Origin of the sequence: Methanosarcina acetivorans C2A, assembly GCF_000007345.1 — an archaeon.
Classification (GTDB): domain Archaea; phylum Halobacteriota; class Methanosarcinia; order Methanosarcinales; family Methanosarcinaceae; genus Methanosarcina; species Methanosarcina acetivorans.
Genome location: NC_003552.1, coordinates 2,133,850 through 2,191,520, shown reverse-complemented (window position 1 = coordinate 2,191,520; position 57,671 = coordinate 2,133,850). Strand labels below are relative to the sequence as shown.

Genomic DNA, 57,671 nt, shown 5'->3' with positions numbered 1-57,671 from the left:
TTGTGAACTTTGAAAACAATACTGTAAAACTTCCCAAGATTGGCGAGATTAAAGCAGTTCTTCACCGGAAGTTTGAAGGTGAACTAAAAACAGCCACAGTGTCAAGGTCTTGTAAAGGGAATTACTACATCAATATCCTTGTAGAAAACGGTAGAGAACTTCCAGCAAAGCAATCTTTTTCAGAATCAACTACGGTAGGTATAGATGTAGGTATCAAAGATTTTGCTGTCCTTTCCACAGGTGAAAAGATTGAGAATCCTAAATACCTGAAAAATTCACTTCAAAGGCTTAAAGTTCTTCAAAAAAGAGTGTCAAGGAAACAAAAAGGTTCTAAGAACAGGGCAAAAGCCAAACAAAGGCTTGCTATACTCCATGACAAAATAACGAATCAGAGGAGTGACTTCCAGAACAAACTCTCATTTAGACTTGTTAGCGAAAACCAAGCTGTAGCTCTGGAAACTCTGAATGTTAAAGGTATGGTTAAGAATCATCATTTAGCCCAGGCTATAAGTGATTCTGCATGGAGTAGCTTTGTAACAAAGTTAGAATACAAAACTTAATTGTTTGGAAAAACTATCCTGAGAATAGGGCAGTTTGAGCCTTCTTCTAAGCTCTGTAGCGTATGTGGATACCGCAATAAAGAGCTTCAGTTAAAAGACAGAGAATGGACTTGCCCTGATTGTAAAACAAAACATGATAGAGACATAAATGCCGCTATAAATATCAAGAAATTCGCTCTCATAGATCAAAATCTAATTGGATTGTAACACCCACGGAACGTGGGGAAGAGCTTGGGGACTTGCCCTCAATAGAGGGTGGATGAACCAAGAAGCCACTCAGTCTTTAACTGAGTGGCAGTTCACACCCCAATATCAAAACCTACCATTTCCCTGCTCATGTTTATTTCTTCTTTACTCTTATTTAACGAATCAAATACCTGACCAAGGTTCGAACCCATCGGTTCCTGATCGGAATTGATGACTTCAAGAGTAGAGTTTACAGCCTCAATCTCAAAAACTATCATTTGCTTGCTCATGTTTATTTCTTCTTTACTCTGGTTTATCGAATCAAATACATAGCCCAGATTCCCGCTTGAGTTTGCCAATTCCGTGTTTGAATCAACAAGCCCGAGGGTCTGTTCTAAAGATTCCAGCATGGAACTCGCAAGATCCAGTAATCCGACTGCCCACTGTAAAAAATTGTTAAAAGAACCAAGAACCACATTTATTACTTCGAAAAGAGAGTTTATACTATCTGCAAGTGATTCCGGCATGTCTGATATGGATAGGTTTTCTTCTGTTTCCCATCCAGCTTCCGTTTCAGCCATCACGGGTTGGGCGGTCAGGACGGCTGAGATAAAGAGAAAAATTATGACCCGATGTAAAATTCCTTTTTTCATAAACATCCTCACTGAAAACCAGAATTACCGATGTGAAAATTGCATACAGTGTATGAAAAATCCAATACAGTCTATAGAAATTATATACGGTATACGAAGATCACATACAACATATGAAAATTACATAACCGTAATAGTGCCAATTATTTCCGAAATGAAGTTTGCTGCAGCCCCCAATTAATATTACAACAAACAGTTTAATTTAAATCACTAATATATATAAAGATTTTCACACTGAGGGTCCTCCAGATTTCAGGTAATTTGCTCTTCAGGCAAAGCTTTAAATCAGATGATTCAGTTGTATCGCATGTTTCATTTTCGGGATTAGGTCCCGTTGGAATGTGGCCCTGCAGGCAGGGCTGAACCGTGAAACAAAAGTGAAACTTGGTGTTTAAATTGGTAAAATCTTTTTACGGATACGTACGTGATGCATGGAAAAACCCTGATGAGACTTACGTGAACGAGCTCCGCTGGGAGCGTCTTCAGGTATGGAGAAAGCAGGGTTCCGTGACCAGGATTGAAAGGCCCACTAGAATCGACAGAGCACGCTCCCTTGGATACAAAGCCAAGCAGGGTATTGTTGTCGTCAGGGTAAATGTACGCCGCGGAGGGCTTGGTCATGTAAGGCCCAACCGTGGAAGAAGGACCCAGAAGATGGGGAAGAACAAGGTCTCAGGTGGAATGAGCATCCAGAGAATCGCTGAAGTCCGTGCTGACCGCAGATACCCGAACCTTGAGGTCCTTAACTCCTACTGGGTAGGGGAAGACGGAAAACACAAGTGGTTTGAAGTCATCCTTGTAGACCCGCACCACCCTGTAATAAAGAGCGATAAGAACCTGAACTGGGTCTGCGACCCGTCCAGCAGGGGCAGAGCCACCAGGGGCAAGACCAGTGCAGGTCGGAAAGGCAGAGGCATGGCCACACGCGGCAAGGGAACTGAAAAGACCAGGCCGAGCATCCGTGCATATAAGAGTCGAGGCAAGTGATTCATCACATAACGATGCGTGTGATCGCCCACGCAACCGAAGACGTATCCAGAGTCCGCGAGACTCTGGACTTTTTTTTATCCGGTGCCGGTGTAAAGGAAGCAGCTAAGCTCATAGAAGAGCTTCAGGCTGAAGGACACCATGGAAATCCGATTACTATCCTTAGCGTGCAGCTTAAAAAAAAGGCGGAATGCCTGAACTTTGCCCACTTTGTCCGGGAAAACTTTTCGGAAGAAGATGTGGACATGCTCAGGGAAGAGATGCCTGAAAGGCTGGACGAGGATCTGGTTTTTCACCTCCGCTTTGACAAGCAGGCTGCGTACCTGCAGCAGGTAAAACTGACTAACTCTTCTGACGCCATTATTGCAAAGGTCAAGATCGAGACCTATCCGAAAAACAGGGAGAAAGCCGGAGCCATAGTGGAGGAGTTGTTTGGGTAAGCCTAAATTTTATGATTTTTGCGTTCATGCAGTTCCGGACGGAGATAGTACTGCCCAGGAACAGGTGTCCCTTGGCCGGCATTTCGGGTTCAGCGGGATTGCCCTTGCCAACCATTCTGACCGACTCCCTGACAGGAAGCCGATACTGCCTTTCATTGAGGGTTTTGAAGTCTTCAGGGGAATTGAGCTTGTGGAAGAAAACCCCTCAAAACTGCACAGTTTGATCGGAAAATTCAGGAATTCAATGGACGTCCTGATCGTGCACGGAGGGTCCGAAGCCGTCAACCGGGCTGCGCTCGAAAACCCCAGGGTAGACATCCTTAACCACCCCGCTTTTGACCGGAGCAGCGGCTTAAACCAGGTGCTGGCAAAAGCAGCAGCAGAAAATGGAGTAGCAATAGGCATAATCCTAAGACCCCTGCTTCATTCCCGCGGCTCAAGACGCATCCGCCTGCTCTCCGACCTCAAATCAAACCTTGAACTCGCAAGGAAATACGATGTGTCCCTTGTCCTTTGCAGTGATGCCATGTCCTGCTTTGACCTGCGCTCCCCAATGGAAATGCTTGCCCTTGCGGAAGTTTGCGGGCTTGAAGAGGACGAGGCTCTTGAGGCCATAAGTACTGTTCCGGAAAAAATCATCGCAAAGAATCGCCCGGGTCCTGGATATATAAAGAAAGGGATTGAAGTGCTTGAAGGAGAGGATCTCTTTTGAAACGCCTGCTGCCTTCACTCCGCACTAAAAAACGCTATCTTGCCTTTGAGCTGATTTCGGAAGAACCTGCAGGCAGAGGCGATATTGTAAAAGAAGTTATTTCCTCGGCTTCCTCGCTGCTCGGAGATATTACAACCAGCGACTGTGATATCAGGGTGCTGGGATTCGAAGCCGGAAAGGGGATCATCCAGTGCTCTCACACCAGAGTAAAGGAAACGAGAGCCGCCTTGGCAACTCTGACACGGGTCAACGGAAAAAGGGCAACTCTGCATGTACTGGGAGCCTCAGGCACCGTTAAGAAAGCCACGGAAAAATTTCTGAAGGATTACACGGTCTTTGAGCCTGAAATACATGAAAAAAGGGATTCGAGGAAGACCCCAGGCAAAGTAGACTAAGCTTCTGAAGCCCTGGAATCAAATTTCTAGAAAGTTCACTATTTTTTTTGCTTCCAGAATTGCGCTTCGGCACCCGAGCTTCGCTTCCCGAGTTTCGCTTCGGGAGCACGAGGTCCTTTTCACTCGCTTCGCTCGCTCAAGAGGACTAATTTATGGCATTTCTGTAAATATTTACTCGATAGGTCAAATTACGATTTCTCCGATCCATGTAAGGTCGTTAGCTGTATTCTGTCGTTCTTGTCCCGCTAGACGCAGGAGAGCGGTCTTTCCCAAAAATGACTGAAAAGAAGAATAAATCCTATAGTCGGCAGGTCGACATTAGATTTTAAGTATTTTTAATGATGGCGTTTTTCAAACATTATGTAATATATGTTGGGTTCAAAACTGGTTAACATATGACCCAAATCTCACGGCATATATAAACAATGAGTCGTTTTTGCAATAATGTCTAGTATCAGGAATAATGTGTTTTCTAGCAAAAACGCTATCAGTAAAAATATTACGAAAAAAACAAGTTACCTGCCGAAAGCAGGATAAATGAGAGATAAAAGCCAGCAAATAAAAAAGAGTGATTAGGCGTAAGAAACTACCATGTAAAAGTGATTTAGAAACCAATAACTCTGTTTCTTCTTTTTCTTTTTCTGCTTTTTGAATTTGAGGGAAGTATTCTTCGGAGAATGAAGACAGCTTTGAATTCAGTTTATCCTGATGAAAATATGAATTCGCCTGTTACTTTTTCGTCTGTTACTTCTTTTCTTATGTGACGGGCGAGACAAGTGTAGCTATACGGAGTCAAACAGAAAAACAAAAGATTCCGCTTTGGACATTCCAAATAATGCAATTTATTGATCCAAAACCACCATTAAACACAAATCTGATTAAGTGCCTATCCGAAAAGTCGGTAATGCGATCGAAAAGTTACAGCAGGTCTATAATAGCAGGGCGTCCTCTTCGGTTTTGCATATTGCTAATGGTAAGTTACAGTAGGTCACAACACTTTTCGGATAGGCTCTAAATGCAGCTATCCTCATTATACATACAACAGACACACATTGGGTCATAGGGTTTATATGTGGTCTTGTTTATATCCCGTCTTATTTATATGAAGTAAAAACCGAATATCAGCTGGAACTTTTAGGCTGAAACCTGCCGTTGCTAAGTTCGGAAACGGCATATGAACTGTCGGATTAACAGTCAAATAAGTTACTTTAATTGTCTAATAAGCTGTCTAATATATACTATAATGAATGAGTATTAGTGTAACAAAGTATAATATTGATGGGCAGAACTGATTGACAGAAGAGCAGCTTTGCCGTGACTCCTGGCAGTTTACGCATAAGTGGCTGAGGCCTGGATAGGGAATGTTTCTAATTTCAAGTGCAGACGGAGTATAATAGAAAAATTCTTCTTCACATGCCCTGAATCGGAAATTAAGCCCCGGAAAAGTTTCAGACTCTCATAAGCATTATAACTGAGTAAATACACTTTATTAAGGACATAGTTAACATCGGAACGGACCTTCAGACCCTGCCAAAAAATCACTATAGTATGGGAGTCCGGTTTAAGCCCGAAAAACGCGTACCTTGCAGGGTAAAAGTGCCTGTAAACTCCCTGTAACCGGGATATTTCCCACGGGTTTCACCGGGAAAAACTCTGTCAGGATTGAAAGTCCCGCGTAAATGGCTAAAAACTCTAATAAGGAAGAAATACGTTATAGGGATCAAAAATCGATTTCCTTACCTGAACGCTGGGTCGGGGACTTTAAGCTCCTGAGCTTTCGGGGTATCCGCACAGGTTAAATAATGCTTACCGACCAAAGCCTTTTTTGGGCATGCGGTATTTTAGCTGAAGATTCTGCGGATTTGAAATCCCTAAGGAAAAATAGCCGGTTTCTCGCCGGGAAAAATTGAAACAATATGGAACATAAATTAAGGCAAGGAGATACGGAATATGCAGATGGCACCACAGATGGGTTATGACAGGGCAATTACGGTTTTCAGCCCTGACGGAAGACTTTTCCAGGTAGAGTATGCCCGCGAAGCGGTCAAAAGGGGAACAACAGCCGTGGGAATCAAGGCAGCCGACGGGGTAGTGCTGCTGGTTGACAAGCGGATTACAAGCAGGCTTGTTGAAGCCGAATCAATCGAAAAAATATTCCAGATTGATGAACATATCGGAGCCGCAACCTCAGGGCTCGTGGCCGACGCCCGTTCCCTTGTTGACAGGGCCCGCGTAGAAGCCCAGGTAAACAGGGTTTCTTATGACGAACCCATAGGTGTGGAGGTAATCTCCAAGAAAATTTGCGACCACAAGCAGACCTACACCCAGTACGGAGGAGTTCGCCCATACGGAACTGCCCTCCTGATCGCAGGCGTTGACGACAACAAACCAAGGCTCTTTGAGACCGACCCGAGCGGTGCTCTCCTCGAGTACAAGGCAACCGCCATAGGCGCAGGCAGAAATGCAGTTGTTGAGGTCTTTGAGGCGGACTACAGGGAAGATATGAATATGGACGCTGCTATCCTCCTCGGAATGGATGCACTTTATAAAGCAGCTGAAGGCAAGTTCGATGCCGGAACCCTTGAGGTAGGCGTTGTATCCCTTGAGGACAAGAAATTCAGAAAACTGGGGCCTGAGGAAGTTGAGAACTACGTTCAGCAGATCCTTGAGAAACACAAGGGAACTGAAAGCAGCGAATAAAACCTATAAATATTTAAAGAATGAGCAATCAGAGAGTTTCTGATTCTCAAACTCACATTTAAGAGAAGGTATTCGAAAATGGTGTCCCTGGACGAGGCAGTGACTGCCCGGCTCAAAAGAGGCAGCAAACATTTCGAAGTCCTGGTCGAGCCCGAAGGGGCTCTGGCCTACAAGCGAGGAGAGGAAGTAAACCTCGAAGACATTCTGGCAGTTGAGACTATCTTCGAAGATGCAAACAGAGGGGACCGGGCAGCAGAGTCCGATATTCTCAACTCTTTTGAGACAACCGACCCCTTTGAGATTGCTGCCGTGATCCTGAAAAGCGGAGAGCTTCAACTCACCGCTGAGCAGAGAAAACGAATGCTTGAAGAGAAAAAGAAAAAGGTTATCTATACCATTTCCAGAAATGCTATAAACCCTCAAACTAGAGCACCTCACCCTCCCGCACGGATAGAAAGAGCGATGGAAGAGGCAAAAGTGCATATAGACCCTTTAAAAAGCGTAGATCAGCTGGTAACCATAACAATGAAAGCCATTCGCCCGCTCATCCCCATACGCTTTGAAGAAATCAATATCGCTGTGAAAATCCCTCCCGAATATGCCCCAAAGGCATATGGAGATATTTCCAAAGTCGGAACCATTACGAAGGAAGAATGGCAGGGTGACGGCTCATGGATTGCAGTAGTGAGGATTCCTGCAGGAGTCCAGACTGATTTTTACGCTCTTATAAATCATCTCACAAAGGGAGAGGCTCAGACTAAACTTTTATAAGAGGATGTTGGATGGATAAAAAAATAGTGATCCCTGGTGACCTGTTATCCGAAAACCAGAAAAAAGCCGGATACGGGACGTATGTCAAGAACGACAAGATCTATTCTTCGCTTTGCGGTATTGAAAACCTCAAAGAGGATAAAGTTGGAGTGATCCCACTTGCGGGAGCGTATATCCCCTCAGCAAATGATGTGGTGATAGGGATCGTTATTGTGGTTACTCCATCCAACTGGATATTTGATATTGCAGCTCCTTATGACGGTCTGCTCCATGTATCCGAGTATCCGAGAAGAGTCGAATCCCGGGAGATGCCTGAAATTCTGAACGTAGGTGATTCGGTAATCCTCAGGGTTAAAGATGTAGATAGCTCCATGAAAGTCGAGCTTGCCCTGAGGGACCCGAGCCTTCATAAACTCAAAACAGGTCAGATTATTAAAGTTGAGTCTGTAAAAGTCCCCCGTGTAATAGGACACGGTGGTTCCATGATATCCATGCTGAAGAAAGAGACAAACTGCAGCATTTTCGTAGGCCAGAACGGCAGAATATGGATCGATGGAAAGGATGAGGACATAGAACTTTTGAGTAAGGCTCTCCGGAAAATAGAACTTGAAGCCCAGCGTTCCGGATTGACAGACCGGATCTACAATTTTTTGAAAAATGAACGGATTAGACAGAAAGAGTCCAAACCTGTTGGGTTTTTTAAAAATGAGACGGAAGGTGTGACTGCAACAAAGGAAGATCATTCCGAAGAGATATACCGGAAGATCGATGTACTGCTGGACCCGAAGAATTGAATTCCGGATAGAGCTAAAAGAATTTTAGGTAAGCTTCTCTAGAGTATTTTGGTTTAGGAGTTGTTTGGAGATTAGAGTATGAGTGAGAAACCTGAAAACTTAATATTAATCACTGACGATGGGCTGCGCCTTGACGGGAGACGTGCGGATGAGATTAGGCCCATGAAAATTGAGATCGGTGTACTTTCGCGAGCCGATGGTTCATGTTATCTTGAATGGGGCAGGAATAAGATCTTGGTAGGCGTGTTCGGCCCCAGGGAAGCTCATCCCCGCCGCAGCCAGCGCGCAGATTCGGCAGTAATCCGCTACAAATACAATATGGCATCATTCTCCGTGGAGGACCGCGCTCGTCCGGGCCCTAGCAGGCGGAGCATTGAAATCTCAAAAGTTTCCAGGGAAGCTTTCGAGCCTGTGATCCTGGCTGAGCTGTACCCTAAGACAGCAATTGACATTTTCGTAGAAGTGCTTCAGGCCGATGCAGGGACAAGGACAGCAGCAATTAACGCTTCCAGTATAGCTCTTGCAGATGCCGGAATCCCAATGAAAGGCCTTATTACCTCCTGTGCTTTCGGGAAGGTTGACGGGCAGATTGTGCTTGATCTGAATAAGGAAGAGGATAACTACGGAGAAGCTGACTTCCCCGTAGCAATGACCCAGGAGGGAGAAATTACTCTTGTCCAGATGGATGGGCACCTTACACCTGAAGAAATCAAGAAAGGGCTTGAGCTTGTAAAGAAGGGCTGCAGAGAGATCCTCGCACTTCAGCAGGCTGTCCTTAGAAAGAAGTTTGAAACTCCTGTTGAGGAACCTGCGGCAGAAGCTGCAGAAACCGAAACTGAAGCCGAAGCCGAGTCCTTACCGGCCCCCGAGTTTGTTTCGGAAGAAGCTGCTGAAGAAGCTGAAGAACTCGAAGTAGAGGGTCTGGAGGAAATCTCTGAGCCTGATATCCTTTTTTCCAGCGAGGTAATCCCTGACTCCGAAGAAGAGGAAGAGATTGAAGAAGAATTTGAAGAAGAGGAAGTCGAAGAAGAAGCTGAAGAAGGCTTGGAAGAAGAAGCTGAAGAAGACTTGGAAGAAGCTGAAGAAGGCTTGGAAGAAGCTGAAGAAGGCTTGGAAGAAGAAGCTGAAGAAGACTTGGAAGAAGCTGAAGAAGACTTGGAAGAAGCTGAAGAAGACTTGGAAGAAGCTGAAGAAGACTTGGAAGAAGCTGAAGAAGACTTAGAAGAAGCTGAAGAAGACTTAGAAGAAGCTGAAGAAGACTTAGAGGAAGCTGAAGAAGGCTTAGAGGAAGACTTAGAAGAAGATCTGGAAGAATTCGAAGAGGAACCTCTTGAAGAAGAGACTGAATTTGAAGCTTCTTTAGAGGGTACTCCTGAAATCAAAGAGTTTGAAGAAATTGAGGCCAGGCTTGAGAAAGAAGCTGATTCTGGAGAAGCTGAAGAAGAAATTGAGCTTGAGGCTGAAACCGAGGGACTTGAAGAGGAAGCTCTTAAAGAAGAAGTCGAAGTCGAGGAAAGTCCTGCTTCGGAAGAAGTTTCTGAGCCTGAAATAGAAGCCGAGGTCGAAGTTGAGGAAGCTGCCGAAGCAGTAGAGGCAGCAGAAGAGCCTGAAGAAGAAAAATCCGAAGGTCCCTGGAAGGTAGTAAAAAACCCCTCTGAAGCCGAAAACAGAGGTGAAAAAGATGAGTGAAATCATAGCCACACTTAAGAAGGACTATATTTACAACCTGATGATCAAAGGTAAGCGTCAGGACGGACGCGGGTTTAAAGATTTCAGGGATCTCAAGCTTGAAACAAACGTTATTGTCAAAGCCGAAGGTTCTGCAAAAGTTACCCTCGGAAACACCCAGGTCCTTGTAGGTGTGAAGCTTCAGACCGGAACTCCATTCCCGGATTCTCAGGACGAAGGCGTGATTATTACCAATCTTGAGCTTAACCCGATAGCTTCTCCCGAATTCGAGCCAGGGCCACCCAGAGAAGAAGCAATCGAAATGGCAAGGGTCGTTGACAGAGGGATCAGGGAATCGGGCGCAATTGATATAAAGAAGCTTTGCATAACGGTTGGAGAATCCGTCTGGATTGTCTTTATAGACGTCCACGTCCTGAACGATGACGGAAATATCATTGATGCATCCTGTCTTGCTGCAATTGCAGCACTCATGACCACCATGGTCCCTAACGAGCAGCAGGGACTGGGCGAAGATGTACCCCTTGCGATGAAAGAGATGCCTGTCGGTATAACTATTGCAAAGATAGGCTCAAAGCTGATGGTTGACCCATCCCTTGATGAAGAAGCAGTTTGCGAAACGAAACTGACCATAGTTTCAAGTTCGGACGGGTCTGTTGCAGGCATGCAGAAAATGGGCATTTCCCCTCTTACCGAGGCAGAGCTGTTCGAGGCAATAGACCTGGCACTCGAAAAGGCAGCCGAACTCAGGGGACTCTACCTTGAAGGGCTTGCAAAAAGTGAGTAAATCGGGCAGGATTAATTAAATATAAATATTAAATGCCAGTATTACGGTCTAAGTGCACGTCTCAGGGTGATAGAAGAACCTTAGCTTAAGGCTGACCGGCCAGCAGAAGGGTTCCGGATTTCTATCCCTTAGGACTCAATATTTACATTTAAGGAGTTTATAACGATGGCAAAAAAATTTACGAAGAAAGGAAGAATTTCCAGATCTGCAGGCAGGTTTGGTCCCAGGTACGGGAGAAAAGACAGAAAGCTTGTCGCAGACCTGGAAGAACGCATGCGAGCTCCACATGTATGCACCAAATGTGCCCGCCCGACAGTGGAAAGGATCGGGACAGGGATCTGGAAATGCAGCAAGTGCGGACACACCTTCGCAGGCGGGACCTATATCCCCTACACGAGCGTTGGTCAGACCCTGCTGCGCACAATGAAAAACATTGCTGAAGCAAAGTAAACAAACACTTTTCAGGTACGTGAGGTTGTATGGGATATAAGTGCACTCGCTGTAAACAGAAAGTGGAAATTGACTACGAGTACACAGGTATAAGGTGTCCGTACTGCGGACACAGGATCCTGGTAAAAGAGCGTCCTACAACCATCAAACGCATCAAGGCCGAGTAAGGAGTATCTTAGTTACTCCTCTTGGCAAGCAAGAAACTCAAGAAATAAAAGGTTGTTTGGATACAAAATTATTTTCGAGTACCTGGACGGACAAAGGATAGATGCTTCCTGTCCGGACAGTACATACCTAATTCTATTTTGATTCTTTAGTTTGCAATTCATTATTTTGTTAATTTGTCAAATTGTTGATGGGAAACCGAAAGCAAATTTTGAGATTAATCAACCCATTTTAATATGACATCGGCATTACGGGCAGGTGCCTTCTGATTATCCTTCGCCGGGTATCCAAAGATCAGGGGTGCGATAAGCTTATATCCCTCCGGCACTCCCACTTCCTTCAGGAATTCCGTATCGCTACCCAGGCCTGCTGCCAGACCAATCCAGCAGCTACCGATCCCTAAAGAGCGAGCTGCAAGCATCATGTTTTCCGCCGCCAGAGCACAGTCCCTGTCGTCGATAACGTCGGGAGCCGCGAATACCAGGATGAAAACAGGTGCCCCATAGAGTATCCGGGTTGTCGGTTTTGATAAATACTGTACATATCCGATCAGGTCCGGATTGTCGGTATCCCCGTATACGGAAAGGAAAGCCTTCCTGGCAAGGTCATCATATTTATCAATGAGCTGCCTATTTTTCACGACTACAAACCGCCACGGCTGCTTATTCACGGCGCTTGGTGCATATGTTCCCGCCCGGATAATTTCCTTAATTATTTCGTCGGAAACTTCCTTATCGGAATAGTTGCGCACGGATCGACGCTGGTAAATGTTCTCCAGGATCGCGTTAGAAATTTGTTCAGTAGCTTTGATATTATCCATAAGGATCTCACCATTAACAGATAAATGAATTAATCTATTAATCTCTTTTCTGCTGCTCAATGTTATCTTTTTGAAGGTAAGGGGTTAACTATTTTCTCATGAGCAAAAAGAGAAACTGGACTTTGTTAGGCATGAGTATGAAATTGAGAAAATTGATTCTCAAGAAATCAGGGAAAAGATTTTCAATATTTAGTATGTTGACTGGAAGAGATTGGGCTTTTCTAAGGGTACATTGCATTACATGAAGAAAAATGCGAAAGAAAATAAACCGTTTACTATGAATAAACGTGTGAGGAAATGGTTTAAAGTGTGGGAGGGAGGATGTTGAAGAATGATATAAGTCAAGATTCCTGATTTTGAAACACTAACTTTTTATAACAGTTGTCTGTTTAGACACGATCTATAACTCTGCACTATTTTTTATGATATTTGCTTAATATTAAAAATAGCATCAGTTTTATAACTGATGCGAATGAACAATACTTAAAGAAGCTTATAAATTATTATCTTTTGTGATTAGCTCTCCTAGCTTCCATAACTTCTTGTGCTGTTTTCTCACGGCTATAGTCAGCAGAGCGCAGTTGCTCACCAAGCTTTTTGCCTGCCCGCTCAGCTGCAAGCATCACTTTTTCATCCTTTGTAACATCAGGAATCGTACTCGCGTTGATTGGAGAGTTTGGTCCATTTTTAGCATAGTGTCCACCTACCTTGCAGTCTTCACCATATCCGCAATAACAGCAACCAAAAGCACCTATTCCTTGAACAGTATCTATAACTTTGATTAAGTTAACTAAACAGAATGTGTTTAGAAGTTCAGCAGGCGGAGAAGGGGCAAAACCTCCAAGACTCACAGTAACTGCAAGTTTTCCCCAGAGAATATCAGCTTCACGGTGCCTGAATTGATACCATCTTTCAAGGAAAGAATGCATTATTGCGTTCAATGTGTTGAAATAATTGACACCACTCAAAACATAAGCATCAGCTTCAACAATCTTATCACGTATGGTTTTCAGGTCATCATTTAATTTGCATACATTGTCATCAGCGCATGCCATACATCCGATGCAGCCACCTATGTTTTTACCATGCAGTGAAATAAGCTCATATTCACATCCTGTGTTCTCTAGAATTTTCTGTACAACTTTAATAGAGCCTGAACGTGATTCTGCCCTCGGACTTCCCGATATGCCAAGTACTTTCATATTTAGAACTCCTTCATATTCTTTATGGTTGAGTGCCAGCCAAAGACATTGACTTACAATAGAAGAGTTGTTAGTTATTAATATATACTTAACCGGCATTCAAATGTACTAATTTGCTGATGTGTATTCCAGTAACCTTTTGCACATATTTCATTCCGGAATAAATTTACAAGAAAAAAGGTAGATAACCCTTCGTAGAAGAGACTTCACGATAGGGGAAAAAACCTACATCCCCCTGCATTTTACAAGATTAGTTTTCTCCATGAACAAAGATAGAATACAACTCACTGGCAGTTTCCATTAGCCTGAAACCTTTACCCGTACTCACGTAGTCTCCCTCTCACGTCGCTGTATGATTATTTTACTATCCAGAAGTTTCTGCGGGTGGAAAAAGAGACTACCTCTACAAGGTTCCGTAAATTTGTAAAGAGTTGTGAAGCTCATTAGCTGGGTGAAAACGGTTTTTACGTCAACGTTCCCATTGCTTCTTCGCGAGTCTTTAGATGTACTGAAGCTTCTAAATGCAGTTTTTTGACTCCAATCGTCCAGCTCATGGCGCTTTTGCTCGCCTTTTTCTAAGGCATCCTCAGGACACGGAGGCTTTATGGGAAGAGGTCAAGGACCTTATCACTCCAGAAGTTGGTTTTTTATTATCGATGATACTACTCTCGATAAACCTTATTCCAAACAGATCTACCAGAAGGAATGACAGTTCATCTGAAAGAATACATCTTTGTTAAGGTATTTCGGGTAGTTTCCAAAGCCGGAGATTTTAACCGTTATCTACTTATAGGAAAATATCTACCTACATGTAGATAGATACTTGCATGCAGGTAGATTTGTTGTCCGGGAAATAACAAGAATGTTTAAAATTTTGTATAAATTCGGAGGGACAAAAAATTGAGCAGTATCTGTCATCTTGTACCAAAGAAAAAGCCCTGGAAATAGGTTACGATTTATGTGGAATAACACCTGTGAATTTGGTTGAGGAATACTCATCACATCTTGATGAAAGGATTAGAAATTTCTCTGAGTCTCGCTCATTATATGAAAACCTGTATCCTCTAGCCTTTCCTCAAAAAAATGTAAAGTGGGCAAAATCAATTATTGTTTGTGTGAGAAGATATGGGAAATATAAAATTCCAGAGGAACTCGATAGTTACATAGGAAAGACATACCTGGTTGATGGAAGACCGAAACACTCAAAGGAGTATTTCTGGAGACTCGAATTTGATGCTTATTTAGGCGAGCTGGGGATTAAATATGCTTCTGGAATAGTTACCGCCCGTCTGGCAGCAGTGAATGCCGGCTTAGGACGTACAGGCAAGAACAACTTTTTCTACACGAAAGAACATGGTTCCTGGGTCTTCATTGAAACGTGGGTAATTGACAGTGAAATGGAATATGATATGCCTATGCGTTCATTAAATTATCCGGATGGCTGTAACAAATGCATAGATTCGTGCCCGACCGGAGCTATGAACATGCCTTTATCAATGAACAGGGGAAAGTGCATCGCTCAACTCACAAACGGGTTAAATTCGCAGACAGAGGGCTTGCGAGCCGAGATGGGGACCTGGATATGGGTGTGACATCTGTCAGAATGTATGTCCAAGGAATAAAAACAAATGGGAAGAAATGGAAAACTTTATTGATTTATCAGATATAGCGCCATATCTGTCGCTTGAAAGTATATGGAACATGGATGAAGAAATCTTCCTTAATGTAATTCAGCCCAGGTTCTGGTATATAGGACAGGATGGCCTGCGGATATGGAAATGCAATGCTTTGAGAGCTATGGCCAACAGCGGAGACCGGAAGTATTATGAATATATCAAAGAAGCCGTGGAAAATCCTGATCGGAATATTCGCAATACTGCGCTGTGGGCCTGTCAGCAACTTGGTATATAATGCATACGAAATGCAAAATGTTTTTCATCCGAACCGGGCCAGAAACTAAGCTTAATATGAATGAGTGTTATTCAAGTACTCATAAGAAACATGTGTATTTATATGACAGACATAAGCCAGACCAATCAACAAATACGCCACTACGCAAGGCACTTTTTGCAATGCCAGGGTTATAATGGATTTAGTTATAAGGATATTTCCCGGAAACTGGGGATAAAAAACTCTTCAATACATCATTACTACCCTAAAAAAGAAGATTTGGTTGCTGCCTTGCTTGAAGAGAGCAGAAAGAACTTAGTCGAGCATATTGCCCGAATTGTGGAGTCTGGAGGGTCTGCTCGTGAGCAGCTTCAATACTATTTCGATTATGCATTGAAGGAGTTTGATGAAGGTAAAAGTATCTGCCCTCCTGGCTCAGTGATCCTTGATTTTGAAGAACTTCCGGAGGAAGTTAAAAAGCAAAATCTGCTGCTACTGCATTGTATATTAGATTGGATTTCCAAAGTTCTCAGAACCGGCCTGGAAAAAGGGGAATTCAATTTTTCAGACCCTGTCGAAGCACGCGCGGAATTGGTAGTCGAAACATTGATGGGTGCCAGACTGTTATCTAGCATCCAGGGTAGAAAAACACTTGTCAGATCTATTTCCTTAATCAAATCTGATCTTGGGTGGAAGGATTGATTTTTTTCCCATCCCGAATCTACCTATATATAGGTAGATGGATTCTAATTATCAAATCAATTTTTTGCTCTAAAGAATTGAAACTAGTAGGATACATAAAATAAATTTGGAGGAGATTTGTAATGCCCGTTATGAGTATTTTAGGTTGTAAAATGCTTCAAGATGAAATAATTTGGCTGATTGCAAACGATTCCCAAATAAAGAGAATTTTAATTGTAGCAAATGGGAATATCGCTGAATTTTCCGAAAAAATAGATGAACAGCATATATGTTATGATATTATTCCGTTCGAAAAGCTACCAAAGGTGCTTAATAATATCGACAGGAATGAACTCACTGTTGTAGTCAACCTTATGAAACTCGGGCTTCATTCAGTACCAAAAATATTGAAATCCGAAGTCTATCAAAATATCAGGGAAATGATACCGTTCTCCAATGGGATACTCATTTTTTACGGCCTTTGCGGTAATGTTCTGGGTAATGTGGAGGAGGATTTTTGTCTGGAAAAAGATGGCTGTACGGTGCGGATACTAAAGGATGATGAAAGAGTTGTAGATGACTGCATCGGAGCAACGGTAGGCGGGGGTGCAAACTACCTTAAATTGCTTAAAACCCACAGCAAAGAGCCTGCTTTCTTCTTTACACCCATGTATGCCAGCTCATGGAAAGAACTTTTAAACATCAATAAACTTCATTCTGATCCTGAAAAGGCGTTGAAAATGGCAAAAATGATCAATGACCTGGCAGGCTATTCAAGAGTTGCAAAAGTCAATACAGGGCTTACATATGTGAAGAACATCGATGCAAAGATCGAAGAATATGCTCAATTATTCGGATACAGTACTTTTGAGATCAGCGGTAATCAGGAAATATTCGAGAAATGTTATCTTTCGATAAAGGATGAAATCTGTGATAGCTGTTAAGAAAAGATAATTATGCCGGTCTTAAGTATAGTTGCCTGTGAAATGCTTGAAGATGAATTAGTATATGTTCTCTCTAAAGATCCTGAAATCAAAAGGCTATTTGTAGTAGAGAACAGAAACAGTTTCCGATTTGTAAAAAAACTCAAGTCTGAAAATCTTAAGCCTTTTATGTTTCCGTCTGACAGGCTGTATCCTGTTGTATCGGAAATCAATAGAGAGTCGCTCAGAGAGTCACTCAGAGAGCCTCCCGGTAATTTTTCGAGGAAGTTTTCGATTATTCCTTTCTGTAAGAAAATATACGATTTTATACTTCGTAAAGAGAAGAAACAGGGATTAACTGTTGTTGTGAATCTTCTTAGAAAAGAGTTACATTCGAATGTTGATACTTTGCAATCTGAAGTGTATCTGAATGCCAGAGAAATGTCAAAAATCTCGAATGGTATTCTCTTATTTTATGGAAAATGTGGCTTTAGTTCTGAAAAAATGAAGGCAGAATTGCAACAACTTGGTTGTCCTGTTTATTTTCTGAGGGACGATGGAAGAAATATTGTCGATGACTGTATAAGTGTAGCACTTGGAGGAAACGAGATTTACACAAAAATGATGTTATCAGGAAATGGCAAAGGAGCCATATATGCAACACCAATGGTACTTTCCGACCTGAATGAAACTAATTACAAATCTTCTGAATCATACAAAAAGATCAGAAAATATCTAATTTCTCCGATGTATAGTCTTCTTTTTAAGATTAATAATCAAAACTATAAAGATGTTAATTTTCATAGAAATGCTTCCGAATTTGCAAAAATATTTAACATGAAGATTATCAATGTTAATGGAACAATGAATATAGCAATTAACTCTTACATGGAAGCTAAAACTGCTATCTGTAAAAGCATAGAAAAATCCTTTTAAAACTAAAAATCTTTTTGATAGTGTACGTCAATCACATAATTTTAAACAAAAAATAGACTTTTCTATTATGCAGACCTTATATAACTCGAATCATTTTTCGAGATGGGGGCTTTTGAGAATTAATGGTTGAGCACAGTTCTTACACATAAGTTGCTTTTTTCGTATTACCTATATCCCAAAACAAAAGTGCAAGGTGCCTTTAGATCTTACCCATTCTTTTGATACATTTAGCTATTTTTCCAATCCTTAGCTTTTAACAATCTACTCACTCAAGTAATGGTAGATAATCTTCCTCAAGAAGCTTTTTTCTTCCGACTTCAGATTTTTATGATCAGGTTTAGATTTGCTTTTCTTTTTCCCGCTTGAAGTATAAGCTTTTAAGGTATGAGAGCAAGTAAGATACTCATAAAACTGAATTAAATAATACGTATAGTTTGATGCCATCAATTACAGGATATCTGGAAAAAAACGAAGAAATTTAATAATAGTGATGTAAAATCTGTCTATAAGAACTTGCCACTGTGGAACGCCCAATTGAAGATTCCCACGGTGATTTAAAAAAATCATTATTTAAAGTAATATAAGGAGGCGAAATAACGGACAAGACGCCATCAACGTGTGGAGAATGCGAAATATATAACAGATCCTACGGATTTTGCCAGAAAATAATGGAATATGTCTCTCCGTATGAAACTGATTTTAGATGCCTGAAAAAAAGTAACAGAGCTGTAAATGAATCCCCTATTTGTCCGGGAGCTGTTCATGAGTCGGAACCCCTCAAGAACATCCAAGTAAGTACTGCATGAAAGGCTTTTCTGGAAAATCGGGTCGAATCAGGAACTTGCATCTTATCCGGCAGTCACGCTAAATAAGTTCCACTGACGGTTTTATGCTTACTTCCGGTACAAGCAAAAAACAAAAATGATTTTTCGGGTGGAACTGGCTGGAAGTAATCAAGAAATACCAGAATAAGACCAGCTTCACCAAAAAAGAAGGTAGAGGATATTTAAAGAAGGTAGAGGGTATTCATGCGTCTCGGTTAAGTGAGGAATCATGATAAATTGCCTCCATTTTCGTAACAGTTCTCAAAAACTGTATCCTATCGGGAGTTGGAACTGGGTATCGATTTCATGTAAAAAGGACAAAATTTAAGGCGACTTTTGGTGCAAAATCGATATCCTTCAGGCAAGAAAATTCCTTAACCGATGACCAATGAGAGGGTATTAAGTTCTGAAACTGATCTATCAGATAGTGCAATATACTTACATCTGATAGTGCAATATACTTACTAAAAAGACTAAAAAAACTAAGACTCTCTTTGTATACACATGTCATTTTATTACTGAGAGTTTTTTCTAAAAAAAGTCCAATTTACACAATTTATATGTCCACGAAATTTATATATTTTGACATTGTTTGACCGTACCAAGTGTGCAGAGCTTGAAAAAAGTGAAAAATGAGATTCAGAATGGATTCTTCCTCCATTCGTGCCTCCAATCCCTTAAATTTGAAGGAAAATCTACTTTCCTCTCAATTAGAATCTTATTCCAGGCTGTCTCAAAACTAAAGTTAATTCTACAATTGTGTCAAATTTTTCTACTACAAGGTTAATTCATGTATAAATTTCTCTAATTTAGGTGGTCTTGTTTTTAAATTCAACGTTGCTCATTATCCAATTGTAGAAATGGTTTGAGTTTTGAGACAGCCTGTTATTCGATACTTTTTAATATACAATAGAAAGTCTTGGAAATAACTCCAAACTTCTACACAAGTTATATATTTAGAGATTATAATAGTTTGCAATAAATTTTCATAGCTATAAAAACGGAAGGAATGTTAGAGAGTTAGATAAATCCCCTATGCTGCACCGTCACACTAAAAAGCTGAAAGGGAAAAAACTTTACTCTCAATTCAGGCTCTCTTCACAGCCTATTTTGAACAGATTTGAACCTGAAAATAGATATTTTCTATCCCAAACAGACCCAGAAAAATTACGAATGCAAAAAAATTTAAAGTTAAAAAAAATGAAAGTTGGCTAGTATTGAGTATTTTAATTTCACTAAAGTGAGCATGTATTTTACTTAAGCATGTATTTTACTTAAGCATGTATTTTACTTAAGCATGTATTTTACTTAAGCGTGTATTTTACTTAAGCATGTATTTTACTTAAGCATGTATTTTACTTAAGCATGTATTTTACTTAAGCATGTATTTTACTTAAGCATGTATTTTACTTATCTTCTTCACCTTAACAGGGTCTACTTCACTCATTTGACCTGGTTGATTAATGATCCATTAAGAAATTCCTGACGGGTTAGAAGTGAGCTGGTAACCCTCACGTCATAACAGGAAATTTGTTTTTCCGTGTTTTAACGTTAAAAATATTCGTTGAAGGCACGCAAAACATTTCCCACTATGCCTTTTTCTGCAATTGATTGTTTGATCTTATAGACTTATAATCATATTTTTACTCCGCTAATCTTAAACGACCTTTCAAACCCACCATTCCAATAAAATATCTACGACCATGACCACGCAATTTAATCAACGCCTATTTTTTGATTTATCTATTTACAGACCAACTAAAGAAAAATATACCTATAATTGTACCCTTAATTCTCGCATACGGTTATGAATCACAACTCTGCCGTGGATAGGAAGAAACCAGAGAATAATAAAAAGTTTCTAAGAAGACATCTCCAGGATATTTTTGTTTATTTTTTCTCAGCAATCTCAAACATTTCCAGACAGAATGTAACTTCTCAATATGAACTATGATTTATTGTTTGTTATCTAAAAGAATATTATTAATATCTATAGTAGTATAGTTTTGTAATTGAAGAATTTTATTATTAGTTACAAAAGTATTATTTATTCACAAATAACCACATCATATTTGATATATCATTTGCTGGTTTCATTTTTACTGAAGTGACAGGTCCGGGATAAAATATTCATGGTTAAAATCGTTATGTTAAGCATAATTTAATAAAATTTTGAATGAATACACTTCTGAAATACACAGCATTTAACGTGCCAACATCTGAAATCTGGTACGCTCATAAATTGTTTAGAAAAATTGATATATCTGAAAAGTTATGAATAATGTAAATATTTGTATTAATTATTAAGTAAATATCGAGAAAGAAATCTTTGAAGGAAATGAACTTAAGATAGATATGTAAAAACATCTCCTATTAGAAGCAGGATCGTTGGTAGTGTGCCTAATTTTCTGTAAATTTGACATCAAATGTTTGCGTACTATGGAAAAAAGTGGGCGTCTGAGACGGAATTATCCAGCAAGCAACTTCCTGATATTTTAATTTTACAGGACATTCACTACACTACCGGGAATTGATCCCCCAACTGCCATAAAATAGGTGCATGAGATATTTTTTACAAAGAATAGTGACAATTTATTTATTCTGATTTTCTGGCAACATTTTTGATTCCTGCTGTCTCTCTGTCAGGAACTTATTTACACAGAATTCAGGAATTTTGTCTAGAACCAAGTACAGGAGGAAAAATTTACGTCCAGAAAACTAATCTTGATATTGTTAACACTGATTCTGAGCAGTGGAGTCTGCTTTGCTGATAATTACGTAGGCGGAATCCCCCTCACACCTGCTCAGAGTGGAACAGTAGATGGTGGCGTCTATGTTGACAGCTACTACGGAACGGCAAATCAGGGAATAAACGACGCAAAAACAATAGGTCATACATTTACCCTTCCGGATAACGCCGAAATCGAATGGGCAATGCTGCTCACTACAGTATATTGTGGTCACATGCAAAACAATTACGTAGGAACTGCAAACGTTAGCTTCAACGGTGTGACCCTCGGAAACGAAACCTTGAATGTTCCTTTTAACTTCATTGCAAACGGGGGCAATGACGGCGAAGCATACGTCCAGGTAAATGACCATGTAAACAGGGTGACAAGTGATTATATGATGTATTATGACGTCACGAGCCTTGTAAAAGCCGGGGAAAACACGGCTGTAGTAAGCACGGCACCTCTCGATGGCTCCTTTGACGGGCGGATAAAACTGATAACCCTTGTTGTGGCTTACAATGACGGCAGTGGAGACAAGATCCTGTATCAGATCAACCGTGGACATGACGCAGATACTTATTATGTTGAAGATTATCAGGGTGAAACTTACGTGGGAAGCACAGATTTTGAGGCGGATTTGCCGGAAGGTTCTTCCCTGGTTGATGCAGAGCTCACAGTTGTGCACATGGCAAGCACGGATGGAACATACACTTTTAATGGTAATAATCTCATCTCAGGCACGCCTCAGGGAACTTACTGTGGGTCCAATACATGGGATGTTAAAGACGAATTAGAATCCACCGGCAAAAACACCTTAACCTATGACCGGAATGCTGGATTCTATAAATGTGCCCTAGGCATTCTGACAGCCGAATACACAACATCATCTTCTGATGATACCGGTGACGATACATCTGATGACACTGGCGACGATACATCTGATGATACCGGTGACGATACATCTGATGATACCGGTGACGATACATCTGATGACACTGGCGACGATACCTCTGGTAACACCAGCGAAGAAACGTCATCAGCTGATCTGGGCATACAGGATGTAAAAGTCTCGCACAATGGGTTGGCCAAAGCCTGGAACAAGCTGAACAACACTGTAAGCGTTACTGTAATAAACAACGGGCCAGAGAATGCAGACAGTTTTGCTCTCGAACTTTATTCTGATGGTACCCCTGTCGAAAGCAGGCAGGTCACCGGACTTGCAAATGGGGCTACTGAAACGGTTGATTTTTCCTGGAAGCCGGAAGATATAAAGGATTATACTCTCAAGGCAGTTGTTGTCCCGGGTTCTATCATAAGCGATACGGACACGACAAATAATGAACTGAGTAAGACCCAGGAGGTGCTGCATAACGGTTACGCTGGGGATAATCCTCTTGAAACCTATGCCCACGGTACGGTAAAAGGAAACATTATTTATGATTATGGGAACAGCAGCTACAGTAATAAGGTGTTTTCCGGAGATACGTACAGCGTAAGCCACTCCCTGGAGCTTCCTGAAGGAGCAACTGTGAAGTTTGCCCGGCTCTATAACTTCTGGACATGGAGTGCGACAGCCACTGTCGGAGTTATTCCTTCCATGAGCCTGCAGTTTGAAGGCAACTCTCTGACCCCTGAAGCAGAATACGACGATCAGAAAGGCTGGGGCTCAGTATATGACTATCCAACAGGGACCTGGGCTTATGATATAACAGGGCTTGTGACTGGAAGCGGAACTTATACTACAGTGGTCACAAATACTCACAGTGATACCGGAAACTTTGTCTGTTTTGACGGGATTGCCCTGCTTGTGGTATATGAAGACTCCTCTGGAGAGGAAATCGAATACTGGATCAATGAAGGCTGCGATATGGTAAGTACGATGAGTACTTCGGGCGGTCTGACTCCAGAGGAAGCTACCGTAGAAATTCCGTTCGAAGGATCCATAGATCTCAGCAATGTAGATGAGGCCCGCCTCTGGACTACAGTCCAGTCAGGAGGGCATGATGGTATATCTCTGGAATTCAATGAAATGAATACTTCAGGGATTTATGACTCGACACCTTATTCTGATCTGGACATCGATGAAGCAAGGGCTGTCGGAACCTATCTTCTGACCGAAAACAACAGGGCAAGGATAATACCTCCCTTAGTTACGGATAATAGTGGCGACTATCTGGTCCCTTCAAATTCAATCCTTATTGTCAGTTATAAAGATGGAACGTCTGCCACTCCTGCCCTTTCTCTCTCTGCAAGCACCCTGAATGTGACTGTGGGGGAGGAGACTGAGGTTGTATATAGCGTAACAAGTGACGATTCCCCTGTTGAAGGGGCACTTGTTTCTCTGAGCGGTTGTGCAACAGGTTCGGGGGAGACAGATGCAAACGGAACGGTAGCACTTGCGGTAAATGCAAGCTGTGAAGGAGCTATTACTGCAGAGGCTAGCAAAGACGGCTATACAGGTGCAGAGCTTACCCAGCAGGCGAAAGAAGCCTCCTCTTCGGGGTCCGATCCTGATGCAGAAGCATCCCTCAATGTGACGCTCATTCCCGCAGTTTCCCTGACTCTCTCTCCGAATTCGCTCGATTTCGGAACAGTCTCCCTGGGGACACCGAGTGAGACCCTGAACTTTACTCTCCAGAATAACGGAGACACCAGTATAAAAGTAACCGCTGAAGTGGTTGACCAGGAGGACGGTCCTTTTGAAACAGGGCTTCTGCTTGATCAGAGCATCTGGTCCAGTTACAGTAAGATCATAGCTGCAGAAAGTTCGGAAACCTCCGAAGCTCAGCTTGACCTTCCGGCAAACTATCCGTCTACAGGGGAATTTCAGGGACGCCTTCTTTTCTGGGCAGAAGCAGCCTGATAGGGCTGTTTTTCTGTATATTCCTATTTGAAATCCTGTGAAATTCAGAAAAAAAGTTAAAATCCTGACCAGAAAAAGATTTATTCTTTTTTTGAGTCTGCCATTTTCCTTGCGGATTTTCTTTGTTAACCCTCAGGAAAAGCTTGGAAACAGATACTGATAACTCCTATGATGGCTTTAAGTTTGTCAAGATAAATCGGGATCAGTTTCCTCATTAAGATAGGGGATTCATTATTTCCTTGATATTCCGCAACCGACTTCCGGGCCAAAAATTGATTGAACTTTAAAAGGTCAAAAACACCTGCAGTTACTGTGGAAACTCAAAAAATTCTCGGCACTGACTTTGTTTTATCCGAAGCATTATAGGACCAATTTTGAAAAATGAAATGAATATGACAGGTAATTTTCCTGACAGGTAATTTTCCTGCTCATATCCTGGGAAAACAGGGCTTCTTAAGAAAATAAGAGATATAAAAATTGTGAGGAATTCTCATTCTTAAGAAAATGCTTGCTTCTTTCCGGCCTTATTAGGAGTTGTAATCCTTAGAATTTAAAAGATCCTCAATTGAATCCCATATTATTTATTATTAATTTTTTAATAGTAATCCCTTTTAATTGAATTTCACTGATTATTTTATTATTAAATATTGTTATTTTAGTGATGAATATTAATAATAATTAAGCAAATAATTTGATACATCGGTTAATAAATAATCATATATACTGCAAAATATGTGGGAATCATATTTTTTACAAATTTTTCGCAGCAATCAGGTTGAAAATGGACTCTTGCATTTAAAAAATGGGGGTATTTTCCCGGCAGGACTAATTATCCAAAAAAGATATACTTCAACTGATCTATTCATTAATATTGAAGCTTTGAACACTGCAAAACTACTACTTAATCCCAATAAAAAAGAATTTTATATCTCGTCAAAAAGCATTTAGAAAGATTAATATATAACAAAATATGTTAATAAAATGATTATTAGTATTAATAATCAGACATAAATTGGGAAGAAGTTAGGGAGAAAATAATTCCGGATCTGATCTGTAAAATAGAATCCCATCAGAAAAGGGAATAATCCAGCGTTACCTGGCTTAAAAATTAACTATGAGCATTTTTCCAACTCATAATAGAAACAATTTGATTTTTTTGAACCTTTTTGGATTTTTGTTACCTCCTCTGGTGGGAGCTGATTGTGCACATAGTTCTGGAATTCATTTTCCAACTCGTACAGGAGGAAAAGTTACGAACAGAAAACTAATTTTCGTATTGTTAACGCTGATTCTGTGCAGCGGAGTAGGCCTTACTTTATTTACAGGCGCCGCAGCTGCAGATGAATGGGTTGGAGGCTTGCCGCTGACAACCGTACAGACAGAGACAGTCACCGGTGACCTCTGGTTCGATGCAACCCCAGCGCCTAACTGGGGAGAACAGGTCGTGACCAAGACCTTTACGCTGCCTGAGGCCGCAGTAGCCGAACCCGGACGGATTGCCTGGGCCAGGCTTTATATCTCTGCTTACTGCGGGCACATGCAAAGCGATTATGCTTTTTCCATTACCAACAGCTGGGATGGGGACAATGACGGCGTTTACGAGCAGGTTTGGCCCGAAACTGAGCATGGAGCATTCCAGTATTTTGTTGACGCTGATTGGAATCCGGTTGGAAATGACAACAGCGAATTTGACGGGCACGGGGAACATGAACCCTATCTTATGCTCAATGACCATGAGAACAGGGTGACGAGCGACTACTTTATGTGGTATGATGTAAAGGACCTGATCTCCGATCAGACTATCAATGTCAATGTCGACACCACCGGCTCGTACGACGGGCGGATCAAAGTCATTACTCTCGTAGTCGCATACAACGACCCCTCCTCCACCACACAGACCACTTACTGGGTGAACGAGGGGCATGACGTCTGTTCTTATTTCACCGAGGACAATTTTGGAGAAGCTGCTGTTGGGAACACAAGCTTTGGCACAACTGGCCTTTCTGAGGTCACTTCAGCTACCCTGACAGTTGACTATATGGCAAGTAATAATGGGTGCTACGGATTCCCGACCGCGGATAATAACTTTGAGTACACTGGTGAGACCCCCCCGGTTGAGGGAACGTTCACCAACCTTCAGCTCGACCGGGACCCTGATACACAGGGCGCTTATTCAGGTATAGATTCCTGGAACGTGACTTCCTCAGTTACAGGTAGCAGTGATGTCACACTCGGCTATGCCCGTTACTTCTTGGGTGAAGGGACCGCAGCATTTTACAAGATCCCCCTCGCGTTCCTCGTGGTAAAAAGCCCGATTGAAACGAGTTCCCAGCCGCCTGTGGCAGACTTTACGGCAGATGTAACAAGCGGGGATGCCCCCCTTGAAGTACAGTTTACCGATGCATCAACAGGGACGGTTTCATCCTATGCATGGGACTTTGATAATGACGGGACTGTCGACAGCACCCAGCAGAATCCAATGTATACCTACTCCACTGAAGGAACCTATTCTGTCAACCTCACAGTTACGAATGAAGATGGAAGCGATTCCGAGCTGAAGACAGACTACATAACCGTAACTCAAGCGGGTCAAGTGGCAACGAACGATCTTAGCATCTCAGGAATCGTCAACACCGTTCCGGCTTCTGCGGTCTTTGCCAGGGAAACAAATCCTGTGAAAGTTCTCAATGTCCAAAACACAGGAACTGCTACCCTTACCAACATTTCGATAGCTGTGTATGCAAGCGACGTTTCCAGTGGAACAGTTCCCGTAAACACGACAACGATTGCGTCCCTTGCTGGCGATGCAAAGACCACCGTAACCCTGATCGACCCCACCATCCGTGACCTTGAAGGCGGCACCGTGACCTATACTGCCGTTATTGACCCTGACAACCTTATAGCTGAAACGGACGAGACCAACAACAACAAGAGCAGTTCGGCTAAACCTCTCAGGTACAACGGGTATAAGGGCAAAGGCATCTACTGGGAAGGCGGAAGCAATATCACTACCATGCATACCTTTGATCTCCAGGGAAACCTTTTGTATTCCACACAGCCTGATTCTGCTTACCAAGCTGTCGGATGGGAGAGCAGGACCGAAACCTGGACTGCAAGTGACCTTCCGGTCCCGGACGGTTCCACCATAGAAAAGGCCTTCCTCTATGTTGCCTACAACTGGGATCAGACTCCCGGCGGATATCCGTGGTTGAATATTAACTTCAACGGAAACACCCTTGATAACGGCAACATCTCAACAGGAAACGGAACCCTCTACAGGGACTGGAGCAATTTTGGTTCATATGCTGACTATGAATACGGGCTCTGTGTCTACGATGTAACCGACAAGTTTAGTTCTGCAGGAAACAGCCTTGTCATGACGCCTGTTGGTGAAAACAAAAACGCACTGTATCCGAGCACTCTTGTTGTGATCTACGGAAACGAAAATGAAACCAGGAAACAGATCTTCATCAATGAAGAATGCGACGAGCTTGGTTTATCTGCGTCCAGTTACGGGACCACCCCTGAAGAGGCTACTGCATATGCTCCTTTCACCGGCATGTCCATTGACGTGGAAAAGGTCACAAACGCTATGCTCTACAGCTTCGCAGGAAGTGCGGGGCCCGATGAAGGAAACCTGCTTTTCAACGGAAACATAGTGGCAACCAATGCATGGCAGGGAAGTTCAAATTCAGGGAGTCCCTTAGTCTTTGAAGCTACAAACTACATCAATGCAACAGGAAACGAGGCAGGTATACAGAGTACGACAAGCGGAGGTATGGATGCACTCCAGCAGATCCTTGTTATCGAATATGAGGAATCGGCACCTTCTGCGCCAGTGGCCAACTTTACGGCAACCCCAACATCTGGAGATGCCCCGCTGGCAGTAAACTTTACCGATACATCAACCGGGTCTCCGACTTCATGGTTATGGGACTTTGATAATGACGGCACTATCGACAGCGAGGAAAAGAACCCATCGTATACCTACGAAACTGCAGGTAATTACTCTGTCAACCTCACTGTAAGCGGATCTGAAGGCAGTGATTCCGAGGTAAAAACCGAGTATATTGTTGTTAAGAACGGAACTTCTGCCACTCCTGCGCTTTCTCTCTCCGCGAGCCCCCTTAATGTGACCGTGGGAGAGGAAACCGATGTTACGTACACCGTAACAGGTGACGATTCCCCTGTTGAAGGGGCACTTGTTAACCTGAGCGGTTGTGCTACGGGTTCGGGAACTACCGATGAGAACGGAACTGTTGTAATTGCCGTAAATGCAAGCTGTGAAGGAACCATTATCGTAACAGCTAGCAAAGAAGGCTATACAGGTGCAGAGCTTACCCAGCAGGCGATAGAAGCTTCCTCTTCGGAGCCCAGCTCCTCTTCAACTGTATCGCTCGAAGTGGATATCATTCCTGCAATTTCCCTGACTGTCTCTCCGAATTCTCTCGATTTCGGAAAAGTCACCCCCGGAACACCAAGTGAGTCCTTGCCCCTGACCCTTCAGAACAAAGGAGGTGCCAGTATAAAAGTGACCGCTGAAGTGGATGACCAGGAAAACGGTCCGTTTATAACGGGACTTCTGCTTGATCAGAGCATCTGGTCCAGTTACAGTAAGGTCATAGCTGCAGAAAGTTCGGAAACCTCCGAAGCTCAGCTTGACCTCCCGGTAAACTACTCGTCGACAGGGCAATTCCAGGGAAGCCTTATTTTCTGGGCAGAAGCAGCCTGATAAGGCTGTTTCTTTCTTTTTTTATATAATTTCTATAAGGCATGTTTGAGGGTATTTATTTCTTTCAATTTTTTTCTCTAGTCCTGTTCAACAATTGACAGGCCCGGAAAGTTCAAGGGGACCAACAGTTATCCTTGAGATATCATTACATGTCGAGTGTTATAACATGCTGAATGTCAAAAAAGTTAAGTAATGAGTAGAATACCAGATTTTTTCTGGTTTTTCCTCGCACCTATGGCTCCCCACCTGCCCATATATCACAGGTGAGGAATTCCAAGCATTGCAGGTGCCATCCACAGATTTTGTAGATCTTTTCACTTATCCATGTCTGTTCTATAGACATATGAGATTATAATAAACTCCTATTTAACACTTTTTGTTTATTTCATAATATATTATGTTATGAAAATTAATTTCTGTACTATTAACTTACTGAAAAGATACATTTTCCAGGAATTCAGGTTGTAACCGATTATTGTAGAATAATAAAAGATTCTCGATTGAGTTAACGGTTACTCACAGTTAATTTCTCAATAGTAACAGCTCTCAATCTGGGTTTGACAACCATATTATTATTAAATATTGTTATTAAATAATCAATTATTAATAATAATTAGATAAATATATAAATTATTTGATTATCAAATAAGTTAATCCAGAAATAAATATTAAAAATAAAAACTTTTCCTAATATCCAAAATAATTAAGCTAAAACATAAGAGTATATTTTTGAAAAATATATTTATTAACCTGACATGTCAATTTAATTATTTTTGTAATTATATATTGCAAGCAGGCATTTAATGGTGTTTTCTCAGAGATAAAGAATTGCTAATAAGATATGTACTTAAATAATCTGCGTTTGTTTCAAAACTTATCATTCCTTGAAATTGTTATTTGTTGTTCATAATTATATATAAATATGCATATCCTAGAAACGTTTAGAAAGATTAATATATAACAAAATTTGTTAATAAAATGATTATTAGTATTAATAATTAGACATAAATTGGGAAGAATTTGTGGAGAAAATAATTCCAGATCTGATCTGTGAAATAGAATCCTATCAGAAAAGAGAATATTCAATATTACTTGGGTAAAAATTAACTATAGTTGTTCAAGCTCACAATGACAATAATTTGCTTTTATTTTTTTCTGAAATCAATTGGATTTCTGTTACCTCCTCTGGTGGGAGCTGATTGTGCACATAGCTCTGGGATTCTTTCTCTATTTCGGTACAGGAGGAAAAGTTACGGACAGAAAACTAATTTTTGTATTGTTAACGCTGATTCTGTGCAGCGGAGTAGGCCTTACTTTATTTACAGACGCTGCAGCTGCAGATGAATGGGTTGGAGGCTTGCCGCTGACAACCGTACAGACAGAAACAGTCACCGGTGACCTCTGGTTCGATGCAACCCCAGCGCCTAACTGGGGAGAACAGGTTGTGACCAAGACCTTTACGCTGCCTGAGGCCGCAGTAGCCGAACCCGGACGGATTGCCTGGGCCAGGCTTTATATCTCTGCTTACTGCGGGCACATGCAAAGCGATTATGCGTTTTCCATCACCAACAGCTGGGATGGGGACAATGACGGCGTTTACGAGCAGGTTTGGCCCGAAACTGGGCATGGAGCATTTCAGTATATTATAGACCCGAATACATGGGAGACTTTAGGAAATGACAACAGCGAATTTGACGGGCACGGGACCCAAGAACCCTATCTTATGATCAATGACCACGAGAACCGGGTGACGAGCGACTACTTCATGTGGTATGACGTAAAGGACCTGATCTACGGGCAGACCATCAATGTCAATGTCGACACCACCGGCTCGTACGACGGGCGGATCAAAGTCATTACTCTCGTAGTCGCATACAACGACCCCTCCTCCACCACACAGACCACTTACTGGGTGAACGAGGGGCATGACGTCTGTTCTTATTTCACCGAGGACAATTTTGGAGAAGCTGCTGTTGGGAACACAAGCTTTGGCACAACTGGCCTTTCTGAGGTCACTTCAGCTACCCTGACAGTTGACTATATGGCAAGTAATAATGGGTGCTACGGATTCCCGACCGCGGATAATAACTTTGAGTACACTGGTGGGACCCCCTCGGTTGAGGGAACGTTCACCAACCTTCAGCTCGACCGGGACCCTGATACACAGGGCGCTTATTCAGGTATAGATTCCTGGAACGTGACTTCCTCAGTTACAGGTAGCAGTGATGTCACACTCGGCTATGCCCGTTACTTCTTGGGTGAAGGGACCGCAGCATTTTACAAGATCCCCCTCGCGTTCCTCGTGGTAAAAAGCCCGATTGAAACGAGTTCCCAGCCGCCTGTGGCAGACTTTACGGCAGATGTAACAAGCGGGGATGCCCCCCTTGAAGTACAGTTTACCGATGCATCAACAGGGACGGTTTCATCCTATGCATGGGACTTTGATAATGACGGGACTGTCGACAGCACCCAGCAGAATCCAATGTATACCTACTCCACTGAAGGAACCTATTCTGTCAACCTCACAGTTACGAATGAAGATGGAAGCGATTCCGAGCTGAAGACAGACTACATAACCGTAACTCAAGCGGGTCAAGTGGCAACGAACGATCTTAGCATCTCAGGAATCGTCAACACCGTTCCGGCTTCTGCGGTCTTTGCCAGGGAAACAAATCCTGTGAAAGTTCTCAATGTCCAAAACACAGGAACTGCTACCCTTACCAACATTTCGATAGCTGTGTATGCAAGCGACGTTTCCAGTGGAACAGTTCCCGTAAACACGACAACGATTGCGTCCCTTGCTGGCGATGCAAAGACCACCGTAACCCTGATCGACCCCACCATCCGTGACCTTGAAGGCGGCACCGTGACCTATACTGCCGTTATTGACCCTGACAACCTTATAGCTGAAACGGACGAGACCAACAACAACAAGAGCAGTTCGGCTAAACCTCTCAGGTACAACGGGTATAAGGGCAAAGGCATCTACTGGGAAGGCGGAAGCAATATCACTACCATGCATACCTTTGATCTCCAGGGAAACCTTTTGTATTCCACACAGCCTGATTCTGCTTACCAAGCTGTCGGATGGGAGAGCAGGACCGAAACCTGGACTGCAAGTGACCTTCCGGTCCCGGACGGTTCCACCATAGAAAAGGCCTTCCTCTATGTTGCCTACAACTGGGATCAGACTCCCGGCGGATATCCGTGGTTGAATATTAACTTCAACGGAAACACCCTTGATAACGGCAACATCTCAACAGGAAACGGAACCCTCTACAGGGACTGGAGCAATTTTGGAGCGTATGCTAACTATGAATACGGGCTCTGTGTCTACGATGTAACCGACAAGTTTAGCTCTGCAGGAAACAGCCTTGTCATGACACCTGTTGGTGAAAACAAAAACGCACTGTACCCCAGCACCCTTGTTGTGGTCTACGGAAACGATAATGAAACCAGGAAGCAGATCTTCATCAATGAAGAATGCGACGAGCTTGGTTTATCTGCGTCCAGTTACGGGACCACCCCTGAAGAGGCTACTGCATATGCTCCTTTCACCGGCATATCCATTGACGTGGAAAAGGTCACAAACGCTATGCTGTACAGCTTCGCGGGAAGTGCGGGGCCCGATGAAGGAAACCTGCTTTTCAACGGAAACATAGTGGCAACCAATGCATGGCAGGGAAGTTCAAATTCAGGAAGCCCTCTGGCCTTTGATGCTACAAACTACATCAACGCAACAGGAAACGAGGCGGGAGTCCAGAGCACGACAAGCGGAGGTATGGACGCACTCCAGCAGATCCTTGTTATCGAATATGAGGAATCGGCACCTTCTGCGCCAGTGGCCGACTTTACGGCAACCCCGACATCTGGAGATGCCCCGCTGGCAGTAAACTTTACCGATACATCAACCGGGTCTCCGACTTCATGGTTCTGGGACTTCGGAGACGGAGCCAATGCTTCCGAGCAGAATGTCTCACACACCTACACCTCAGCCGGCAGCTATAATGTGACCCTCACAGTTTCCAATAAAGGTGGTAGCGATGAAGAGCTCAAGACTGATTATGTCAAAGTAACCGAACCTTCGGTTTCAGAGCCTGATCTCCTTGTCTCTGCCCTCACTCTTAACGCCGGGGAAAGCTTTGCAAACGAAGAAAATACCGTCTCGGCAAAGGTCGAAAATAGTGGTACTGCAGCCGCCGGATCTTTTACGGTCAGGTTTGATGTAAATGATATTTCTACAAATGTCTCAGTTGACGGACTTTCAGCAGGGGCTAACATCACACTTTCAATAACCGACCCTTCCATCCGAGCTTATGGGGACAGCGTTGAGATCACCGCCACCACAGACACAGAAAACAGCATAATTGAGTCCAACGAGACTAACAATGCCCTTTCCATTACAAAAACAGTAGTCTACAACGGATACAAGGGCAAACGCTGGACCGATGGGGACGACATTAACACACGGGCAACGTTTGAGGGTAAATATGATATCATCTACTCCAGTGGGGACTCTGTCTACACATCCTCAAAGTGGTTATCCGTTACTGACACATGGACATCTTCCGACCTGTCAATCCCGGCTGATGCAAGTGTCGTGAGCGCCAGGCTCTATCAGCCCTACTCTTATAACAAGATGGGTATTGATCCTTCATTCACGGCAGTCTTCAACGGTGCCACGATATCAACCGATGCAACCTACAAAGATATCAAAGGTTATGGCAGCTACAACTTCCCGTATGGTCTCTATGTTTACAATGTGACCGATCAGTTCAGCACTGCAGGGAACACGCTCGTCCTGACCCCTGAGGGAAGCGCAGGCACGACCAATGATTATGCCCTCTGGGGAGCTTACCTCATCGTTGTCTATAGCGACCAGGAAACAACCGAGAAGCAGATTTTCATCAACGATGAGTTCGACATGCTGTACTCCAAGAGCAGCTATTCGGTGACCAGTGATGAGGCGACCGCCTATGCGAACTTATCCGGGGTTGATACAGAGGATATCGGGAGTGCAGAGGTAGTTTCTATCCTTGCCAGTGCAGGCGACTCAGGGAAGAGTAAGTTCTTCTTCAACGGCGAAGAGTACCCCGGCTTCTGGGCAGATTACCATGACGATTCAAAGATAGGTTTCTCTGTCTACAATGTAACGGACGGGATCGCAAGCGGTGCCAATGAAGCAAGGTTCCAGAGCTATGACGCGGGCACCGGCGGTGACAATGTGTATGCCATGAATGCCATTCTCGTAGTTGAATACTCAGAATCTGCACCGATGGCCGATTTCATGGCAAATACAACCAGTGGTACTGCCCCTCTCTCAGTCCAGTTTACCGATCTTTCTGAAAACGCAACTGGATGGTACTGGAACTTCGGGGATGGAGCAAACTCAACTGAGCAGAACCCGGAGCATACTTATTCTGCGGCAGGTAACTATACAGTGAACCTCACAGTTACAAATACAGCTGGAAGCGATTCCGAGGTGAAGACCGATTATATCATGGTATCTGAATCTTCTACTCCTGCAGAACCTATTGCTATGTTTACTGCTGACGTAACCGGCGGGACTGTTCCTCTTACTGTGAATTTCACGGACCAGTCCGCAGGTTCCCCAACTTCCTGGTTCTGGGACTTCGGGGACGGAGCAAACTCAACTGAGCAGAACCCCTCTCATACGTACACATCAGCCGGAAATTACACCGTAAATCTGACTGTAGAAAATGCTGCTGGTTCTGACTTTGAGTTAAAATCGGATTACATAGAAGTTTCCGAAGCTTCCGGGCCAACCGTTACTCTCTATTTCGACCCTGAAAATTCCTCAGTTTCAGAAAACGAATCTACTGAAATAAGTATCGTTGCCAGCAATTTCCCTGCAGGTTTCTCAGGCTACAACATGACCGTTACTCTCGACGACCCGGCTGTTGCTGAGATAGTCGACATCGAGTACCCTTCCTGGGCTCTTATTACTGAAAACTCTTCCCTGCCAGCGACTTCTATCTACCTGAAGGCTGTTGACGGAGAAGATGCCGTTAAGGAAGGAGCAGCAGATGTTGTGCTTGCCACTCTCACGGTTTCTGGGAAGGAGAAAGGATCTGCGAACCTATCCATAGGAGTTGACCGTCTGGATGACGATTCAGGAAACGTCATCGAGCCGACATTTTTAACAGGAAAAATTGAGGTGACCCTTCTGTCGCCCCTGCCAGATCAGGAATATGCCCCCAGGGATCTTGACGGAGACGGACTCTATGAAGACCTCACCGGAAACGGGGAGTTCAGTTTCGTAGATGTAGTAGCATACTTCCACAACATGGACTGGATAGAGGAAAACATGCCGGTGGAGTACTTTGACTTCAACGGAAACGGAAGGATAGACTTTGATGATGTAGTGGACATGTTTGCAATGATATGAGTGAGGAGAAAAAAGGAATGAAAAAACAAAGGGGAATTGAGAAAAATTTTCACATATTTCCCACGATTTTTTCTTTCATTTATTTGAAAAACCCTTTTAACGAGGTGATTCTTTGCAAAAAAGGTCCGGAGTTTTAATTTCAATACTTTTAGCTTTTGCTACCCTTCTTTCTGCCCTGATCTGTACTGGACTTGCAGAAGCTTCTCCTTCTCTTATAATAGAGCCATCGGAGGAAATTTCCCTGGGGACCGGGGAAATCTGTGAGCTGTCTCTGAGTGCGGATAGCCTGCCTGAAGGACTTTCTGGTTATAAGCTGACCGTGGAACTGACTGATCCGGATGTCGCTGAAATACAAGCCGTTAACTTTCCCGAGTGGGCGAGTCTGACTGATGTGTCCGAGCTTCCTGCTTCCTCCGTGAAGTTAAAAGCAGTCGACCTCCAGGAAGCCATAGACGGAGAGGCGGAAGATGTAGAACTTGCAGTCCTTACCTTAAAAGGGCTCGAAGGCGGATCTACCGGAATCACCGTCACAGTATCCAAAATGGATGACGACTCTGAGAATACGATCATCCTCGAAGGAGCGGAATATCCGAAAGAAGATGGAGGAGATTCGGAAGAAGATGGTGGAGATTCAGAAGAAGATGGAGGAGATTCGGAAGAAAATACGTCTGTCGAGGACAATGTCGAAACTTCAGATAGTGTCAAAACTTCAGACCCCCTGAGTCAATCGAACAGTAGCTCCATGTCAGTAATACAGGAAGATCCTAATGAAACCGCGGAGGAAATGAAAAACTCCGCTGATGAAAACTCCTCCTTAAAAAAGGAGGTAGAAATCTCAAGTCCCGAAACTTCCGAAAAACAGGACGATCTCATACATTCTGATGAGGAGGCTGATGAAAGTAAAAATGATACAGGTAACAATACAGGAACAGGTAACAGTACAGGAAACAGTACCCTTCCCGGGTTCGGATTCATCTATTCGATATCAGTTTTCGTTTTTTTTGTGGTAATTTACTCAAGATCAAAAAAATGAGAAAAATATAAAGGAATTTTATGGAAAGATTTAACATGAAACTAACAAGAAAAAAGTTTACAGGAAACTTACTGAGGAGCCTTGCAGTCCTTCTGCTGTTCAGCCTTGTTGTGTGTACGGCTGCCGGTGAAGAACTCTATTTTGAGCCCCAAGAGGCTGTTTTTTCAGATACCGGCTCCGTAGCAAGTCTGAGCCTTTATCTTGATCAAGCGCCTTCCGGGCTTGCAGGATACAAACTTAATCTCAGTATAAGCGATCCTTCAGTTGCCCAGATAACGGGAGTGGAGTTCCCCTCCTGGTCAGGCATAAATAATAGTTCAAGTCTTCCGGCGGATTTGGTCCAGATCAAAGCTGTTGATCTGGAAGAAAAAATAAATGCAGGAGATTTAGATGTCTTTTTAGGTACGGTAACTGTAGAATCCCTCGCTTCCGGGGAAGCAAATCTCACCGTATCCGTTGACCGGTTGGATGATGACTCCGAAAATACGATCTCTGTCACCGTCCGGGAAGCAAAACTGACTTCTGGAACGACTTCCGAGAACCCGGTTGTTTCTATTCTTCCGGCAGAATCTACCCTTTCTTCGGGCGCATCCCAGGTCTTTGAGATCAGGGCGGATAAATTCACAGAAGGTATTTCTGGCTATGACTTTAACCTCACCCTCGAGAATCCGGCTGTTGGAAAGTTCACGAATGTGGAGTATCCCTCCTGGGTTGGTCTTTCGGAAAACTCCAGTATGCCCAATACTTCGATAAAAGTAAAAGCGGTGGATACTAACGACGTTGTTAAGGCTGGTGATGAAAACGTTCTCCTGGCAAATGTCACTTTTGTGGCTGAAACTCCGGGGGAAAGTGAAATATCTCTTACTTTCAACCGCCTGGATGACGATTCAGGCAGTAACATAAACGCCGTTGCTGAAGCATCAAGTGTTAAGGTCCAGGGTTCTTCAACTCTGCCTGTCGCCAAATTCACTGCAACTCCTACTTCCGGAGATTCCCCCCTGACTGTCCAGTTCACTGATGAGTCTACCGGCTCGCCTACTGCCTGGACATGGGACTTTGGAGACGGAGCTACGGCAACTGAGCAGAGTCCTTCGCACACATATACTTCAGCAGGTAATTACACCGTGAATCTTACAGTTACGAATGACGGTGGAAGCGATTCAGAGGTGAAGACTGATTATATTACTGTATCCGAATCTTCTACACCTACAGAACCAGAACCAGTTGCCGCTTTCACTGCTGATGTAACGAATGGCACTGTACCACTCACTGTCAACTTTACTGACCAGTCTACTGAAGCACCTACTTCCTGGGCCTGGGACTTTGATAATGACGGCACTGTGGACTCAACTGAGCAGAACCCCTCGTATACATATACTTCAGCCGGTACTTACACTGTCAACCTCACGGTTGCCAATGCAGAGGGAAGCGATTCAGAAGTGAAGATCGATTATATTACTGTATCCGAATCTTCTACGCCTACAGAACCTGAACCAGTTGCTGCTTTCATTGCTGATGTAACGAATGGCACTGTACCTCTCACTGTTAATTTCACGGACCAGTCCACAGGTTCCCCAACTTCCTGGCTCTGGGACTTTGGGGATAACACCAGTGCAACAGAACAAAATCCCTCGCATACATATAATTCAGCCGGTAACTACACTGTGAACCTCACGGTCATAAGTGAAAGTGGGAATAGTTCTGAGGTGAAGGCCGATTATATCACTGTATCCGAATCATCTACACCTACAGAACCTGAACCGGTTGCTGCTTTCACTGCTGATGTAACGAATGGCACTGTACCTCTAACAGTTAACTTCACGGACCAGTCTACAGGTATGCCTACTTCATGGGCCTGGGACTTTGATAACGACGGAAACATGGATTCCACAGAGCAAAACCCGAGCTACACTTACACTGCCGAAGGAAATTATACTGTCAACCTAACAGTATCCAGTGAAGTGGGAAGCGACTCGGAAGTAAAGGTCGAATATATCACGGTAACCGACTCGTCGACTACACCAGAGGCCCGGCCGGATCTCATTGTTTCATCCATCATCCCGCCTTCCAGTATTACTGCAAACACCTCCTGCAACATCGGCGCCACCATCAGTAACACAGGCGAAAGCGATGCTGGAACCTTTAACGCGACTCTTTCCGTAAATGGAGCGGTTGTGGACACCCACGCCGTATCAGGGATTGTATCGGGCAGTAGCGCTACTGTTAATTTCTCATGGAAGCCGGTTGCTGCCGGATATTACAGTGTTAAGGTAAGTGCAGATGCGGGGAATGTAATAGCCGAATCGGACGAGACAAACAACGAGCTTGCGGATTGTATCAAGGTTGAGGAGGCTTCTTCAGGGAGCCAGAGCCAGAACGGATCATCAAGTGTGTCCCTGAATGTCACCATTGTTCCGGTTGTTTGCTTTGAGGTTTCTCCTTCAGCCCTCAAATTCGGAGAACTCTCCGCCGGACAGACCAGTGAACCACAGTTGCTAACCCTCAAAAATTGTGGAGTCTCCGGCATAAAGGTTACCGCTGAAGTAAGCGATTCTTCTGCAGAAGACAATCTCTTTGGCCTGGGACTGCTGCTGGATTCACAGATTTGGAGTGATTACTGCAATGTGATCGGAAGCAATAGCCAGGAGAACGCAACCGCGGCCCTACATGTTCCTTCTGACTACACCGGAACTGGAAACAAAAAAGGAACGATAACTTTCTGGGCGGAGGTAGCCGAATAAGGCTGACCTCCTTCCCTTTTTTTGTAATAAATATTTTATCTTTATTTGATTTATTCTTTGATTTTACATAACGACCCTTTGTCAAATTTAGGCTTTTCTCCGATTTTCCTTACATATTATTCCATACTTCAGACTATTGAACCCCTTCCGGTACACAAAAGCTCCAAACGTTCTTTCCACTGAAAAGAACCAAAAAATTTCAATCGTACCATAAAAAAGAATACCACGTCAAACCCACTACCTCTTAAAATCCAAAACAATAGCGATATTCGGGTAACATGAAGAAAAGATTGATAAATGATTATTGAAATAGGGATCAGATTTTTTACTTGCTCTACCCTCGAATCCTGGATTCCCCACCTGCCTACCTTACAGGTGAGGGATTCCTGGAGTTGTATGCTATGCACAAATTTAGGAGGCGTGTCTATTTAGGTGTTTTTTAGGTAGACATATGTATGTATGCTGACCACCTATTTAACATTTACTTAAATTAATGTAAGATTAAATATTATTATATTTAAAATTTGTATTACGTTCCTATGGAAAATATGGCAACTTAGGAAAAAATCATAGGTATTTATGTTGAGCTTAATCAGCATCACTATCCTTTGTGAATTGCTATTTTTTGCAGTTATAAACTCGATTCTTTGCACTTATGTAAGATGTAGAGATGAGCAAATGGTCTTTAAAGCTCCTGAAAAACGATAATTAGAATAATAATCTGCCGTTTATTCCGAATCCCCGTTTGCTCACGTCAATTTACTAATGAGTTGATCCCAAAACTCAAAATTGATCTCAAAATCCATACTTCTAATAATTAATCAAGTTTTTGATCATGGAACAGGGTTCTAAAAACTTTACTAATTTAAGAAAATATCATTTTTAGGGCGAACTTATAAGAAATGTTGATATATAGTATTATTAATAATCAATAAAGTAATATAATACAATTAAATTTTGATATAATTTAATGAATTATTATGTATTAAATAAATATAATATTGTCTGGTGATACGATGGAAGCAGGATTAATGAGAATAGGCGTTTCCATTCCTGATGCCCTTCTGACCCAATTTGATGAAATTATCAAAAAAAGAGATTCCCCCTCTCGTTCGGAAGCGATAAGAGATGCCCTCATCAGTTATATTACTTATTACGAATGGATGGAGGACATAAAAGGCCGCCGCGTAGGGACAATTGCAGTTATTTACGACCACAAAAAAAGCGGGCTTTCAAATTCTATTATTAACGTCCAGCACCATTACTCTCATCTGATAAAGTATTCCGTACATATGTACCTTGATACCGATGATTGTTTTGAATTAATAGTGCTGGACGGAAACGGCCAGGAAATTACAGAGCTTGCCGGATCCATAATAGCTCTCAAAGGCGTAAAATTCTCAAAACTCACAACAGTAGACCCGAATAAAAAGATCTGACTTTTTCATGAACTCAAAAATACAAAATGATTCCGAAAGAACTAACATCTATACAAAATGATTCCAAAAGAACTAACATTCTTTACCTGACGTACCAGAAAAGATTTAATCATGCAAAAGCTCAGGATTTTACCGGTTCTTCTCCTGTTTTGGTTCTCCTCCTTTTCTTTGAACACCTGTAGGGTCCGAGTTGAAACTAAAACTCCCGCAGGTCTCCTTTTTTTCCAAAATGAGGAAGCATTTGGCACATAATTGTTAATAATCTCAGGAATGATTTATTTGTATTAAAAATAATTTTGGAAGCATTATGCTATAGTCTTTATATTCAATACTTTCCATTTAAATAGTTTGTATTAGTGTTATTTATAACTATATTTGTAACACGCATGGGGGTTGAGAAAAATTATATTTTTTAATTTTGACCTCAAAATGTCATCCAGCTATTGGAAAATACGTTATGAAATTCCTTATTAGAAAAGCAGGATCGGTGAAAGATTAACCGGTTATCGATCAACCGGAATAGGTTGGTTGAATCATGGGGATGTAAAAATCCTGGACCAAATAGGACTTACGTGGTTGAAGCATTTTTTTGTAAATCACATAGGACTTACGCACCTGGGGTTTAAAATCAAGAGCAATAGGCATTGCTGAAAAAACATATAGTTTAGGCAGTTGAAGGTTTAACGAAATTGATTTTCAGTTCAACCATGCAATTCATAATTAGCAATATAAGTGTTACAAATGAATTTATTATTGTTACATAACATGTATATAAATTTTCACTACTCTTATTTTTTAGATTAATTTATATACATAGTAACCTTTTTTCATACTAAATTAACCAAGTTTTGAGAACTGATCCTCTCCTGAAGATTCAGAATCCAAATTCGGATCAACTACATAACATTGAATCAAATGTTGGAAGGCTGAGAGAAGGCACCAATACTTGAAAAGGTTCGTTCTTGACTTCAGAAGTGATAACTAAATTTTACAGAGTAATTTAAATTCAATAATTTGAGTTGATCTGAAAAACATCATATAACGCAGACCCAAGTTTTTAATTTACACAGTAAATTTTTTTAATTTTTATTATTGGGAGATTTCCCCCTCAGATTAGAAGAGCTACAAAATAACTGTGATTCAATCCCGAACAAACCACTCAGATCCTGCTGAAAAAGTCCACAGTCACAGGATTTGTGAGTGAAAATTTCAGAAATGTGGAGTGAGTGAAAGATGAAACGAATATTTCTGATTCTCTGTATAACTGTACTGATGTGCATGACCGGACTGGCGTCCGCAGATGTGACGACAGTTGAGCCGGTCGCAAACTTCACTGCTAACGCCACCAGCGGCACTACCCCCCTGACCGTACAATTCACTGACATCTCTACCAACGCAACCAGCTGGTCGTGGGATTTCGAGAACGACGGCACGGGGGATAGCACCGGGCAGAACCCGGCGCATACCTATGACGAAGCAGGCACCTACTCGGTCAAGCTCACTGTCACAAACACCGCCGGGAGCGACTCCGAAGTGAAGACGGATTATATCACCGTCGAAGGAACAGGAACCGGAGGAATCGCAGACACACCATGGCCCAAATTCCAGGCAAATCTCAACAATACCGGGCAATCACCATATATCGGACCGCAAATCAACAACAATATCTGGACATACGTCACAGGGAACTCGATAAGGAGTTCACCTGCGATTGGTGAAAACAGGACCGTCTACATTGGGAGTTACGACGGTAAACTCTATGCATTCAATCCTGACGGGACCCTCAAATGGAGTTACACAACCGGAAATCAGATTACAGGTTCAGCAACGATAGGTGCAGATGGTACCATCTGCATCGGAAGTTACGACAGGAGACTCTATACAATAAACCCTGACGGAACCCTCAAATGGAGTTATACCACCGGAAATCAGATCTTCAGTTCGGCAGCAATCGGAGAGGACGGCACCATCTACGTCGGAAGCAGGGATAACAAACTCTATGCACTGAACCCTGACGGAACCCTCAAATGGAGTTATACCACCGGAAACCAGATCTTCAGTTCGGCAGCAATCGGAGAGGACGGCACCATCTACATCGGAAGCCTGGACAAAAAACTCCACGCGCTCAATCCTGACGGGACTCTCAAATGGAGTTACACAACCGGAAACCAGATTTACGGTTCTCCTGCAATAGGATCGGATGGCACCATCTACATCGGAAGCCTGGACAGCAAACTCCACGCACTCAACCCTGACGGGACTCTGAAGTGGAGCTACACCGCCGGAAACCAGATTTACGGTTCTCCTGCAATAGGATCGGATGGTACCATCTACATCGGAAGCCTGGATAGCAAACTCTATGCACTGAACCCTGACGGGACTCTGAAATGGAGCTGCACCGTCGGAAACCAGATTTTAGGTTCCGCAGCGCTCGGGTCAGACGGGACCATCTACATAGGGAGTTACGACAGTAAAATCTACGCAATCACCCCAGATGGGACACTTAAATGGAGTTACGCAACCGGAAACCGGATTTACGGTTCTCCTGCAATAGGGTCGGATGGAACCCTGTACATCGGAAGTTTTGATTCGTCACTGTATGCGTTCCGGGATGCTGTCCCGGTTGCCGGCTTTACCGTCAACCTCAGGAACGGAGAGGTACCTCTTGCAGTACAATTTACCGATTTCTCAACCGGCAATATTACCGAAAGATCCTGGGACTTTGGCGACAATACAACCTCATCCGACCGGAACCCGATCCATACATACGTAGCAGCCGGAACGTACACGGTAAACCTGACCGTCTCGAATATCTATGGCAGCAACAGCAGTTTGAAGGCCGATTACATAACGGTAGGCAGTGGAATACCTGTCGGGAATTTCACTGCAAACGTGACAAAAAGTATCATTCCCCCGCTCACGGTCCAGTTCAACGATACCTCAACCATTAACCCGACTGACTGGTTCTGGGATTTCGGGGATAACATCACTTCCACTGACCGGAACCCGATCCATACATACGTAGCAGCCGGAACGTACACGGTAAACCTGACCGTCTCGAATACCTATGGCAGCAACAGCAGTTTGAAGGCCGATTACATAACGGTAGGCAGCGGAATACCTTCGGGGAACTTCACTGCCAACGTAACAAGCAGTCCAGCTCCCCCTCTGACTGTCCAGTTCAACGATACCTCAACCATTAACCCGACTGACTGGTTCTGGAATTTCGGGGACAACAGCACCTCCACCGAACAGAACCCTGTACATACCTATGCAGCAGACGGTAGCTACACGGTAAACCTGACAGTCTCAAACAGCTATGGAAGCAACAACTGTGTGAAGGCCGATTACATAATGGTAGGCAGCGGAATACCTGTCGGGAATTTCACCGTAAACGTGACAGGCGGCAGTGCTCCATTGACAGTCCGGTTCAACGACACATCGACCGTTAATCCTGCATCGTGGGCCTGGGACTTCGGGGATAACACCGCCTCTACCGAACAGAACCCGGTGCATACCTATGCGTCGGATGGGAATTACACGGTAAACCTGAAGGTCTCAAACAGCTATGGAAGCAATAAATGCGTGAAGACCGATTACATAACGGTAGGCAGTGGAATACCTGTCGCAAACTTCACCGCAAAAGTGACGAGCGGTTATGTTCCGCTGATTATCCAGTTTACCGACACGTCGACCGTTAACCCGACCTCCTGGGCCTGGGACTTCGGTGACAACACTACTTCCACCGAACAGAACCCGGTCCATACATACGCAAGTGTCGGGAACTACACGGTAACCCTGAAGGTCACGAATAGCTACGGTAGCAACACCGAGACAAAAGCCGGCTATATCTATGCAGGCAGCGGCTTTTCCCGGAATATCTCCTTCACCGCAAGCGACCAGTCCGTATACCAGCAGGAGATTGTAATTCACCGGACCAATGGGACTGATTATGAGGAAAATACAGGCGACCTGAACGTCTGGCATGTGTATATTGGGGACCAGTGCCGGGAGGATTATGGAGATTTGCGCTTTGTCGATTCCACCGGAACCCAGCTGGCGTGTTACCTCTGGCCTGACTATACCGCAGAGCAGGCGTTGTTCTACGTCCGGCTTGAGGGAGCAGATCAACCTGGAAAGATCCAGATCTTATACGGAGACACCGGGGTTTCTACGGCAAGCGATGCGGATGCCACAGGATACCTGATCGATGAGTTCTCCACGCTTAATCCGAACTGGAATACATCCGGGGTAGCATCTGCGGTAATAAATGAAAGCCGGTTAATGACCACCGGGAATACAGGTACCTTTCATTCACTTTCATCCGCGGCTGTGAAACAGTCGATAACCCCTATACCAGGCGCGTTTTCTGCAGAAGTCAATCTGACATATGACGCAAGTGAAGTGAATTGTAGGGGAGAACTGTTCCTTGTTGCTTATACTTCAACGGATTATACGGCAATTGGATATTACGATTACTCTTCGAATTACTACGGCTGCTTCTTCTATAGTATAAGCGGAACAACTGGAGATACCGGGAAATATGGCAGCCGCCCGGGGTCAGGCAGTATGCATCTTAAAATTATCCGGGATGCTTCAAACACCATATCGGTGTATGAGGACGGAACCCTCATGGGGACAGGCACTATGGCTGGAAGCATAACTGCCATTGGGCTCACCAACACCGGATATAGTAGTAGTAGACCCGGCGATACGGCGTATTGGGATAACCTCATTGTCCGCTCCTACAGCACCACACCTCCCGCAGAATCCGGTTTACAGCCTATCGTGAACTTCACCGCAAACCAGACCGGCGGCAATGCTCCGCTGACGGTTCAGTTCAACGACACATCGCGTTATTACCCAACATCATGGTTCTGGGAGTTTGGCGACGGTTCAAATTCGACCGAACAGAACCCTGTGCATACCTATGCAACGGAAGGGAATTACACGGTAAACCTGACAGTTGCGAACAACTTTAGCAGCAACACTTGCGTGAAAACCAATTACATAACAGTGGGCAGTGGAATACCGATCGCAAACCTTACTGCAAACGTGACAGGCGGGAATGCTCCATTGACGGTTCAGTTCAACGAAACATCGACCGTCAATCCTGCATCGTGGTTCTGGGACTTTGGGGATAACACCTCTTCTACCGAACAGAACCCGGTGCATAACTATGCAACAGAAGGGAATTACACAGTAAACCTGACGGTTGCAAACAGCTATGGCAGCAATGCCTGTGTGAAGACCGATTACATAATGGTTAGCAGCGGCATACCTGATGGAAACTTTACTTCTAACGTGACGAAAAATTATGCTCCATTCACGGTCCAATTTGAGGACGCATCAACCGTTAACCCGACATCCTGGGCCTGGGACTTCGGAGACGGTACCACGTCCACAGAGCAGAAACCGGTGCATACTTATACAACTCCTGGAAACTTCACCGTGAACCTGACAGTCTCGAACAGCTACGGCAGCAACTCCTCAGTAAAAGCCGATTACATCCATGCAGGCAGGTACATCTATTCCCAGAATATTACATATACTGCCGGAGACCAGGCCGCGTACCAGCAGGAGCTTATAATCCACAGGACTAACGGCAGTCCTTACGAAGAGAATACGGCAGACGGCATAAAAGTCTGGCATGTGCAGGCAGGGGATCAGTGCCGGGAGGACTACGGTGATGTGAGGTTCACAGATGCCACGGGGTCCGAGCTGGCATATTATCTGTTGCCGAACTATACTACAGAACAGGGACGGTTCTACGTCAGGCTTGAAGAAGCAAATCAGCCCGGAAAGCTGCAGGTCTTATATGGAGACCTTGAAGTTCTAACGACAAGCGATGCGGATGCCACTGGGTATCTAATCGATGAATTCTCCACGCTTAATCCGAACTGGGATACATCCGGCGTGGCATCTGCAACAATAGAGAACGGCCAATTAAAAACTATTCCGCATGGTGCTTTGATAAGCAGTGGCCAGTACAGGACTGCGGGAGTTATACGGTCGATCACACCGATCCCGGGTGAATTTTCAATTGAAGTCGACCTGACTTATTACCCGTATCGTTACAGTGATGGAGACATTTTCCTGGCTGTTTATACCTCCGACAGTTATACACTTATCGGCTACTATCAACCCACATGGGGTACCGATGGGGGCTTTGGGACTTTTATCGATGGACAATATAAATCCTTTACTGGGGATGGGACCCGGCCTGATGCTGGAAGCATGTATCTGAAAATCACCCGGGATGCCTCAAATAAAATATCAGCCTGGGAAAATGGGGTCCTCATGGCCACCGGCACCATGGCTGGCAATATCACTTCCATAGGGCTGGTCAGTACGGACCTTAATAATGCCGCAGGAGGGCATACCGCATACTGGGATAACCTCGCAATCCGCTCCTATAGCACTGCTCCTCCCGCAGCATCCGGCCTCAAACCGGTAGGGAATTTCTCAGTAAACACTACAGGTGGAAATGCTCCGCTGACCGTCCAGTTCAATGACAGTTCGTTTAATTCCCCGGCTTCCTGGGCCTGGGACTTCGGAGACGGTACCACGTCCACAGAGCAGAACCCGATGCATACATATGCAGCGGATGGGAGTTACACGGTGAACCTGACGGTCTCAAATAGCTATGGCAGCAGCACGCTCGTGAAGACCGATTATATCACGGTAGGCAGCAGCATACCTGTCGCAAACTTCACAGCAAGCGTGACAGGAGGAAATGCTCCCCTGACGGTTCAGTTCACCGATACCTCCACGATTAACCCGACCTCCTGGGCCTGGGACTTCGGGGACGGTACCACGTCCACAGAGCAGAAACCGGTGCACACCTATGCAGCGGATGGGAATTACACGGTAAACCTGACGGTCTCAAACAGCTATGGCAACAACACCTGTGTAAAGACCGATTACATCATAGTAAGCAGTGGGGTTCCGGTCGCAAACTTTGTCTCAAGCGTAACGGGCGGAAATGCTCCCCTGACGGTTCAGTTCACTGACACCTCCACGATTAACCCGACCTCCTGGGCCTGGGACTTCGGGGACGGGACCACGTCCACAGAGCAGAAACCGGTGCATACATATTCGTCGGATGGGAATTACACGGTGAACCTTACGGTTGCAAACAGCTACGGCAGCAACAGTAGCGTGAAGACCGATTACATAACGGTAGGCAGCGGCATACCTGTCGCAAACTTCACTGCTGATGTGACGAACGGTTATCCCCGATTCGCTGTTCAGTTCACCGACACCTCCACGATTAACCCGACCTCCTGGGCCTGGGACTTCGGAGACGGTACAACATCTACCGAACAGAACCCGAGGCATACGTATTCTACCTCCGGTACCTACCCGGTAAGCCTCACAGTTACAAACGGCTACGGAAGCAATACAGCGACAAAAACCGGGTACATCTATGCAGGCAGGAATGAGTATTACCAGAAGATTGATTTTTCTGCCGGTAGCCAGTCAGTGTACCAGCAGGTCGTTGTGATCCACAGGAGTACAGGCACCGCTTACGAAGAAGACTCAAATGGCATGAAGGTATGGCACCTGTATGTTGGGGATCGATGCCGGGAGGATTATGGGGATCTGCGGTTCACCGATTCCACGGGCTCCCAGCTGGCTTACTACCTCCAGCCGGATTATACTGCTGCTCAAGCGCGGTTCTATGTCCGGCTTGAAGGGGTAGACCAGCCAGGAGCGTTGAATGTCTTATACGGGGATGCAGGCCTTACAACGACAAGTAATACGGATGTGACAGAGAATGCCGGGGATGAGTCAGGGTACTTATTCGATGCATTCTCCAGCCTTTCTACCGATTGGGACATATCCGGTGTAGCATCTGCAACAATAGACAGCGACCGGTTAAAGACCGCCCCGAACACAAATACCCTGGGTGCATATTCAACTGCGGCCGTGAAACGGGCGATAACTCCGATCTCCGGTGCGTTTACTGTTGACGTTGACCTGACATACGTGCCGACTTCAACCAGTTACCCTTATAGGAGCCGGGGAGAGTTGTACCTGGTTTTGTATAATTCCCCGGCATCCTATGCAGGAGCCGGGTATTACGATAATTATTATGGCTCGTCCGAAGAATACAACGGTTCGTTTTTCTATACTATCACTGAAGCAAATGCCGATACCGGTCAGGGCACCCGCCCCGCATCCGGCAGCATGCATCTCAGGATTAGCCGGGATGCTGCAAATACGGTCTCGGTGTATGAAGATGGAGTGCTCCAGGCAACCGGAACCATGCCCGGAGATATAACAGCCATCGGTCTTACGAACACCCGATACTCTACGAATTCCTATTATTATACTGCCTGCTGGGACAACCTCGTCGTCCGCGCCGACACCGTTTCTCTGCCTTCAGCCTCTCAATTCAGCGGCGAGGTTAGGACTGCAGCCCCGCCGGTCGCCTCTTTCACCGGCACTCCGGTTTACGGGCTCCCACACGCAGTCCAGTTTACCGATACCTCCGCCAACTACCCGACCGCCTGGAGCTGGGACTTCGGGGACGGTACCACGTCTACCGAGCAGAACCCGAGGCATACCTATTCAGCGGACGGAAATTACACGGTCACGCTCACGGCGACTAACGAGTACGGAAGCGACACTGTGACAATAAGTGATTACAAAGTCGAGACGATGATCATTACATCGGTTACCGTTTCCCCTTCAAGTGTAAGGCTTAACGAGACCGAAACCCGGCAGTTTACGGCAGTCCTCCTGGACCAGAAAGGAAACGTGATGACCAATACCTCAGTCAGCTGGTCGAGCAGTGACAAAGCAGTCGGCAGCATCGATGCAAGCGGACTGTTCACAGCCCGGGCAGCAGGCAAGACTAACGTTACGGCCTCTGCAGGAGGTCTTAACTCTTCGGCAGAGGTAACCGTAATTGGCCTGGCCCCTGACCTAACGGTCCTGTCCGTCAGCTCGACTACCTCCCCCGTCTCCAACACGGTAAGTGCTACTATCCGGAACGTGGGAACCTCTGATCCGGGGGTATTCCGGACAAGTTTCTCGGTAAATGGAAAAGTTACCGGTATCAACGTGACCGGCCTTGCTGCGGGGAACACCACCGATGTCAGCTTCACGGATCTGACGCGCCGTAAAACCGGAGACATCGTTTCGATCTCAGCCACAGTTGACCCTGAAAATCTGGTTGCCGAGCTCAACGAGACCAACAACGCATACGCTGCAGAGGTAACCGTTGGAACGACTGGCAACTACTATTACGGAGGGAGATACTACTCCGGAATAGACCTGGAGACCGGGGTCTACGTGGAAGGCAATGTGGCACTAATCTATTCCCAGGGCAGCTCGGGGTACCAGACAGGGGGCGGATGGTATTCTACTACCGTGCAGTATACCAGCACCGACCTTCCGATACCTGAGAATGCGGTCGTAAAAGAGGCCAGGCTCTACCAGTCCTATACCTGGTGTAATGGCGATCCGGGTTTTACTCTCCAGTTCAATGGCAATACTGTAAACCAGTCCGCGTTCTATGCTGACCCGTTAAAAGACGGGGATGGTGCCGAATATGGTTTCAACGGTCAGGCGGTCTACAATGTAACACGATACTTCAACCCTGAAGGAAATACCGCAATTATTGCCGCTTCCAGGCCAGGTGGAGGGCTGTATGGTGCAGTGCTGGCTGTTGTCTATGAAGATCCGGGCGAACCGCATAGAATGGTCTGGCTGGATGAAGGCTGCGACAGTCTTTACGGAGGAAGCAGCGACGAGTACGTTGGTTATGCAGTATTCAACAATGTGACCACAAGCAGGGTTACCTCTGCAAGTGCGACAACCGTGCTTCCATCCGGTGGGGATAACGGTCAGTGGACAATACTCTTCAACAAGCAGAGCGTATCGCTTACCGGCGGTGCAGGCAGTGACCCGGGCTACAAGTATTACGATGTCACAAGCAGCCTGCAAGAAGGCACTAACGAGCTGGGTGTCCGGTGTGACGGGTATATGAACCTTGCTGCCGCATTCCTGGAAGTCACTCTGGAAACTGCCTCTGAGGCCAACTTCACAGCAAGCACTACGAGTGGAAATGCACCGCTTGTCGTGCAGTTCACCGACACCTCGACCGGTACTCCAACTTCCTGGCTCTGGGACTTCGGAGACGGCAGTACCTCTACTGAACAAAATCCGGTCCACACCTACTCTACGGCAAATACAAGTTATACTGTCGCTCTCACGGTCTCGACCTCCCTTGGAGCCGATACCGAGACTAAAACGGATTACATCAACGTGGGTGCTCTTGTTCTCGCCCCGGCCGCGGACTTCAGCGCAAACGTCACAGGTGGTGAAGCTCCTCTCTCAGTCCGGTTCACAGATGCCTCCGCAAACACCCCGACCTCCTGGGAATGGGATTTTGGAGACGGCAGCACCTCCACCGAACAAAACCCGGTCCACACCTATGAGGCAAAAGGGACATACAACGTGACGCTCACCGCATCGAACTACGGCGGCAATAACACCTTAATAAAAACAGACTACATCAGCGTGACTTCTGATGTTTCAGCACCTGTTGCCAACTTTACCATCGATGCAGACACCGGCCAGGTACCTTTCACTGTTCATTTCACCGACACCTCGACCGGCAGCGTGAGCAACTGGAAGTGGGACTTCGGTGACGGTAGTACCTCAACGGAGCAGAATCCGGTCCACACCTATCTAACCCCGGGGATAAATACGGTCACTCTGGCAGCTACAGGGGTAGGTGGGATCAGCACAACGACCGGTATCGTCACCGCCACAGCTCCTCTTACCTCCGATAGTTATAACGGGGGCATTCCCCTGACCACAGTCAGGAACGGGACCGTTTCAGGAGGGTTGTGGTACGACTCGTACCCGGGATTTGAGACCTCTGCACAGGAGACTTTCACTCTGCCGGACTATACGGAAATCAAATGGGCCAGGCTTTATGTAGACGTCTACTGCGGGCATATGCAAAATAACTACCGCGGCAATGTGACCATAGACATTAACGCCGATGGGGACAACACCTATGAACTTCAGGAACGCGAGATTTTCAACACAAGCTACTCGTTCCCTGGGGACGGTGGAGCAGGCCCGGTCTGGCTGAGCGACCACATGAACCGTGTTACAAGCGACTACCTGATGTGGTACGACCTCACAGACGTTATCAGTTCAGGCGAGGTAAGCGTCAGGGCTTCAAGCGGCAAGATAGATTTCTCATTCGACGGCAGGATAAAAGCCATGACCCTTGTTATTGCCTACGATGACGGGGATTCGGACAAGGTTTATTACTGGGTTAACCAGGGCCACGACACGGTAAATCCGGGGGATGACTCCACCGGATACACCGGTTCGACTGAATTTGAAACGGCTTTGCTTGCCGGTGGGTGGGACTCAGCCAACCTCTCGGCGGTCTACTATGCCAGTGTAAACGGTGTGTATACTTTCAAGGGAACAGCGCTCAGTTCAGGAACCCCGGAGGGGAGCTACTTCGGCGCTGATGAGTGGGACATAAATTCCATGCTCACTGCCGGCCAGAACAGCACGCTTACATATGACAGGGACGGCTCCAACTACTACAAGATCCCTCTTGCCCTCCTGAGCGTGAGATATGAAAATTTGTCTCTCCCCTGGCAGGACAACTGCGATTCCCTTGACGACTGGACGTGCAGCAACTGCGGCCTGGTCAGTACCACGGTCTACGAAGGTTCGTACAGCATCGGCTGTGATGCCTCCCAGCAGAGTGCCTCTGCAGAACGTACGATCAGAATTCCTTCCGGGGCAAAGACTCTGAGGTTTGACGCTGCCACGACCAGTACAATGTATGCCTACAATGAATATGTAAAATTCTACCTGGACGGAAATGAGATATTCTCTATTCCTGTCACAGCTGCGAAGAATTGGCACCTCTATGAGTTTGATCTCTCGGGAATAGAACCCGGAAAGCATACTTTTAAAGTCCAGGCAGATTGGAATGGATACAGCTGGGACAACATCGGATTTTACATCGACAACATCTGGGTGATTGCAGATGAAGAAGTTCTGAGTGTCATAAACGTCACCCCTTCCGAAGCTGAGCTGTCTGTGGGTGAAAATCTGACATTTGCTGCGTCTGCATATACACAGTATTGCGAGAGCCTTCCCGACACTACCTTTACCTGGTCTTCTTCCAGCGAGGCAGTCGGCAGCATCAATGCCACTACCGGCTTTTTCACTGCCCTTACCGGGGGAACGACGAACGTCACGGCCTCTGCCGAGGGTATGAACGGCAGCGTCCAGATAACTGTCAAAGCCTCATCAACAGCAGCCCCTGTCGCAAACTTCTCGACAAACGTCACTGGTGGGTACGTGCCTCTGGACGTTCAGTTTACTGACCTTTCCACAGGTGAAGGGATTACTGGCTGGCTCTGGGACTTCGGGGATGGAGCAAACTCAACTGAGCAGAACCCTGTGCATACATATGAATCGGCAGGTAACTACACCGTAAATCTGACTGTGGAAAATGCTGCCGGGAGGGACTTCGAGTTAAAAACGGATTACATAGAAGTTTCCGAAGCTTCCGGATCAACCGTTACTTTATACTTCGACCCGGAAAATTCCTCTGTGGCGGAAAACGAATCTACTGAAATAAGTATCGTTGCCAGTAATTTCCCTGCAGGCCTTTCAGGCTACAACCTGACCGTTGCTATCGACGATCCGGCCATTGCCGAAATAGTAGATATAGAGTACCCTTCCTGGGCTCTGATTACTCAGAACTCTACCCTGCCCGGGACTTCTATCTACATGAAGACTGTTGACCTGGAAGATGCCGTTAAGGAAGGAGCAGCAGATGTTGTGCTTGCTACTCTCACGGTTTCTGGAAAGGAGAAAGGATCTGCGAACCTTTCGATCGGGGTTAAACGTCTGGAGGAAGATTCCGGAGATTCTATCGAACCAGCTCTCCTGGCAGGGACAATTGAAGTGACTCTCCTGTCACCACTGCCTGATCAGGAATATGTTCCGAGAGACCCTGACGGAGACGGACTCTATGAAGACCTCACTGGAAACGGGGAGTTCAGTTTCGTGGACATAGTGGCTTACTTCCATAACATGGACTGGATAGAGGAAAATATGCCGGTTGAGTACTTCGACTTCAACGGAAACGGAAGGATAGACTTTGATGATGTTGTGGATATGTTTGCAATGATATGATCAAGGAGAATAAAAGAGAATGAAAAAACAAAAGGAATAGAGAAAAATTTTCTCAAATTTCCCACAACTTTTTTCCTTTCATTTATTTGAAAAACCCAATTAATGATTTATTCGTTGCCAGAAATTACAATTTATCTCGAAGGAGAGAAATAACCCTTAAACCGATAGCGACCTTTTCCAATTGTAGTAATTTCAGATAACACCGTAACAAGATAATTCATTGGTGAGATGCTTAAGCAAAGTGTTAATGTGTGAAAAATGTGAAAAACGGAGATGTTCTTTTCTAATCAGTGATTTCACGACATTTAAATTATGGGTAAGATGTTATCCAATTCCCCATTTATATGTGGATAATATTAGTAGGACTTACGCACCTGTAGTTTAAAATCAAGAGCAATATGCATTGCTGAAAAACATATAGTTTAGGCAGTCGAAGGTTTAACGAAATTGATTTTCAGTTCAACCATGCAATTCATAATTAGCAATATAAGTATTACAAATGGATCCATTTTTGTTACACATCATGTATATAAATTACCACTATTCTTATTTTTTAGATGGATTTATATACATAGTAACCTTTTTTCATACTAAATTAACCAAGTTTTGAGAACTGATCCTCTCCAGAAGATTCAGAATCCAAATTCGGATCAACTACATAACATTGAATCAAATGTTGGAAGGCTGAGAGAAGGCATCAATACTTGAAAAGGTTCGTTCTTGACTTCAGAAGTGATGACTAAATTATACAGAGTAATTTAAATTCAATAATTTGAGTTGATCTGAAAAACATCATATAATGCAGATCCAAGTTTTTGGATATACACTGTAAATTTTTTTATTTTTTATTATTGGGAGATTTCCCCTTCAGATTAGAAGAGCTACAAAATAACTGTGATTCAATCCCGAACAACCCCCTCAGATCCTGCTGAAAAAGGCCACAGTCACAGGATTTGCTGGTGAAAATATTAGAAATGTGGAGTGAGTGAAAGATGAAACGAATATTTCTGATTCTCTGTATAGCTGCACTGATGTGCATGACCGGACTGGCGTCTGCTGTGGTGGAAACAGTTGAACCAGTCGCAAACTTTACTGCTAACACCACCAGTGGCCCTGCACCCCTGACCGTGCAATTCACCGACATATCTACCAATGCAACTGGCTGGGCATGGGACTTCGGGGACGGCAACAACTCTACGGAACAGAACCCGGTGCACACCTACTCAACTGAAGGAACTTACACGGTTAGCCTTACTGTTAGCAATGCAGGTGGAAGCGATTCCGAAGTGAAGACAGAATACATATCTGTAAGTGAACCACTACCTTTAGCCCCTGTTGCCAACTTCTCCGCAGACATTACTTCAGGAGTCGGACCGCTTACAGTGCATTTCACGGACAGTTCAAGCGGATCTCCGGATACCTGGGAGTGGGACTTTGACAATGACGGGGACGTGGATTCCACGGAGCAGAACCCCCAATTCATCTATACTGGTGAAGGCACATACTCTGTGAAACTTACGGTTACCAGCTCAGCAGGAAGTGATTCCGAGCTGAAAACTGACCATATCACTGTAGTCTACCCGTCTCCGGATTTCACAGCAAATGTGACTGAAGGAACCGTTCCTCTCACCGTGGAGTTCACGGGAAACGTTTCTGGTCTGGCTCCTGAGTACTGGAACATGTGGGCCTGGGATGTAGATGGGGATGGGACATACGATTACTCACCTAATTTCAACATCACCCATACCTACACCGAACCTGGCACTTATGATGTGATTGTAGCATATGATGGCTGGACACAAAATGTGAAAGCTGGTTACATAACAGTGCTTCCTGAAATACCTGTAGCCAATTTCTCAGCAGACGTGACATCAGGTATGGAACCGTTAACAGTCAACTTCACAGACCAGTCTACGGGTACAGTCTCTTCTTACTCCTGGGACTTTGATAACGACGGAACTGTAGACTCAACTGAGCAGAACCCCTCGCATACCTATACTTCAGCAGGTAACTACACCGTAAACCTCACGGTTTCAAATGCTGGAGGAAGCGATTCCGAACTGAAGACAGATTACATAACCGTAACTCAAGCGGGCCAAGTGGCAACAAATGACCTTAGAATCTCAGGGCTCGTCAACACCGTTCCGGCTTCTGCGGTCTTTGCCAGGGAAACAAATCCTGTGAAAGTTCTCAATGTCCAAAACACAGGGACTGCTACCCTTAGCAACATTTCGATAGCTGTGTATGCAAGCGACGTTTCCAGTGGAACAGTTCCCGTAGACACGACAACGATTGCGTCCCTTGAGGGCGATGCAAAGACCACGGTAACCCTGATCGACCCCACTATCCGTGACCTTGAAGGCGGCACCGTGACCTACACTGCCGTTGTTGACCCGGACAACCTTATCGCTGAAACGGACGAGACAAACAACAACAAGAGCAGTGCGGCCAAAAATGTCAGATACAACGGGTATAAGGGCAAAGGCATCTACTGGGAAGGCGGAAGCAATATCACTACCAAGCATACCTTTGATCTCCAGGGAAACCTTTTGTATTCCACACAGCCTGATTCTGCTTACCAACCTGTCGGATGGGAAAGCAGGACCGAAACCTGGACTGCAAGTGACCTTCCGGTCCCGGACGGCTCCACCATAGAAAAGGCTTTCCTTTATGTCGCCTACAACTGGGACCAGACGCCCGGCGGATATCCGTGGTTGAATATTAACTTCAACGGGAACACCCTTGATAACGGAAACATCTCAACAGGAAACGGAACCATCTACAGGGACTGGAGCAATTTTGGAGCGTATGCTAACTATGAATACGGGCTCTGTGTCTACGATGTAACCGACAAGTTTAGTTCTGCAGGAAACAGCCTTGTCATGACGCCTGTTGGTGAAAACAAAAACGCACTGTACCCCAGCACCCTTGTTGTGGTCTACGGAAACGATAATGAAACCCGAAAGCAGATCTTCATCAATGAAGAATGCGACGAGCTTGGTTTATCTGCGTCCAGTTACGGGACCACGCCTGAAGAGGCGACTGCATACGCTCCTTTCACCGGCATGTCCATTGACGTGGAAAAGGTCACAAACGCTATGCTCTACAGTTTCGCGGGAAGTGCGGGGCCCGATGAAGGAAACCTGCTTTTCAACGGAAACATAGTGGCAACTAATGCATGGCAGGGAAGTTCAAATTCAGGAAGCCCTCTGGTCTTTGATGCTACAAACTACATCAATGTAACAGGAAACGAGGCGGGTATACAGAGCACGACGAGCGGAGGTATGGACGCACTTCAGCAGATCCTTGTTGTTGAATATGAGGAATCGGCACCTGCTGCGCCAATTGCCGACTTTACGGCAACCCCGACATCTGGAGATGCCCCGCTGGCAGTAAACTTTACCGATACATCAACCGGGTCTCCGACTTCATGGTCCTGGGACTTCGGGGACGGAGCTAATTCAACTGCGCAGAACCCCTTGCATACTTATTCTGCAGAAGGTAACTACACTGTAAATCTGACTGTGGAAAATGACGCTGGTTCTGACTTCGAGTTAAAAACGGATTACATAGCAGTTTCCGAAGCTTCCGGATCAACCGTTACACTCTATTTCGATCCGGAAAGTTCCTCAGTTTCAGAAAACGAATCTACTGAAATAAGTGTCGTTGCCAGCAATTTCCCTTCAGGCCTTTCAGGATACAACCTGACAGTTACTCTCGACGACCCGGTTGTTGCTGAGATAGTCGACATAGAGTACCCTTCCTGGGCTTTGATTACTGAGAACTCTACCCTGCCAGGGACATCTATCTACCTGAAGACTGTCGATGAGAATAATACTGTTAAAGCAGATGCAGCAGATGTTGTGCTTGCCACTCTTACGGTTTCTGGAAAGGAATCAGGGTCATCGAATCTTTCGATAGGAATTAAACGTCTGGATGACGATTCAGGAGACTCTATCG

The 57,671-nt window shown here is 44.6% G+C and carries 27 protein-coding genes and 1 pseudogene (2 of these 28 only partly in view); 25 read left to right on the top strand and 3 right to left on the bottom strand.

The window, feature by feature from the left end; genetic code table 11:
• A pseudogene (tnpB, locus tag MA_RS09280) lies at positions 1–767 on the top strand (IS200/IS605 family element RNA-guided endonuclease TnpB) (it extends 346 nt beyond the left edge of the window).
• A gap of 92 nt (positions 768–859) precedes the next feature.
• Here the strand turns inward: tnpB and MA_RS09275 are convergent.
• The gene (locus MA_RS09275) at positions 860–1,399 is read right to left on the bottom strand and encodes a hypothetical protein (RefSeq protein WP_048065215.1); all 540 of its coding nucleotides are present in this window, start codon (positions 1,397–1,399) and stop codon (positions 860–862) included.
• 396 nt (positions 1,400–1,795) lie between these two features.
• On the opposite strand from MA_RS09275, the gene MA_RS09270 reads away from it, so the two are divergent.
• From MA_RS09270 to MA_RS25375, 11 genes are all read left to right on the top strand, one after another.
• Positions 1,796–2,386 carry a 50S ribosomal protein L15e gene (locus MA_RS09270; protein ID WP_011021787.1) on the top strand — a complete coding sequence of 197 codons (591 nt, stop codon included), beginning with the start codon at positions 1,796–1,798 and terminating at the stop codon, positions 2,384–2,386.
• Positions 2,387–2,400: 14 nt separating this feature from the next.
• Positions 2,401–2,826 (top strand): RNA-binding protein, encoded by a 426-nt coding sequence (locus MA_RS09265; protein WP_011021786.1) that lies wholly within the window; start codon positions 2,401–2,403, stop codon positions 2,824–2,826.
• Positions 2,819–3,538, top strand: coding sequence for a ribonuclease P protein component 3 (gene rnp3 / locus MA_RS09260; protein WP_011021785.1), 720 nt, complete (start codon positions 2,819–2,821; stop codon positions 3,536–3,538). The genes MA_RS09265 and rnp3 overlap by 8 nt, the downstream gene beginning before the upstream one ends.
• Positions 3,535–3,933, top strand: a complete 399-nt coding sequence (locus MA_RS09255; RefSeq protein WP_011021784.1) for an Rpp14/Pop5 family protein — start codon at positions 3,535–3,537, stop codon at positions 3,931–3,933. Before rnp3 ends, MA_RS09255 begins: the two co-directional genes overlap by 4 nt.
• A gap of 1,950 nt (positions 3,934–5,883) precedes the next feature.
• Positions 5,884–6,633, top strand: coding sequence for an archaeal proteasome endopeptidase complex subunit alpha (gene psmA / locus MA_RS09250; RefSeq protein WP_048065214.1), 750 nt, complete (start codon positions 5,884–5,886; stop codon positions 6,631–6,633).
• Between the two features lie 78 nt (positions 6,634–6,711).
• On the top strand, positions 6,712–7,404 hold the full coding sequence (locus MA_RS09245) for a ribosome assembly factor SBDS (protein ID WP_011021781.1): 693 nt from the start codon (positions 6,712–6,714) through the stop codon (positions 7,402–7,404).
• Positions 7,405–7,415: 11 nt separating this feature from the next.
• Positions 7,416–8,198: an exosome complex RNA-binding protein Rrp4 gene (gene rrp4, locus MA_RS09240; protein WP_011021780.1), complete on the top strand. Its 783-nt coding sequence runs from the start codon at positions 7,416–7,418 to the stop codon at positions 8,196–8,198.
• A 78-nt stretch (positions 8,199–8,276) separates the two neighbouring features.
• Entirely contained in the window at positions 8,277–9,887 is a 1,611-nt protein-coding gene (gene rrp41, locus MA_RS09235; protein ID WP_048065213.1) for an exosome complex exonuclease Rrp41, read from the top strand.
• Positions 9,871–10,671, top strand: coding sequence for an exosome complex protein Rrp42 (rrp42, locus tag MA_RS09230; protein WP_011021779.1), 801 nt, complete (start codon positions 9,871–9,873; stop codon positions 10,669–10,671). The genes rrp41 and rrp42 overlap by 17 nt, the downstream gene beginning before the upstream one ends.
• A gap of 165 nt (positions 10,672–10,836) precedes the next feature.
• Positions 10,837–11,121, top strand: coding sequence for a 50S ribosomal protein L37ae (locus MA_RS09225; RefSeq protein ID WP_011021778.1), 285 nt, complete (start codon positions 10,837–10,839; stop codon positions 11,119–11,121).
• Positions 11,122–11,150: 29 nt separating this feature from the next.
• On the top strand, positions 11,151–11,288 hold the full coding sequence (locus tag MA_RS25375; RefSeq protein ID WP_011021777.1) for a DNA-directed RNA polymerase subunit P: 138 nt from the start codon (positions 11,151–11,153) through the stop codon (positions 11,286–11,288).
• Positions 11,289–11,503: 215 nt separating this feature from the next.
• Here MA_RS25375 and MA_RS09220 read toward each other — a convergent pair whose 3' ends face one another.
• Both MA_RS09220 and MA_RS09215 read right to left on the bottom strand, forming a co-directional pair.
• Entirely contained in the window at positions 11,504–12,106 is a 603-nt protein-coding gene (locus MA_RS09220) for a nitroreductase (protein ID WP_048065212.1), read from the bottom strand.
• A gap of 503 nt (positions 12,107–12,609) precedes the next feature.
• A complete protein-coding gene (locus MA_RS09215; RefSeq protein WP_011021775.1) occupies positions 12,610–13,308 on the bottom strand; it encodes a flavodoxin family protein in 699 nt (232 codons plus the stop codon).
• Between the two features lie 1,115 nt (positions 13,309–14,423).
• Between MA_RS09215 and MA_RS24490 the strand changes: the two genes are divergently transcribed.
• The 13 genes from MA_RS24490 to MA_RS28170 all read left to right on the top strand — a co-directional run.
• Positions 14,424–14,900 (top strand): 4Fe-4S double cluster binding domain-containing protein, encoded by a 477-nt coding sequence (locus tag MA_RS24490; RefSeq protein ID WP_157860141.1) that lies wholly within the window; start codon positions 14,424–14,426, stop codon positions 14,898–14,900.
• Between the two features lie 46 nt (positions 14,901–14,946).
• Positions 14,947–15,219, top strand: a complete 273-nt coding sequence (locus MA_RS24485) for a HEAT repeat domain-containing protein (RefSeq protein ID WP_052279137.1) — start codon at positions 14,947–14,949, stop codon at positions 15,217–15,219.
• 102 nt (positions 15,220–15,321) lie between these two features.
• Entirely contained in the window at positions 15,322–15,900 is a 579-nt protein-coding gene (locus MA_RS09205) for a TetR/AcrR family transcriptional regulator (RefSeq protein WP_048066263.1), read from the top strand.
• Between the two features lie 122 nt (positions 15,901–16,022).
• Positions 16,023–16,823, top strand: coding sequence for a DUF1638 domain-containing protein (locus tag MA_RS09200; protein WP_011021773.1), 801 nt, complete (start codon positions 16,023–16,025; stop codon positions 16,821–16,823).
• Positions 16,824–16,865: 42 nt separating this feature from the next.
• Entirely contained in the window at positions 16,866–17,738 is an 873-nt protein-coding gene (locus MA_RS09195) for a DUF1638 domain-containing protein (protein ID WP_157860140.1), read from the top strand.
• Positions 17,739–21,292: 3,554 nt separating this feature from the next.
• On the top strand, positions 21,293–24,157 hold the full coding sequence (locus MA_RS09185) for a DUF3344 domain-containing protein (RefSeq protein WP_226990811.1): 2,865 nt from the start codon (positions 21,293–21,295) through the stop codon (positions 24,155–24,157).
• A 1,114-nt stretch (positions 24,158–25,271) separates the two neighbouring features.
• Positions 25,272–28,889 carry a DUF3344 domain-containing protein gene (locus MA_RS28185; RefSeq protein WP_011021770.1) on the top strand — a complete coding sequence of 1,206 codons (3,618 nt, stop codon included), beginning with the start codon at positions 25,272–25,274 and terminating at the stop codon, positions 28,887–28,889.
• A gap of 1,201 nt (positions 28,890–30,090) precedes the next feature.
• Positions 30,091–35,298: a DUF3344 domain-containing protein gene (locus MA_RS28540; protein WP_226990810.1), complete on the top strand. Its 5,208-nt coding sequence runs from the start codon at positions 30,091–30,093 to the stop codon at positions 35,296–35,298.
• A gap of 112 nt (positions 35,299–35,410) precedes the next feature.
• Positions 35,411–36,331, top strand: coding sequence for a hypothetical protein (locus tag MA_RS09170; protein ID WP_011021768.1), 921 nt, complete (start codon positions 35,411–35,413; stop codon positions 36,329–36,331).
• Between the two features lie 35 nt (positions 36,332–36,366).
• Positions 36,367–39,072 (top strand): PKD domain-containing protein, encoded by a 2,706-nt coding sequence (locus MA_RS24475; RefSeq protein WP_345939371.1) that lies wholly within the window; start codon positions 36,367–36,369, stop codon positions 39,070–39,072.
• Positions 39,073–40,088: 1,016 nt separating this feature from the next.
• Positions 40,089–40,511, top strand: coding sequence for a nickel-responsive transcriptional regulator NikR (gene nikR / locus MA_RS09160; RefSeq protein WP_048065209.1), 423 nt, complete (start codon positions 40,089–40,091; stop codon positions 40,509–40,511).
• A gap of 1,233 nt (positions 40,512–41,744) precedes the next feature.
• Entirely contained in the window at positions 41,745–53,711 is an 11,967-nt protein-coding gene (locus tag MA_RS28535) for a DUF2341 domain-containing protein (protein WP_011021765.1), read from the top strand.
• 992 nt (positions 53,712–54,703) lie between these two features.
• Positions 54,704–57,671, top strand: partial view of a DUF3344 domain-containing protein gene (locus tag MA_RS28170; RefSeq protein ID WP_011021764.1) — the 5' portion only. Its footprint extends 260 nt past the window's final position; only the first 2,968 of its 3,228 coding nucleotides appear in the window; it begins with the start codon at positions 54,704–54,706; its stop codon lies off the right edge, out of view.

Bases quoted from the DNA above. Each gene is read 5' to 3' on its own strand.
- nikR (WP_048065209.1), top strand. From the start codon at position 40,089: ATGGAAGCAGGATTAATGAGAATAGGCGTTTCCATTCCTGATGCCCTT.
- MA_RS09195 (WP_157860140.1), top strand. From the start codon at position 16,866: ATGCTTGAAGATGAATTAGTATATGTTCTCTCTAAAGATCCTGAAATC.
- MA_RS09200 (WP_011021773.1), top strand. From the start codon at position 16,023: ATGCCCGTTATGAGTATTTTAGGTTGTAAAATGCTTCAAGATGAAATA.
- MA_RS09220 (WP_048065212.1), bottom strand. From the start codon at position 12,106: ATGGATAATATCAAAGCTACTGAACAAATTTCTAACGCGATCCTGGAG.
- MA_RS09275 (WP_048065215.1), bottom strand. From the start codon at position 1,399: ATGAAAAAAGGAATTTTACATCGGGTCATAATTTTTCTCTTTATCTCA.
- rrp41 (WP_048065213.1), top strand. From the start codon at position 8,277: ATGAGTGAGAAACCTGAAAACTTAATATTAATCACTGACGATGGGCTG.
- psmA (WP_048065214.1), top strand. From the start codon at position 5,884: ATGCAGATGGCACCACAGATGGGTTATGACAGGGCAATTACGGTTTTC.
- MA_RS24475 (WP_345939371.1), top strand. From the start codon at position 36,367: ATGAAACTAACAAGAAAAAAGTTTACAGGAAACTTACTGAGGAGCCTT.
- MA_RS09205 (WP_048066263.1), top strand. From the start codon at position 15,322: ATGACAGACATAAGCCAGACCAATCAACAAATACGCCACTACGCAAGG.
- MA_RS25375 (WP_011021777.1), top strand. From the start codon at position 11,151: ATGGGATATAAGTGCACTCGCTGTAAACAGAAAGTGGAAATTGACTAC.
- MA_RS09245 (WP_011021781.1), top strand. From the start codon at position 6,712: ATGGTGTCCCTGGACGAGGCAGTGACTGCCCGGCTCAAAAGAGGCAGC.
- MA_RS28185 (WP_011021770.1), top strand. From the start codon at position 25,272: ATGAGCATTTTTCCAACTCATAATAGAAACAATTTGATTTTTTTGAAC.
- MA_RS09215 (WP_011021775.1), bottom strand. From the start codon at position 13,308: ATGAAAGTACTTGGCATATCGGGAAGTCCGAGGGCAGAATCACGTTCA.
- MA_RS28535 (WP_011021765.1), top strand. From the start codon at position 41,745: ATGAAACGAATATTTCTGATTCTCTGTATAACTGTACTGATGTGCATG.
- MA_RS09265 (WP_011021786.1), top strand. From the start codon at position 2,401: ATGCGTGTGATCGCCCACGCAACCGAAGACGTATCCAGAGTCCGCGAG.
- MA_RS09225 (WP_011021778.1), top strand. From the start codon at position 10,837: ATGGCAAAAAAATTTACGAAGAAAGGAAGAATTTCCAGATCTGCAGGC.
- rrp4 (WP_011021780.1), top strand. From the start codon at position 7,416: ATGGATAAAAAAATAGTGATCCCTGGTGACCTGTTATCCGAAAACCAG.
- MA_RS24485 (WP_052279137.1), top strand. From the start codon at position 14,947: ATGGAAAACTTTATTGATTTATCAGATATAGCGCCATATCTGTCGCTT.